Origin of the sequence: Rhodanobacter terrae (genome assembly GCF_042657005.1) — a bacterium.
Lineage (GTDB): Bacteria > Pseudomonadota > Gammaproteobacteria > Xanthomonadales > Rhodanobacteraceae > Rhodanobacter > Rhodanobacter terrae.
The window spans coordinates 1-57,671 of record NZ_JBHSNG010000014.1 but is presented as its reverse complement, the minus strand read 5'-3'; the positions used below and the strand labels follow the sequence as shown (position 1 = coordinate 57,671).

The following is a 57,671-nucleotide window of genomic DNA, read 5'->3' as shown; positions in this document are numbered from 1 at the left end:
CCCGATCAGCATCGCCGGGCCGCCCAGCACGATCACCTTGTTGCCCGGCTGCACCGCGCGCTTCAGCACATGGCCGGCGCGCAGGTTGGCCAGGCCGCCGGCGAGCATGATCGGCTTGTCGTAGCCGCGGCGCAGGCCGGCTTCGCCGGTCTCGTGCTCGTAGCTGCGGAAATAGCCGCCCAGGCAGGGCCGGCCGAATTCGTTGTTGAACGCGGCGGCGCCCAGCGGGCCGTCACGCATGATCTCGAACGCGCTGGCCATGCGCGGCGGCAGCGGGCGCTCCACCTCCCACGGCTGCGGATGGCCGGGAATGCGCAGGTCGGAGACCGAGAAACCGGTGAGGCCGGCCTTCGGCTTGCCGCCACGGCCGGTGGCGCCCTCGTCGCGGATCTCGCCGCCGGCGCCGGTAGCCGCGCCGGGCCAGGGCGCGATCGCGGTGGGATGGTTGTGCGTCTCCACCTTGATCGCGTAGTCGATGCGTTCCTCGTGGCCGCGCCACACGCCATCGGCCGGGTCGGCGAAGAAACGCCGGCCCACGCTGCCCTCGATCACCGCGGCGTTGTCCGAATAGGCGGACAAGGTATGCGCCGGCGAATGCTGGTGGGTGTGCTTGATCATGCCGAACAGGCTCTTGTCCTGCTCCGCGCCATCGACCGTCCAGCTGGCGTTGAACACCTTGTGCCGGCAATGCTCCGAGTTCGCCTGGGCGAACATGAAAAGCTCGGCATCGGTCGGGTCGCGGCCCAGTTCGGCATAGCGCGCGACCAGGTATTCGATCTCGTCGCCGGCCAGCGCCAGTCCCAACCGGGCATTCGCCTCGGCCAGCGCCGCCTGCGAATCGACACCGAGCGCGACATGCACCAGATCGCCGGGCGAGCCTGCCAGGAACAGGCCTTGGGCATCTTCGATGCGCTCCAGCACCGACTGCGTCATCGCGTCATGCAGCACCGCCATGATGGCCGCGTGATCCGGCGCCTCGGCCGGCGGCAGTCCGGCGACCTGCCAGGCCAGTCCGCGCTCGACCCGGCGCAGGTTGAAGCCGGGCACGGCGAAACCGGCGCCGCGCAGGATGTCGGTGGCCTTGCTCGACCAGGGCGAGATCGTGCCCAGCCGCGGCACTACCCAGAGCGTGGCCGCTTCGGGCTCCGCGTCCTTCGCTTCCAGCACGCTCAGCAGCCGCTGGCGCAACGCGCCTTGCGGCACGATGTCGGCGTCGATGAAATAGACGAACCACGATGCCTGTACGCGCACGCCACGATGCAGGGCATCCAGGCGGGCATTGAGACGTTCGAGACGAAACGGCGAGAGGGCGCTCTGCCCGTCGAGTGCGATCATGCGGGGAACGGCTGCTATGCGAAGGAAACGCCTATTCTAGCCGATGCTGCAATACGGCATAAGCTCGCCGCCCAATTCCGGGGCGCCGCCATCCCCCACAACCCGTCGGGCGGCACCTGCTGAAAAGCCTCAGCTGCCCTTCTGCAAGGCCTGCAGCAGCTGCTCCGGGGTGACGTAGCCGCCCAGGGTGCTGCCATCCGGGCCGATGATCGTCGGAGTGCCGCTGACGCCGAGTTTCACGCCAAGGTCGAACTCGTCCTTGACCGGATTGGTACAGGTGGCCGGCTTCGGCGTCCGGCCCTGCTTCGCCGCAGTGAACGCGGCTTTGCGGTCGCTGGCGCACCACACCGAAACCATCTCGGAATAAGTCGGCGTGGGTCGCCCGGACGTGGTCGTCACGCCTTCGCGCGGCCACGCCAGATATTCCACCGCGATGCCGGCCTTGTTGAACGCGGCCACGTGCTCATGCAGTGCGCGGCAAAAGCCGCAGTTGACGTCGGTGAACACGGTCACCGTGTATTTCGGATGCTCGGGTGCGAACACGATGCGCTCCGAGACCGGCACCTTGGCCAGTTCGTCCTTGCGGAAGCGGCTCCAGGCGGCATCGCTGACGTTCTGGTGCTTGCTCAGGTCGATCAGGTCTCCGTGCATCAGATACTTGCCATCGGCGCTGACGTAGATCATCTGGCCGCCGGCGATCACCTGATAGAAACCCGCCATCGGCGCCGGCTCGATCGAGTCGACCCGGACATTCGCCGCCAGCCCCTTGATCGCCTGCTGCACCATCTGCGCGGCCGCCGGGGTAACGCTCTGGCCCACCGGCGCCGCAGCGCCGTCGGCAGCCCACGCACCGAACGCGAATCCGCTGACGCACAAGGCCAGCAAGCATTTCTTCAACATGACAAACCTCGTCCAATACCGACCGCGCGCCCGTTGCCGCCATCGTCAGCACCATTCTCGCACAGCCGGCTGAACCTCTCGCCCGCGGTCGGGGAACGAGAAAGCTGCACACCGGTCTTGACTGGGTTCTGTGGGAGCGGCTTCAGTCGCGATCGGCCACAGCAGCGGCCAGCAGCATCGCAGTGCTGTAACTGCTCGATGCACGACCGGGCGGTGCATCGCGACTGAAGTCGCTCCTACCCAGGCAACCGGTATTCCAGGTGACGGGCAGAGGCGGGTCCGGACGCTCCCTGATGGCTCCGGGGCGTGGCGCAACGCGCTTCGGAAAATATCCGGCTCTTATCACGTTGAAAAGGAGCTGTCCGGCCTTTTTCAACTCGAAGCAAGCCACCTGCAAAGTTGCTGCGCGAGTGCGCGCAAATCCTCGCTCATCCTCGCGGGTGATGCTGCGCATGCAGCCGTTTCAGGCCTTCCTTCGCCACCAGCGTATAGATTTGCGTGGTGCTGAGTGAACTGTGGCCCAGCAGCATCTGCAGCGCGCGCAGGTCGGCGCCGTGGTTCAGCAGGTGGGTGGCGAACGAGTGGCGCAGCACATGGGGCGAGATGCGCCTGGGGTTGATGCCGACCTTCAGGCCGTAGCGTTTCACCAGGGTCCAGAACATCTGCCGGGTCATGCCTTCGCCGCGCTTGCTGAGGAACAGCGCCGCCGGCTGCCGGCCTTTCGCCAGTGCCGGCCGCACGTCGGCCAGGTAGGCGCCGATGCGCTCCAGCGCCAGCTCGCCGACCGGCACCAGCCGGTCCTTGCCGCCCTTGCCGGTGACCCGCAGCACACCCTGGCGCGTATTCAGCGCGGCCAGCGGCAACTCGACCAGTTCGGACACGCGCAGGCCGGAGGCGTACATCAGCTCCAGCATCGCGCGATCGCGCAGCCCGAGCGTGGTGGCGGTATCGGGCGCGTCCAGCAGCCCTTCGATCTCGCGTTCGGCCAGGGCCTTGGGCAGGCTGCGCGGCATCTTCGGGCGCTCGATCAGCAGCGTCGGGTCGGCAAAGCCCGGCTCGGTGCGGGCTAGGAACGCATAGTAGCGACGGAACGCCGACTGCCGTCGGGCGATCGAGCGCACCGCGGCCGGCCGCGCGCCGTGATAAGCGGAAATATCTTCGCGCCGCGCTGTGCGCAGATTGCGGCCGCGGGCGGCCAGCCAGCCGGCCAGTGCCTCCAGATCGCGCCGATACGCCTCCAGCGTGCGATCGGCCAGGCCGTCCTCCGACCATACCCGTTCCAGGAACGTGCTTATGCTCTGCCGGTCGGCTTCGGCGATACTGGCGCGGCTTTCTTCCTTTTCCATGCGCACGATGCTGGCCATTGCGCGCGCACTACGCAAGCGACCGATGCCCGTGAACCTCGCCACCACCGATCTCCCCTGCCCGCTGTGGCGCCGCCTGCTTGCGCTGGTCTACGACCTGCTGATCGTGGTGGCGATCGTGATGGTGGTGGGACTGCTGTGCCAGTTGGCCACCGGCGGACAGTTGATCCGCACTGCGGGGAAAACGGTGGTGCCGATCTGGTATCAGCTGCTGCAGGCGCTGGTGGTGATGGCGTATTTCATCAGCTCGTGGCGCCGCGGCGGCCAGACCGTCGGCATGCGGTCCTGGCGTATCCGGGTCACCGGCGACGACGGCGGCACGCCCTCGCTGCAGCAGGCGCTGATCCGCGCGCTGGTGGCCGCCTCGCCGCTGGTGTTGCTGATGCTGGAGCCGATGGTCGGCTTGCATGCGACGCTGTGGACGCTGCTGCTCGTGTGGACCGCATGGTTTGCGGTGGCCTTGTTGGATCCGCGCCGACGCGCCGTGCATGATTTCGCCGCGCATACCGAGATTCGCCGGCTGGCGTGACCGATTCGGGGCGAAGTGGCGGAATACCCCACCGCTTCACACTTCCCTCAGCGGTGACAGGATTCAATCCCACGATGCCGCCACCGCGCCCCGCCGAAAGCCGCAGCGACGCCGAGCTTGTCCGCGTCAATCGCGGCTTCTACGAATCGCTGTGGGCCGCGGCGAAGCTGATCGGGCCCGAGCGTTTCAATACCTGGCCGCTGCTGCGCGGACTCGCGGCCGCCGCGCCGCGCCGACTGGAGGTGGCGCCCGGCCTGCGCCCGCGGCTGCCGCTGGACGGCACCTGCTTCGTCGATCTCAGCCACGCCGCCCTGCGCCGCCTGCACGCGAGCGGCGCCAGGGCGGTGCACGGCATGATCGGCGCGCTGCCCTGCGCCGACGCCAGCTTCGACCTGATCTGCGCACTCGATATCCTCGAGCACGTCGCCGACGACGACAGCGCGCTGGCGGAGCTGGCCCGTGTCGCGAGGCCCGGCGCCCACGTGCTGCTGTCGGTGCCACTGCATCCGGAAGCGTGGACCGCGTTCGACGACTTCGTCGGCCATTGCCGCCGTTACGAACCGGCCCGCATCGTCGCCAAGCTCGCCCTGCACGGTTTCACCATCGAGCACAGCGCGGTGTATGGCATGCAGCCGAAGTCGTCGCGCCTGCTCGACCTCGGCCAGTGGTATCTGATTCACCGGCGCGAGCGCGCGATGTGGTGGTACAACCGGGTGTTCATGCCGCTCAGTCTGTGCTTCCAGAAACCGCTGCAGTGGCACGAAGGCCTGGACCATGCACAAGATGTCGACGAGGTGCTGCTGCGCTGCCGTTATCGTCCGGCTGCGCAGCCAAGTCACTGATCGGGTTCGACACCTTAATTGCGGCATCGCAACACAGGAAGAAGAAACGGCGCTAAGATGACTTTCGTCCTTCCGGCTATCCCCACTCCGATGCTTTATCAGATCCACGAATGGCAGCGCTCGTTCCTCGGCCCGTTGAGCTACTTCGCGCAGGCCAATGCACGGATGCTCAACGACAATAGCAGTCCGTTCGCGCAGCTGCCCGGCGCACAGCGGATGGCGGCCGGTTACGAGTTGATCCACCGGCTCGGCAAGGATTACGAGAAACCCGAATTCGGCATCCACACCGCCGTGGCTCACGGTCAGGAGATCGCGGTAGTCGAGCGCGTGGCGCTGGCCAAACCGTTCTGCCAGCTGAAGCGTTTCAAGCGTTTCAGCGACGACCCGGCCACTATCGACAAATTGAAGAACGACCCGGTGGTGCTGGTCGTCGCCCCGATGTCCGGACACCATTCCACGCTGCTGCGCGACACCGTGCGCACGCTGCTGCGCGACCACAAGGTCTACATCACCGACTGGGTCGACGCGCGCATGGTGCCGACGTCCGAAGGCACGTTCGGGCTGGATGACTACGTCGCCTACGTGGAGGAGTTCATCCGGCATATCGGCGCAAGCTCTTTGCACGTGATTTCGGTGTGCCAGCCGACGGTACCGGTGCTTGCCGCCGTCGCGCTGATGGCCGCGCGCGGCGAGGAAACGCCCCGCAGCCTGACCATGATGGGCGGCCCGATCGACCCGCGACGCAGCCCTACCAGTGTCAACAGCCTGGCCACCAACCAGCCGCTGTCGTGGTTCCGCGGCAACGTGATCCATACCGTGCCGCCGAACTATCCCGGGCATGGCCGCGAGGTCTATCCGGGTTTCCTGCAGCATGCGGGATTCATCGCGATGAACCCCGGCCGGCATCTGAATTCGCACTGGGATTTCTATCAGGACCTGCTGCGCGGCGATCTCGACGACGCCGAATCGCACCGCAAGTTCTACGATGAATACAACGCCGTGCTGGACCTGCCTGCCGAGTTCTACCTCGACACGATCGAGAAGGTGTTCCAGCAATTCCTGCTGCCCCGCGGACTGTGGAAGATCGGCGGCGAACGGGTCGATCCGGCCGCGATCAAGCGCAGTGCCCTGCTTACCGTCGAGGGCGAGCTGGACGACATCTCCGGCCTGGGCCAGACCCAGGCCGCGCACGACCTGTGCGGCAGCATCCCGGCCAGGCGACGCGAGCACAAGGTGATCGAAGGCGCCGGCCACTACGGCATCTTCAGCGGCCGCCGCTGGCGCGAGACCGTCTACCCGCAGGTGCGCGACTTCATCCGCAAGTTCGATCGCGCCGGGAAATAAACGCCAGCGAGAGTTTGGCGCCACTGGCGGCTTCGATCGCTCCCCGATTGGCCCGGCCACGGAAACCCTCCGTTCCCCGATCGGCCCTGGCACCGTCGCCGCCGATCGGCCAGACTTCGCTCCATGCATCGTTTCCGTTCAAGCGTCTGGCTGTGGTGTCTCGCGGCATTTCTGTTGCCGCCGGCACCGGCGCATGCCGCCGGTGCCGGCTATCGCTATGACACGGTGCACAGCCAGATCGTCTTCAGCATCAGTCACGATGGTTATTCGCGTCCGTTCGGACGGCTGCACATCGCCAAGGGCTGGCTGCGCTTCGATCCCGACGACTGGAGCACGGCCGCCACCGAGCTGGACATCGATCTGGCCGGAGTGGACATGGGTGACGCGGACTGGAACAAGGCGGTTTGCAAGCCGGCCCTGCTCGACTGCGCCCGCGACCGCTACGCCCATTTCGTCAGCAGCAGTGTCGAACGCAAGGACGATCACCACGGCGTGCTGCATGGGCAGCTGACCCTGCACGGGATCAGTCGGCCGGTGAGCGTTCCGTTCACGTTCAACCGCGCCGCCAAGACCATCTACGGACTGCACACGGTCGCCGGCTTCTCGGCCACCGCCATGCTGGATCGCGAGGCATTCGGCATCACCGCCGACGCCGGTTCGATCGGTCAGCAGGTCGGCGTGTGGCTGGAGATCGAGGCCATTCGCGACGAGCGCGCCATTCCCGCATCGAAGGAGCAACCATGAGTCTGCGCAGCAATGATCGCCAATGGGGTTCGATCGCCAAGTTCTTCCACTGGATCATCGCGCTGGCCATTCTCGGCAACGGCACCTTCGGCCTGCTGATGGACCTGGCGCATTCGCCGATGCAGAAGATCAACTGGCTCGCGCTGCACAAGTCGATCGGGCTGACCGTGCTGGCGCTGGTGCTGCTGCGCGTGCTGTGGCGCTGGGGCGACGTTCGCCCGCGGGAGGAACCGGCGCCGCGCTGGCAGCAGTGGGCGGCGCGGTGCGTGCACGGCACGCTGTATGTCTTGATCGTGGCGCTGCCGCTCAGCGGCTGGTGGTACAACTCCGTCACGGGCAAGCCGCTGCAGTGGTTCAAGCTGTTCAACCTGCCGGCGCTGGTGGCGAAGAACGACGAGCTGCGCGGTTTCACCCACGCCGTGCATGAATACCTGTTCTGGTTTCTGCTGCTGGTGCTGGTGGCGCACGTCGGTGCAGCACTGAAACATCATTTGTCCGACAATGACAACGTGCTGCGCCGGATGCTGCCGTTCGCGCGCTTGCGCAACGGTTCGACTTCCGAAGGAGAACGACCATGAAACGCCTTGCCATCCTGCTGCTCGCCCTCGCGCTGCCAAGCGCCGCTGCGGCCACCGACTACAGAGTACTTCCCGCACTGAGCCATCTGAACTTCCAGGGCACCTACCAGGGCGCCGCGTTCTCTGGCAGCTTCAACGACTGGACGGCAGCCATAAGCTATGACCCTGCCGACCTGGCCCACGCGAAATTCGACGTGGTCGTGACCCTGGCCAGCGCAAAGACCGGCGACTCCGATCAGGACAGCGCCCTGCCTCGCGAAAGTTTCTTCGACGTGGCGAAGTTCCCCAGCGCGCATTTCGTCACCACCGGTTTGCGGCGCGAGGGCAACTCGGTGATCGCGGACGGCCAGCTGACCCTGCGCGGCGTGACCAAGCCGGTGAGCCTGGGCGTGGTGTTCCGCACGCAGAGCCCCCAGAGCTCCACCCTGGACGTGGCCGGGAAAGTGCAGCGGCTCGACTTTGGCGTGGGCAGCGGCGACTACGCCGACACCTCGGTGATCGGCGCCACCGTGAAGATCACCGCGCACCTGCAGCTCGTGCCGAAATAATCATCCGCCGCAATGCCGACTGACCGTTTGTGGCGCCGTCTGCGCGGCTGGCTCTCGACCGATCCCGCCGACTCGCTGACCACACCCCCATCGCGCGTCGACGCCAGTGGCTCGGCGCGGATCGCCGAGAGCCTGCGCAGCCTGCTGGATGATCCGACCGTCCCGGCCTCGGTGCGCAACGAGCTGGCATCCGATTTCAGCCGCATCGAAAACATGTTGCACAAGCTCGAACGCGGCGAACTGCACGTCGCCGTGTTCGGCCGCGTCTCCACCGGCAAGTCGGCGCTGGGCAATGCGCTGCTGGGCCGCGAAGCCTTCGGCGTCGGCGTCCTGCACGGCACTACCACCGATGCCGCGCACGCGATGCTCGATGAAGCGCGGCACGACGGCCTGGTGCTGATCGATACGCCTGGCATCAACGAACTGGATGGCGAGGCGCGCGAGCGGCTCGCATTCGAGGTCGCCGAGGTCAGCGACCTGGTGATCTTCGTCGGCGACGGCGACCTCACCCGCGAGGAACTCGACGCGCTGAAGACGCTCGCCGCCACCCAGCGTCCGCTGCTGCTGGCGTTGAACAAGGCCGACCGTTACGGCGCCGACGAACTGACCGACCTGCTGGCGCACCTGCGCCTGCGCGTGGCCGGACTGGTGCGGGCGGAAGACGTGCTCGCCGTAGCCGCGCATCCGGCGGCACAGCGCGTGATCGAAGTCGATGCGCGCGGGCACGAACACTCGTGCGAGCAGGCGCGGCCGCCGGATGTCGCCGCGCTGCGCGAGCGGCTGTTGGCGATCGCCGCCCGCGAGGGCAAGACGCTGTCGGCGATCAACGCCGGCCTGTATGCCGGCCGGCTCACCGATCAGGTCAGCGCCCGCATCGCGCAGACCCGGCAGGCGGTCGCGGCGAAACTGATCCACAACTACTGCATCGCCAAAGGCGTGGCGGTCGCGCTGAACCCGATTCCCGTCGCCGACCTGCTCGCCGCCGCCGGACTGGACGCGGCGATGGTGGTGCAGCTGTCGCGGGTCTACGGCCTGCCGCTGACCCGCGCCGAATCGGGCCGGCTGGTGGCGGTGATCTCCGCACAGCTCGCCGCCTTGATGGGCGCCATCTGGGGCATGCAACTGGTCGCCTCCGCACTGAAGGGCGTGAGTGCGGGCCTGTCGGTAGTGGTCACCGCCGCCGCCCAGGGCGCACTGGGCTGGTACGCCACCGTGCTGATCGGCCGCGCCGCCGAACGCTATCTGGTCGCCGGCAAGTCCTGGGGCGAGGCCGGCGCCAAGCGCGCGGTCGCCGACATCGTCGCCAGCCTCGACCGCGATTCGATCCTGCGCGAGGCACGCGAGGAAATCCTCAAGCGGCTGCGGACGCCCCGCGCATCGCCCCGCAACAACACCACAAAACCCACGTAGGAGCCCGCTGGCGGGCGATGCTCTTGCTTTGATGTTGGGTAGGAAAATTCAAAACAACTGCATCGCCCGCCAGCGGGCTCCTACAGGCGATGTGGTTGCTTTGATGGTTGGGTAGGAAGATTCAGAGCAAGGGCATCGCCCGCCAGCGGGCTCCTACCTACGGCGGGGCGGCGAGAAATGCGCGCACGGCTGCCGGGTCGAACGGCCAGTCCAGTTCGCGGCCGTCGCGGGCATCGCGCAGCACCGGCACGCGGGTGCCGTAGCGCTGCGCCAATGCCTCGGCGTCGTCGACCCATACGCTGTCGAAATCCGGCGCCTGCGCCTCGGCCAGCACGGCGAGTGCAAGGTCGCACAGGTGACAGTAATCGCGCTGGTACAGGATCAGGTCAGGCATGCGCTTGCGAATGGACAGCCAAAGGCGGGGGCGCCGCGTAGAATAACCGGTCCACTCCCTTCAACAGCGTGCAGCCATGGCCGTCAGCGTATTCGACCTGTTCAAGATCGGCATCGGACCGTCTTCCTCGCATACGGTCGGACCGATGCGCGCGGCGTCGCGTTTTGCCGAACGCTGGCTGGAGGAAAAAGGCGTGCTGGACCGGGTCGCCCGCGTGCGCGCCGAACTGTTCGGCTCGCTGGCGATGACCGGCCGCGGCCACGGCACCGACAAGGCCGTGCTGCTGGGGCTGGAAGGCGAACATCCCGACACGGTCGATCCGGACCTGATTCCCGCCACGCTCGAACGCATCCGCAAGACGCAACGCCTGCGCGTGCTGGGCAGGCACGAGATCGAGTTCGAGGAAAAGCGCGACCTCGTTTTCAACAAGCGCCAGAAGCTGCCGTTCCACACCAACGGCATGCGCTTCAGCGCGTACGATGCCGGCGGCAACGAACTGGCCACGCGCGACTACTACTCGGTGGGCGGCGGCTTCGTGGTCAACACCGACGAGGCGGCGGAAGACCGCATCGTCGCCGACACTACCGAGCAGCCGTACGCTTTTTCCACCGGTGACCAGATGCTGGCGCTGTGCAAGCAGCACGACATGACGATCGCCCAGCTGATGCTGGCCAACGAAACGGTATGGCGCAGCGAGGAAGAAACCCGCGCCGGCCTGCTGACGATCTGGAAAGCGATGCAGGACTGCGTCAACCGCGGCCTGCGCTCGCCCGGCGTATTGCCCGGCGGATTGAAAGTCGCCCGTCGCGCACCGGCGATGGCCGAGGAGTTGCGCAACGCGCCGGAAGCCGCACTGAGGGATCCGCTGACCATCCTCGACTGGGTGAACCTGTACGCGCTGGCAGTCAACGAGGAAAACGCCGCCGGCGGCCGCGTGGTCACCGCGCCGACCAACGGCGCGGCCGGCATCGTGCCGGCCGTGGGCCATTACTACCTGCGTTTCTGCCCGAAGGCGAACGACGACGGCATCATCGAGTACCTGCTGACCGCCGCCGCGATCGGCATCCTGTACAAGGAAAACGCCTCGATCTCCGGCGCCGAGGTCGGCTGCCAGGGCGAAGTCGGCGTGGCCTGCTCGATGGCCGCCGGCGGCCTCACCGCCGCGCTCGGCGGCAACGTGATGCAGGTCGAGAACGCCGCCGAGATCGGCATGGAGCACAACCTCGGCCTCACCTGCGACCCGATCGGCGGCCTGGTGCAGATTCCTTGCATCGAGCGCAACGCGATGGGCTCGGTCAAGGCCATCAACGCCAGCCGCATGGCGCTGAAGAGCGACGGCAAGCACCGCGTCTCGCTGGACAAGGTGATCAAGACCATGCGCGACACCGGCCGCGACATGAAGGACAAATACAAGGAGACCTCGCGCGGCGGCCTCGCCGTCAACGTGATCGAGTGCTGAACCTCCGGTACCCCACGCGTAGGAGCCCGCTCGCGGGCGATGCCCCACTGAACCCCCGGGACCCCACGTGTAGGAGCCCGCTCGCGGGCGATGCCCCACGCCACGCATCGTGATCCCGCACGCCGCCAGCTCAATCGCCAGCCGACCGCCCTTCTTCGATTGAAGCCTTCGGCTATCGGCGGCTATCTGTTTTCGTGCCAGCGCTGCGCTTGGCCGAGACCGACTGCCTCGAAGGCGGCGCCGCCAAGGCAAGGATCACGTCGCACACGACCTTCTGCTGCGCAGCCGGCAGTGTCCGGTAGATGTCGAAGACCTTCTGGTCGTCGTAGGTCGACGCCTCTTCCTTGACCTGTCTGGCGCCACGCTTTCCGCGCGCGGCCCGATCGCCGAACCGCAGGAATTCCGGACTTTCCTTCAGCCAGTCGGCCAGCACGACCAGCTTGTCCTGCTCGGGAATCCCCTTGCCGTTCAACCAGCGCGAAGCGGTCTGGAACACCACCGAGGTACCCCGAAAGCGGAGATTGAACTGCGTGACCAGCACTCCCGGGCGCGGCTCATGGCCCTGCGCGAGCATCGCGGCAGCCAGGCGTTTCGAGAATTCGGCGCGTTCGTCAGTCATCCCGTGGCAACTTACCGGCCGTCCGATCTAACAGTTCACGTATCGGGTTCACTATGATTAACGTTTGTAGTTACTTCATGGGGAACGGCCGCGTGACCAATTCACTGCTGGAACAGCTGCCGGAGATCGTCAGGGAGGGCCGCAAGCAGGCCGAGAAGATCCTGGAGAGCCTGGAAGGACGCCACCGGGTCAGCCTGCAGACGCGCGAGTGGGTGCTGCCGTCGAAGGACACGCGCGACAGCGACTGGATCACGGCGGCGAACCGGCAGGCGCACCTGGGCGACGAGGGCAGCGCCGACTGGACCAACCGGCTGATCTACGGCGACAACCTGCTGGCGATGGCCGCGCTGCTGGCCGGCGACGAACACACGCCCAGCCTGCGCGGCAAGGTCGACCTGATCTACATCGACCCGCCGTTCGACTCCAAGGCCGACTACCGCACCAAGGTTTCCCTGCCCGGCGTGGAGCTGGAGCAGAAGCCGACGGTGATCGAGCAGTTCGCGTATTCCGATACGTGGTCGGACGGCACGGCGTCGTATCTGGCGATGATCACGCCGCGATTGATTCTGATGCGGGAGCTATTGAGTGATAGCGGATCAATTTTTGTGCATCTGGATTGGCATGTGGGTCATTACGTGAAACTCGTCATGGATGACGTTTTCGGCTCGCGCAATTTCACCAACGAAATTATCTGGTGGTACTACAACAAGATGCAGGGCAACGTGAACTGCTTTCCTAGAAATCACGACAATCTGCTGTATTACCGCAAAGGGCCGGAATTTACTTTCAATCCGCAGAAGGAAAAGCGAGATAACCCTGTCCAGCAGATCAAACGGATCTGGAGCAAAGAAAAGGGTTCTATCGTCAACGCAAAAGACGAAAGCGGAAAAGTTATCTACCAAGAATCGACACATCGGACCATCGACGATGTTTGGCGTCTGTCGATGCTGCAACCAGCTGATAGAACGCAGAACCTTAGGTTTGATACGCAAAAACCCGAATCGATTCTTGAGCGAGTCATCTCCGCGGTTTCAAATGAAGGCGGCCTCGTCGCCGACTTCAACGGCGGCTCCGGCACCACCGCCGCCGTCGCCGAAAGACTCGGCCGACGCTGGGTCACTACCGACCTCGGCAAGCCGGCCTGCATGATCATGCGCAAGCGGCTGATCGACCAGGGCGCCAAGCCGTTCTTGTACCAGGCGATCGGCGACTACCAGGTCGAGGCGGCCAAGAGTTCGCTGGGGCGCAAGTTCCGCGTGGGCGACCTGTCGGGAATCGTGCTGTCGCTGTATGGCGCGCTGCCGCTGCAGCCGGAGGACAACCCGCTGCGCAATCTCGGCGCGGTGGTGTACGGCGGCAAGAAGACGCTGGTGCTGGTGGATTCGCCGAACAAGCTCACCGGCGACGCCACGTTGCGCAAGGCGATCGCCCAGCGCGAACACCTGCTCGGCGGCTGGGACCGGGTGGTGGTGCTGGGCTGGAATTTCGAGCCGTCGATCGGCCAGAGCATCACCGCGCTGAGCGACCCGCGGCTGGAAGTGCTGGTGATCCCGCCCGACCTGCTCGACCGCCTGCGCAAGAAAGGCGGCATCGAGAAGCTGCGCGGCCAGGTGCGCTTTTCCAGTTTGCAGTACCTCACGATCAAACCGGTGCGCCGCCAGCGCAGCGGCGACGAGGAGCAGTTGCAGGTCACCCTGGACAACTACGTGCTGCTCTCGCCCGAGGCGATCAACCTGGACGAGGACAACCGCAAGAAGCTGCTCAAGGTGGCCAACGCCGAACCGCTGGCGCTGATCGAGTACTGGGCGGTGGACCCGGACTACGACGGCGCGGTATTCCGCTCCGTGTGGCAGGACTACCGCGGCAACACCGCCAACGACGACGACCCGCTGCGCGTGGTGACCGAGGCGCGCTTCAGCGTGCCGCACAAGACCGGCGGGCGCCGCGTCTGCGTGCGCGTGGTCGATGTGTTCGGCTTCGAGGCCGAGGTGGTACAGGTAGTGGCGGAGTCCAGGCCATGAGCGCCACGACATTTGTGGGAGCGACTTCAGTCGCGACAGTGGCTGGCGGGAAGGCGGGGTTGTCGCGGCTGAAGCCGCTCCCACGGAAAGCGGGCTTTCGCGATATCCAGCAACCGGCGAAAAACTCGTCAGGAAAGCCTCGCCATGACTGACGTCAACCAGCCATTGGCGCTGGCCGCCGCACTCACCCGCCGCACCGAGCAGCTGTGCATCGGACTGGAACAGGGCATCGCCGACCTGTACGAACTGGTGACGCCGGTGACCGCCGAGTTGCTGCGCTGGTGGTTCGGCGAGGACGCCTGCCAGTCGCGCGCGTTCAATTTCCATCCCGGCCAGCGTCAGGCGATCCTCAACGTGATCGTGGCGCACGAGGTGCTGGACAGTCCGGGCCTGAAGGACCTGTACCAGCAAGTGTGCGCGGGCGCGTTGCTCGAAGGCACGCGTCTTGCCGACGTGGCGCAGGTCAAGCACGGCCACCCGAAGTACTGCCTGAAGATGGCCACCGGCACCGGCAAGACCTGGGTCTTGCAGGCGCTGCTGGTGTGGCAGCTGTTGAACAGGACCGCGGCGCTGGACGAAGGCCGCGACGACCCGCGTTTCACCCGCCGCTTCCTGATCGTGGCGCCGGGACTGATCGTGTACGAGCGGCTGCTCGATGCGTTCCTGGGCAAGGAGAACGAGGACAAGAGCCGCGACTTCGCCAGCTCCGACATCGCCAGCTACGCGGAACTGTTCACCCCGCCGGCGCGGCGCGAACGCATCGCGCAGTTCGTGCGCGGCAACGTGTGCACCAAGACCGAGATCGGCCTGAAGGCCACCGGCAACGGCATGATCGCGATCACCAACTGGCACCTGCTCAGCGAAGCCGAGGAGGAAGCGGAGCAGGACGAGACGGAGTGGGTCGACGCGCCCGGCATGGTCGCCGACGCGGCCCGCGTAGCTTATGAGGTGTTGCCGCTGACTCCCGGCCGCGCCGCCGGCAACAGCCTCGACGTGCTGGACCGGCGCTGGGCGCGCGGCAACATATTGAGCTATCTCGCTGATCTGCCCGACCTGATGGTGTTCAACGACGAGGCGCACCATATCCATGAGCTGAAATCGGGCGGCGAGACCACCGAGGTCGAGTGGCAGAAGAGCCTGTCTATCATCGCCGAGGGCAAGGGCCGCCGTTTCGTGCAGATGGATTTCTCCGCCACTCCGTACAACGACGTCGGTGGCGGAAGGAACCGGCGCAAGGTGTATTTCCCGCACATCGTGGTTGACTTCGACCTGAAGGCGGCGATGCGGCTGGGCCTGGTGAAATCGATGGTGCTGGACAAGCGCAAGGAACTGGGCGCGCTGCCGCTGGAATTCACCGCCGAACGCGATGCCGACGGCAACGTGGCGCTTTCCGAAGGTCAGCGCGTGATGCTGCGCGCCGGCCTGCAGAAACTGCGCAAGCTGGAAGCGGATTTCGCCCGCGTCGATGCCGCGCGCCATCCGAAGATGCTGGCGGTGTGCGAGGACACCACGGTGTCGCCCCTGGTGGCCGATTTCCTGCGTGATGAGGGCTTGCACGAGGAGGATGTGCTCACCGTCGACTCGGGCAGGAAAGCCGAGCTGGGCGAGAAGCAGTGGGCACCGCTGCGCCAGCGCCTGTTCAACGTGGACAAGCACGCGCAACCACGCGTCATCGTCAGCGTGCTGATGCTGCGCGAGGGCTTCGACGTCGACAACATCTGCGTGATCGTGCCGCTGCGTTCCAGCCAGGCGCAGATCCTGCTGGAGCAGACCATCGGCCGCGGCCTGCGCCTGATGTGGCGCGACCCGGAGTACGCCGACATCAAGCGCGAGAACCGCGAGCGGATCAACCGCGGCGAGGAACCGGGTTCGCTGATCGACATCCTCTCGATCGTCGAGCATCCGGCGTTCCAGAGCTTCTATGATGAGCTGATGCGCGAAGGCCTGGTCGGCACCACCGGCGACGACGAGGGCAGCAGCACCGGCGACCTGATCGCGGCGGAGCTGCGCGAGGACTTCGAGAAGTACGACTTCGCCATCCCGTTCATCCTGCGCGAGACCGAGGAGAACATCGAACACCTGCCGATCGACATCGCCGCGCTGCCGGCTTTCAGCGCGATGAGCCGCGCGAAACTGGCCGAGCTGCTGGGTAAGGGCGACACCTTCACGTCGCAGGACCTGCAGAGCAGCACGCTGTTCGGCGATTACCGCGTCGACGGCGTGGCGATGAACGTCAGCGGCTACAACGAACTGCTGTCGCGGCTGACCAGGCGAGTCAGCCAGGCCCTGAATCATCCGCTGCCGAAGGGCAACAAGATCGCCCGGAACCTGGATCGTCCGTACCTGCAGATGAATACCGCCGCGCTGGCGATGGCACTGGATGACTACATCCGCGAGAGGCTGTTTGACGAGCTTTTCGAGCCGTTCGAGAACGAAGGCTGGCGCCTGCTTCTGCTGCAACCGGTGGTCGATCACATCGTACGGATCTTCGGTCTGGCGCTGGTGCGGGCCGAGCAACACACCATCACCGGTTCGACCGAAGTGCGCCATCGCTTACTGTCCGAGGTGACCAAGTGGATGGTGCGCGAAAGCGCTTCGCTGGAAGTGTCCAAGTGCATCTACACGCGGCTGCCCTTCCCCACCCACAGCGGCGGGCTGGAACGCGCCTTCATCGAATGGGCGCAAATCGATGCCAGCGTGGAAGCGTTCTGCAAGATCAGCGAGAACCGCCACGACTTCGTGCGCCTGCGCTACGTGAAGGACGACGGCATGCCCGCGTTCTACATCCCGGACTTCCTTGTGCGCACGGCCGACGCCATCTACCTGGTCGAGACCAAGGCACAAGAACAGGTCAGCCATCCGAACGTGCAGCGCAAGCTGAAGGCGGCCACCACGTGGTGCGAGCGGATCAACGCGCTCGACGCGGAGCAGCGCGGCGAGCGTGTCTGGCATTACGCACTGGTCGGCGAGTCGTTGTTCCACGACTGGCGCGAGAAAGGCGCACGGCTGGGCGAGCTGCTGGCGTTCGCGCGCGCCCGCGCGGCGCCCACGGCCCAGTCGCAGGGCGGGTTGGCGCTGGACAACTGATGGATCGCCCTTGTGGGAGCGGCTTCAGCCGCGACGCTCTTGATCTGCATGGGTCAAAAACTGAAGAGCGTCGCGGCCGAAGCCGCTCCCACAGCAAGCCGCTCCCGCAGACAGACACGCCGCTGGCAGCGTGGGTACGGCAGGGAACGGGCGTCGCCGAGTACGGTCGCACATGACTTCCGCAAGGTGACATCGGACGGACAGTCTGCAACCATCGGCCTCTTTTGGCGCATCCGACGCCCGCCCAGGAGCTCCCATGTCCCAATCCAGTCCGATTCGCCGCGACGTCGGCCCGTTCGCCCTGATGCTTACCGGCCTGGGCTCGATCATCGGCTCCGGCTGGCTGTTCGGCGCCTGGCGCGCGGCCGGCCTGGCCGGCCCCGGCGCGGTGTGGGCCTGGGTGCTGGGCGCGGCGATCATCATGACGATCGCGCTGACCTACGCCGAACTGGGTGCGATGTTCCCGGAATCCGGCGGCATGGTGCGCTACAGCCATTATTCGCACGGCTCGCTGGTCGGCTTCATCGGTGCGTGGGCGAACTGGATCGCGATCGTCTCGGTGATTCCGGTCGAAGCCGAGGCCTCGGTGCAGTACATGGCTTCGTGGCCCTGGCAGTGGGCGCATGACCTGTACGTCCACATGCCCGACGGCCACGGCGAACTCGCCGTGCCGGGACTGATGATCGCGGCCGTGCTGGTGATCATCTATTTCCTGGTCAACTTCTGGAGCGTGAAGCTGTTCGCCCACTCCAACACGGCGATCACCGTGTTCAAGCTGGTGGTGCCGGCCGCCACCGGCCTCGCCTTGATCGCCAGCGGCTTCCACAGCGAGAACTTCTCGGTCGGCATCCACGGCGAGAAGCACGCCACCGACTTCGCCGCCATCCTCACCGCGGTCGCCACCGCCGGCATCGTGTTCAGCTTCAACGGTTTCCAGAGTCCGGTGAATCTCGCCGGCGAAGCGCGCAACCCGGGCAAGAGCATCCCGTTCGCGGTGCTCGGCTCGATCGCGCTGGCCACCGTCGTCTACGTGATCCTGCAGGTCGCCTATATCGGCGCGGTGCCGCCGGACCTGCTGGCCAAGGCCGGCTGGCATGGCATCGACTTCCGCTCGCCGTTCGCCGAGCTGGCGATCATCGTCAACCTGCACTGGCTGGCGATGCTGCTTTACATCGATGCATTCATCAGCCCCAGCGGCACCGGCATGACCTACACCGCCACCACCGCGCGGATGATCTACGGCATGGAGCGCAACGGCACCTTGCCGAAGATCCTCGGCCAGGTGCATCCGAAGTGGGGCGTGCCGCGCCCGGCGATGTGGCTGAACCTGGCGGTGTCGTTCCTGTTCCTGTTCTTCTTTCGCGGCTGGGGCACCCTGGCGGCGGTGATCTCGGTGGCCACGATCATCTCCTACCTGACCGGTCCGGTCAGCGTGATGACCTTGCGCCGCACCGCACCGGAACTGCATCGCCCGTTCCGCCTGCGCGGCCTGCCGATACTCGCCGGCGTCGCCTTCATCATGTCGACCGAGCTGCTGTACTGGGCGAAGTGGCCGCTGACCGGCGAGATCATCGTGCTGATGGTGGTGGCGTTGCCGGTGTACCTGTACTACCAGGCCAAGAGCGGCTGGCACGATTTCGCGCGGCAGATGAAAGGCGCCTGGTGGCTGGTGTTCTACCTGCCCACGCTGGCGCTGGTGTCGTGGGGCGGCAGCACCACGTTCGGCGGCAAGGGCTACCTGTCGTACGGCATGGACCTGGGCGTCGTGGCGGTGATCGGCCTGGTGTTCTACTTGTGGGGCGTGAAGTGCGGCTGGCGCACGCCGTCGGTGGAGGCGGCGCAGCTGGAAGCACGCGTCGACCCGTTCACGCCGCTGGTGCCGCCGGACGAGGAAACGGCCGAACGCATCACCGGCCGCTGAGCCCCATACCGGTTGCCATGGAAAACGCGCGGCGCAAGCCGCGCGTTTTTCGTTCGGGGATGCTTGCCGTCCAGCGCACGTGTCGAAAACGCGCCGCTCCGTTCGTCATTGATGCGAGAGCACGCGAAAGGGCGCCCTGCCTGACGTGCGAAGGAGAACGACAATGCATTCCCCCGGCAATCGTTTCGCGAGAAGAGCGGCCGGCTGCCCGCCCTTGCCGGCACAACCCGGAGCGGGTCGCATGACGGACACGCAGCAGGCCGGCGATCTCGTGCTTCGCTTCTACGCGACCTGCCACTCGGCCGACCGCGACGCGATCGAGACGCTGCTGAGTCCCGACTTCAGCTTCACCAGCCCGCATGACGACGCCATCGACCGTGCCACGTATTTCGAACGCTGCTGGCCGCATGCCGGAACGTTCGCCTACCTGGACGTGAAGGAACTCCTCATCGAGGACGACACCTGTTTCGTGCTTTACGAAGGCGCCGCCGCCAACGGCTCGGCGTTCCGCAATATCGAGCGGCTCCAGCTGGAAAGCGGCCGCGTCCGCTCGGTGGAAGTCTTCTTCGGCCGGCCGCGGGACGAAGCTGCGGATGCCGCAAGCGGGATCCGCGCCCTCGTCGAGAGCCAGGCGCAGGCCATCCGCGACAAGGACGCCGACGGAGTGATGAGCCACAACGCGCCCGACATGCTGTCCTTCGACATCGTCGCGCCGCTGCGCCAGCGTAGCGCGGAAGTGGTGCGCGAGCGGCTGCGGCACTGGTTCGATGCCTTCGACGGCGGCATCGGCTGCGAGGTGCGCGAACTCGAGGTGGCGACCTCCGGCGACACCGCATTCGCCCATTTTCTGCAGCGCTTCAGCGGCACCAACATCAGCGGCATGGCGATCGACATGTGGGTGCGCGTGACGATGGGACTGCGCCGGATCGGCGGCCGCTGGCTGATCGTCCACGAGCACGTGTCCGACCCGTTCGATCACGACAGCGGCATGGGGCTGACCCGGCTCGCTCCCTGAGCACGCGCTGTCCGATCAAGACATCGACCGGGCGATCGCAGCCGGATAAGCGGTGCCGCGGCCCAACACTGCGGCAACGCCTTCAAGCCAGTGCCAGCACATCTCCCAGCAACGCTTGCGCGGTCACTTCCGGCCCGGCACCCGGCCCCTGGATCACCAGCGGCTGGGTGTTGTAGCGGGTGGTGGTGAGCGCGAACTGGTTGTCGGTGCCGTACAGGCGTGCGGCCGGATGGCTCAGCGGCACTTCGACCAGGCCGACGCGGGCCCGGCCGCGCTGGTTGAGGCGGGCAAGGAAACGCAGCACGCAGCTGCGCGACCTGGCATCGGCATGCAGTTTGGCCAGCGGCTCGTCCAGTTCCTCCAGCCGGGCCAGGAAAGACTCCGTATCCAGCGCGCGCAGCGACTCGGGCACCAGGCCTTGCACGTCCACCTCGTCGGTGCCGAGCGAAAAGCCGGCGTTGCGGGCGATGATCAGCAGCTTGCGCGCAACGTCCTCGCCGGACAGGTCCGAGCGCGGATCGGGTTCGGTGTAGCCGAGCTGGCGCGCCTCGCGCAGCAGCGCGGAAAACGGGCGGCTGCCGTCGTATTGATTGAACAGCCACGACAGCGAGCCGGAGAACACGCCTTCCAGCGTGAGCAGGCTGTCGCCGCAGCTGCGCAGGCGGCGCAGCGTGGACAGCACCGGCAGGCCGGCACCGACGGTGGCCGAATCGCCGTAGCGACCGCCATGCGCGACCGCTGCCTGCAGCGCACGCCAGCCAGGCAGTTCACCGCCGGCCAGCGCCTTGTTCGCGGTGACCACGTGATAGCCGCGCGCCAGCCACTCGGCGTGGCGCGACGCCAGCGGCGCGCTGGCGGTGGCGTCGACGATCACCCGGACCGCCGCGCCGCTGGCATCGAGCGCAGCGAGCAGGCCGGCGTTGTCGCGGGTGTCGCCCTGGTGATTCAGTTGCTCGCGCAGGCTGCGGCTGGCGAGGCTGGCCGGATCGGTCTGCTGCCGCCGCGAATTGGCAGCGCCGACCAGCCGCAACGAGGCCGCGGCCGGCGTGTTGAGCAGCTTCAGCAGCGCGCCGCCGACCACGCCGGTGCCAAGCAGCACGATGGCGATGGCAGGCGCTGTGGGAGCGATTTTTGTGGGAGCGACTTCAGTCGCGACTGTCCCGCGGGCCGTGATCGCGGATGCAGCCGCTCCCACGGTAGCCGCCGCATCCAGCACCGCGCTCATGCGATCACCCGGCGTTTGGATTTCTCCACGGTGGCCGCGCGCAGCAGCGCCGCATCGAGGTCGCGCAGCAAATCGTCGCCGTCTTCGATGCCCACCGACAAGCGCAGCAGGCTGTCGGCGATGCCGGCATTGCGGCGCGCCTCGGGCGCCATCGCCGAATGCGTCATCGAGGCCGGATGCGCGATCAGGCTCTCCACGCCGCCCAGCGACTCGGCCAGCGAGAAGTACTGCAGCCCGTCGACGAAGGCCTCGATCTGCGTCACGTCGCCTTCCAGCTCGAAGCTGAGCATGGCGCCGAAACCCTGCTGCTGGCGCGAGGCCAGCGCATGGCCGGCGTGGCCGGCCAGACCGGGGTAGTACACCTTGCGCACGGCCGCATGACCGTCCAGCTGGGCAGCGATGCGGGTGGCGTTCTCCTGGTGCTGGCGCAGCCGCACGCTGAGCGTGCGCAGGCCGCGCAGGGTGAGATAGCTGTCGAACGGCGCGCCGGTGAGGCCGTTGCAGTTGGCCCACCACTTCAGCTGATCGAACACCGCCGCGTCGCGCGCCACCACCGCGCCGCCGACCACGTCGCTGTGGCCGTTGATGTATTTGGTGGTGGAATGCACCACCACGTCGGCGCCCAGCAGCAGCGGCTGCTGCAGCGCCGGCGACAGGAACGTGTTGTCGACCACCAGCAGCGCGCCGACCGCGTGCGCGGCCTGCGCCACGTGGCGGATGTCGGTGATGCGCAGCAGCGGATTGGACGGCGTCTCCACCCAGACCAGCGCGGGCTTCTGCGCCAGGCCGGCGGCCAGCGCCGCACTGTCGGTGAGGTCGGCGAACTCCACGCGGAAGCGGCCTTTCTTCGCCCATGCATCCAGCAACCGCCAGGTGCCGCCGTAGCAATCGTGCGCGGCCAGCACCGTGGCGCCCGCCGGCACCAGTTCCAGCGCCAGCGCCACCGCCGACATGCCGCTCGACGTCACCACCGCGCCGGCGCCCTGCTCCAGTTCCGCCAGCGCATTGCCGAGCAGGTCGCGGGTGGGGTTGCCGCTGCGCGAGTAGTCGTACGGCCGCTTGCCGCCAAGGCCGTCGAAACTGTAGTTGGTCGACAGGTGCAGCGGCGGCACCACCGCGCCGTGCTGGGTGTCCGATTCGATGCCGGCGCGCACGGCGCGGGTACAGGGGGCGGACTCGCTCATCTCAATCTCCAGGTCTTTCAAATCTGTTTTGTAGGAGCGCACCCTGTGCGCGAGGAATCTTGCGGTACAACGAATCGCGCACAGGGTGCGCTCCTACGCCAATGTCTCGCGCAGCAGCGGCGCGAGCTGCTCGGGTTCTTTCAGGAAGGCGTCGTGGCCGTACGGCGACTCGATCACCTCGAGCGTGGCCGGACCATGCAGGCGGCGCTGCAGCTCGCACAGGTCGGCCAGCGGCACCAGCCGGTCGGACGGAAACCCGATCAGCATGGCCGGCGTGGGAATCTGTTCCGGCTGGACGTCGTGCAGGTCGATCGACTCGGACAGCGCCAGGAACCGCTCGGCGTCGAAGCGCTCGACGAAGCGGCGGCCCTGATGCTCCAGGTAGTCCTCGACCGGAAAACGGAAGCGGTCGTCGCGCCACTCCGGACTGCCGGCAAAGCGGCGACCGAACTCGCCGCTGCCGCGGTAGGTGGTGATCGCCAGCTGGCGGGCCAGCGCCAGCGCCTCGTCGACCTGGCCGCTGGCCTGACCCAGGCGCACGATCCCGCGCTGCACGCTGCGCTGCGCCGTACTGAGGGGGTGCGGCCGATGCGCGCCGGCCAGCAGCACCAGCCGGTCCACGCGGCGCGGATGCCGCGCGGCAAACGCCAGCGCCACCATCGCGCCATACGAGGAGCCGACGAAGGCATGTGCCCGCGGGATGTCCAGCGCCTGCAGCAAGGCGGCCAGCGCGTCGGCCTGATCCTCGCTGGACACCGAGCCGGCGCCCAGCTCGTCCGGGGTCAGCCAGTCGATCGCCAGCACGCGCCAGCGCTCCAGATCGATCGCCGCACCGCTGCCGACCAGCGCCTGCCACCAGCCTGGAGCGGCATGGCCGTCCAGCGCGGTGACGTCGCGGTCGGCCGAGATGCCGCCTTGCACGATCAGCGTCGGCGCATCCGGCGCGCCGCACCACAGGTAGCGCACCTCGACCTCGCGCGGGCCGTTGCCGTACCTGGGGTTGATGACCAGCCGCCGCGTGCTGCGCTGGGCGGTCAGGCCCTCGCGACGCGATGCCACATGAAAGCGTGCCGAAGGGCGGCTGAAATCGGGCTCGGCGAGTGGCTGCGGCTGAAAAGTCATGCGGTTCTCCGATCGCATCGCCTGCGGAGGCGCCGGAGCCGGGTGTCACCCGTGCGCGCGAAGGGAGCTGCGGCAGGAATGACGCCCATCTCTCGGGGCGCCGTGGCGCCTCCGCAGGATTTGGCACCGTGACGGGAACGCTTCCCGCTGGTTGCCCCGGCATCAAAGGGCCTATCCCTCCGCCGGTCTCGATGAGTGGAGCGGATATTGAAGGCTACCATCATGTGTTGTCAATAGACGTCTAAACATCTAAACGTATATATGTTCATTGGTTATAACCATCGGCCGATCCTGCAGAGGTCGGACATGCGCCACCCGCGCCTTAGACCGAAGCACCGCGTGCCGCCGGTGCCGCCCCTTCCCGGCCGAACCCGCACACCCCACCTGGCTGTGGCTGCGTGTGTAGGAGCCCGCTCGCGGGCGATGCTCTTGGATGTTCTTCGGTTCGACCAAACCCAAAGCAAGAGCATCGCCCGCCAGCGGGCTCCTACACACACGGTCCATCTCAGGCCGGGTGGGTGGCGGCCGTCGCCGCTTCATGCAAGCCCTGCTAACGTAAGGGGATGACCGATTACCCCGATACGTCCGCGCTGCACACCCGGCTGCAGCGCGACGGCTTTGCCTTCGTCACCGCCGACACCATGCGCCGCCTGCTGCAGGCGCCGATGCTGGCCGACTGGCCCGCGTTCGCTGCCAGCTGGAACGACCTGGCGCCGGACAGCTATCTCGCCGCCAGCGGCCGCCGCCGGCGCAGGCGCCATGCCACGTTCGCCGCCGATGCGGGCGGCGAGGTGCGGCGCCAGCCGCACCAGCCGCATTACCAGAGCCTGCAGTACAACCACTTGCAAGGCGACATCCAGCGCTGGTTCGAACCCGTGCTGCCGACGATCGCCGATGGCGCCAGCCTGCGGCGCATCCTCGGCTTCTGCCGCGACTGTTTCGGCGCGCTGGCGCCGGCTGGCCGGCATTGGCATATCGAGGTGCACCAGTTCCGCATCGAGGCGCGCGCCGACGAGGCCGGCGAGCCGACGCCGGAGGGCGTGCACCGCGATGGCGTCGATTACGTGCTGGTGCTGCTGATCGATCGCACCAACATCGAGAGCGGCACCACCACCATCCATGCCCACGACGGCAGCCTGCTGGGCAGCTTCACGCTCACCCACGCACTGGATGCCGCACTGGTCGACGACGCCCGCGTATTCCACGGCGTCACCGCGGTGACACCGCTCGATCCGGCCCAACCGGCGCATCGCGACGTGCTGGTGGTGACGTTCAAGGCGACGGGCTGACAGCAGTCCACCCCCCGCTGGCATCGATTGGGGTACGCGGATCGTCCGGGCGAGCGGGCTACCCATCCGCTTTCGCGACGGCGACCAACATTCGCCTCACGCGCAATCGCGTAAGATGCATCCCTGATCTTTCGCCAGGCCATGACATGTCCCTCGATTCATCACATCGCGGGGATTCCTCTGCCGATTCGCTGTCAGTTGATGTCCACGCCGAGCGGCTGACGTTCAACGGCGACAATTCGTTCCATCGCGAACTGCGCCGCCGCGTCGATGCCGAATTCAAGCGCGGCGGCACCCGCCAGCGCGACAGCGCACAGATGTACCTGAAAACGGCGGCCATCCTCGCCATGTTCGCGCTTGCCTATGTCGCGCTGGTGTTCTTCGCCGTCACGTGGTGGCAGGCGCTGCCGCTGGCCCTTGTACTCGGCACGGCGACGGCGGGAATCGGTTTCAACATCATGCACGACGGCGGCCATCAGGCGTATTCGGAGCGGCGCTGGGTCAACCGGCTGATGGCGCTGGCGCTGGACCTGGTCGGCGGCAGCTCGTACATCTGGCAGTGGAAGCACGCGCGTTTCCACCATACCTGGGTCAACGTGGCCGGCCACGACAGCGACATCGATCTCGGCGTGCTGGGCCGGCTGTCGCCGCAGCAGCCGCGCCGGCCATGGCATCGCTGGCAGCACCTCTATCTGTGGCCGCTGTACGGCGTCACCGCAATCCGCTGGCATTTCTACGGCGATTTCCGCGACATGATCACCGGCACCGTCGGCGAGCGTCCGTTCAAGCGACCGAAAGGCTGGGATCTGGCCGGATTCGTGATCGGCAAGCTGGTGTTCTTCACCCTCGCATTCGGCCTGCCGCTGATCTTCCATCCGGTCGGCGCCGTGCTGCTGTTCTACAGTCTGGTTTCGGCGGTCGCCGGCATCCTGCTGGCGCTGGTGTTCCAGATGGCGCACGTGGTGGAGGAAGCCGCGTTCCCGATACCGGACGAAGCCGGTCAGCGGATCGACGTGCCATGGGCGATCCATCAGCTGGAAACCACGGTGGATTTCGCGCGCGGCAACCGCGTATTGAGCTGGCTGATCGGCGGGCTGAATTTCCAGGTCGAGCACCACCTGTTTCCGCGTATCTCGCACGTGCACTACCCGCTGGTCGCGCGCGTGGTGGAAGCCACCTGTCGCGAGTACGGCGTGACCTATCGCGAACACCGCACGTTCGGTGCCGGCATCGCCTCGCACTACCGCCTGCTGCGGCGACTGGGCAGGCCGGTCGCCACGACCGGCACGGCACCAGTCGCGCTGTTGCCCGAGTCATTGCTGCACAGCTGACGTGCGACCGTCGCCTGGACGTGAATTCCCCACTGCCGCGGAATTCACGCCCAGCGAGCTTGCACCTTGCGATGCTGTGTTCGCAGTAGCCATGCCTTCGGTACGGTTTCACCTCCGGGCAAGCGCGTGCGCTGACATTTGCCGCTGTCCTTGACCTGTGGCTCCGCCACAAGCTTGGCATTCCATATAGGGCACATCATGAAAACGAAACTAGTCTTGGCCATGTGCGCCGCTCTGCTGGCATCCGGCGCAGCGATGGCAGCGCAGTCCGACGATCAAAGCGGCACCGTTCAAACCACCAAGACCACGACCACTACCGTGCAGCACGTCAACGGCGCCAACACCACCTGGTACAAGGAAGGCGGAGTTGTGCCCACCGAGTATCGCGACAATCGTTACGTTGTTCAGCACTGGCAGGTCGAGCACCTGAACGAGCCGGTCCATGGTTCCCATTGGGTGCGTGGCGACGATGGCGACTACCTGCTGGTCGATGAAACCACCGGAGCGATCACCAAGATCATCCACCACACCGACTGACCCACCAGAGGCGCGCCCGTCGGCGCGCCCCGCTCAAACGGATCCATGGCCTCCATGGATCCGTTTTTTCGTGGCGATACTCAACCCTCAGATTGACCGAGTCTCCCCGCGGTTCGAGGTACTTCCATTTGCGATGAACCAATCCGGCTGCGACACTCAAGGCACGGCGTTCCGGCCATGGAGCGCCGCGGTCAGCCATCCGGGGGAAGTTGCCATGTCCGTTGCCGCAAACGTCGTGATCGCCGTCATCGTGCTGTTGCATCTGTGGTTCCTGATCCTGGAAATGTTCCTGTGGACCAGGCCCTCCGGTCGCCGCGCGTTCGGCCTCACCGCGGAATTCGCCGAGCAATCGAAAGCGCTCGCCGCCAATCAAGGTCTGTACAACGGCTTCCTCGCCGCCGGGCTGGTCTGGGGTCTCTGTCTGGGCAGCGCCGGCTTCGGTGTGAAAGTGTTCTTCCTCGGCTGCGTGCTGGTCGCCGGCATCTTCGGCGGACTGACCGCGAGCCGGAAGATTCTGTGGATACAGGCGTTGCCGGCGGCGATCGGACTGGCACTCGTCCAGCTGGCCTGATCAAGCAGACGCTCATGACGGTTCCCTCCCGCGAAGCTGTCGGACCGCGCTTCGATCCCGCCTTGATGCAGCGCGCCCGCGAAAAGACCTGGGCCGCACTGCGCGGCATCCACCAGCGCATGCGTCCCGGCATCAGCGAGGACGAGGCGAAGCTCGAAGCGGCCGAAGTATTCCGCGAACTGGGCTTCGAGCGGTTGTGGCATCCGGTGCTGATCCGCATCGGCGCGAACACCACCAAGACGTATCGGCAACGCTCCGACTCTAATGTGCGGCTGGGCGAGAACGACAGCTACTTCATCGACCTCGGACTGGTGTTCGACGGGCATGAGGGCGACGTGGGCGATACCTTCGTGGTCGGCCACGCGCCGGAACGACAGGCATGCGCGGATGCGGCGCGTGCCCTGTTCGGCGAAGTTGCCGACGCGTGGCGCACGCAGGGACTGAGCGGCCAGGCGCTGTATGCCTTTGCCGGCGAGCGTGCCGAGACGATGGGCTGGCGGTTCAACCATGCGACCAAGGGGCACCGGGTCAGCGACTTTCCGCACTCGGTGCACCGAGGCGGCGACCTGGGTGACCTGGAAGCGTCTCCATCCGGCGGATTGTGGATATTGGAGATCCAGATCGCGCATCCCACCGAACCCTTCGGCGCGTTCTACGAGGATCTGCTCGCGCGCTGATCCGCGCGCAACAGCCCATCTGCGGCAATCACCCGGGGTGAACGGCATGCGCGCTATGCTGGCGCCTCATCCGGGCGTTGCCCGGATTTTCAGGCTGTCCCGCATGCCGTCGTATCTGAAGCCCGTGCCCACTCCCGCCGCCACCGCCGGCAAGGGCGGCTCATCGGCGAAAACCCGCAAGCTGCCACCGGCCAGCACCATGATCGTCGGCATCGGCGCCTCGGCCGGCGGGCTCGAAGCGTTCAAGGCGTTCTTCGCTCAGATGCCGGCGGATGGCGAGCTGGCCTTTGTGCTGGTGCAGCACCTGGCACCCGATCACAACAGCCTGCTGACGGAGCTGATCGGCCGCAGTACCGTCATGCCGGTGCTCGAAGCGACCCATGGCATGCGCGTCGAAGCGCGGCATGTCTACGTGATTCCGCCGAATGCCACGCTGACCATTGCCGACGGCGTGTTGCAGGTATGCAAGCCGGCGCCGCCGCGCGAGCATCGCTGGCCGATCAATACGTTCTTCACGTCGCTGGCCGAGGACCAGGGCGATTGCGCGGTGTGCGTGGTGCTGGCCGGGACCGGCAGCGATGGTGCGCTGGGACTGCGCGCGGTGAAGGATCACGGCGGGTTGACGCTGGCGCAGTCCGGCTTCGATCACGAGGCGATGACCGGCATGCCGGCCAATGCGGTGGCGACCGGGCTGGTCGACGCGGTGATGCCGGTGTCCGACATGCCGGCGCGACTGTTGACCTATCAGAAGCAGATGCACGCCGCGAGGCAGAAAAAGGGTTCCGATGGCGTGCGCGGCGACGTGGCCGCGCACCTGAAAACCATCTGCGAACTGCTGCATGCCGAAATCGGCCACGATTTCGGCCAGTACAAGGAAAAGACTCTGATGCGGCGGATCCAGCGGCGCATGCTGGTGGTGCAGGCCGAGACCGTCACGGATTACATCGAGTACCTGCGCGAGCATCCGAACGAACATGAACTGCTGTTCCGCGAATTCCTGATCGGGGTAACCGAGTTCTTTCGCGACCCGGTCGCGTTCGAGGCGCTGCGCACCATCGCGATCCCGTCGCTGCTGGCCGACAAGACCAGCGATGACGTGCTGCGAATCTGGGTGCCAGGCTGCGCCACCGGCGAGGAGGCCTACTCCATCGCGATCCTGCTGCGCGAGGCGATGGGTTCGCAACGCGGCCTGAAGGTGAAGATCTTCGCCACCGACATCGACGACCAGGCGATCGATCGCGCCCGTGCCGGACGCTATCGCGCGCCGTTGAACGGTATTTCGCCCGAGCGCCTCGAGCGCTGGTTCAGCAAGGATCGCGACGACTACTGCGTGGCCAAGCAGATCCGCGAGATGTGCATCTTCTCGCCGCACAGCGTGATCAAGGACCCGCCGTTCTCGCGGATGGACCTGGTCTCCTGCCGCAATCTGCTGATCTATCTCGACAACGACCTGCAGGAACGGCTGGTGCAGTCGTTCCACTACGCGTTGCGACCCGGCGGCTTCCTGCTGCTGGGGCCGTCGGAGCGGCTGGCGCGGAACGCGCGCCTGTTCACCGAGCTGGACAAGAAGCAGCGACTGTATGCGCGTCGCGACGGCGCGCATACGCGCCCGCGGGGCTTTGTCAGCATGCAGCCACGGCCTTTCAACGGCACCGAGCAGGCCACGCCGCGGCATGCCGAAGACCTGATCGATCAGCATGCGCGCCAGGCACTGGAGCCGTGGTCGCCTGCCTACGTGGTGATCAACAGCAGCCACGACGTACTGCGTTTCGGCGGCGATACCGGACGTTACCTGGCACCATCGGCCGGCGCGGCAAGCCTCAACCTGTTCCAGCTGCTCGACAAGTCGCTACGCGGCGCCGTACGCGCGGCCACGCTGCAGGCATTCGCCAGCGGCAAGCAGGTGATCCGCGAAGGACTGACCGTCCTGCTCAACGGGCTTGAGCGGTCGTTGCGGCTGATCGTGGAGCCGCTGGGTCAGGATGATCTCCGTGACGACGGCAAAGTCGAGATGTGTGTGGTCGCCTTCCACGAACTCGAACCCGCGTCGTACTCGACCGACCCGACGACGGACGGCAAGCCCGGCAGCGAGCCCACCCGCACCCACGCGCTGGAGGACGAATTGCGCGGCACACGCATGCAGCTTCACGCCGCCGTCGAACTGCACGAAACGGCCAGCGAGGAGCTGAAGTCGGCGAACGAGGAATACCAGTCGGTCAACGAGGAACTGCAGTCCGCCAACGAGGAGCTGGAAACCTCGACCGAGGAAATGCAGTCGATCAACGAGGAATTGCAGACCGTCAACGCCGAGCTCAACAGCAAGAACGAGGCCTTGAACCGGCTCAATAATGACATCCGCAACCTGCTGGACAGCACGCACATCGCGACCATCTTCCTGGACCGCGAGCTGCACATCCGCAGCTACACGCCGATGATGACCGAGCTGTTCCATCTGCGTGACGGCGACAAGGGCCGCCCGATCACCGAGATCTCGCCGCGCATCAACTACCCGGAACTGAAAAGCGACGTGGCGCAGGTTCTGAACGACATGGCGGTTACCGAACGCACCTTGCGCGGTGCCGGCGAGGCGCCGACCTTTCTGCTGCGCATGCGTCCCTACCTGACCTTCGACAATGTCGTCGACGGCGTGGTGCTGACCTTCGTCGACATCACCGAAAGCCAGCAGCTGAACAGCGAGCACGCCCGCCTGGCGGCCATCGTGAACTCCTCGCGCGATGCGATCTTCGGTTTTTCGCTGGATGAACGCATCAGCAGCTGGAACGTCGGTGCCGAACGCATCTTCGGCATGACCGCCGAACAGATGGTCGGCCAGCCCTTGAGCATGCTGCTGCCGCCCGAGCCGTCCGAGGAGACCAGGAAGTTTTTCGTCAGCCACGAGCGGCCGCTGCGGCTGGCCGAGTTCGACATGACCTGGGTGCGACCGGACGGCAAATCGGTACCGCTGGCGATCAGCTATTCGCCGGTATGCGATCACGAAGGCACGATGTTCGCCGGCAAGCTGATCGCGCGCGACGTCACCGAGCGCGTACGCGCGGCACGGCACACGGAAATGATGCTGGCCGAGCTCAACCATCGGGTGAAGAACACCTTGGCCACGGTGCAGGCGATAGCCCAGCAGACCCTTGCCAATGCGCCGGATCTGCCCGCCTTCAGGGACAGCTTCCTGTCGCGGCTGCTGGCGCTGTCGAACACCCACAACCTGCTGGCACGGGATGCGTGGCTGGGTGCACCGCTGATCGGCATCGTCAACAGCGAACTGGCGCCGTACCGCAACGACAGCGACACACGCGTGGACGATGCGCGGGTACGCCTGCAGGGCAACGAGATCAACCTGCCGCCGAAACAGGCGCTGGCGCTCAGCATGGCCTTCCACGAGCTGGCCACCAATGCCGGCAAGTACGGCTCGCTATCCGTGCCGGAAGGCCAGGTCACCGTCACCTGGGCAACACGCATGAAGGACCACCGTCCGTGGCTGCTGCTGCAGTGGACGGAAAGCGGTGGACCCGCCGTCGATCCGCCCACGCGCCGCGGCTTCGGTTCACGCCTGATCGATGAAGGCGTGCCGTATGAACTGGATGGCGAGGTGACGCTGGCATTTCCCCGCGACGGTGCCACCTGCACCATCGATGTACCACTGGACGAGGTAGTTTCCTGATGATCATTGACAGCCACCTGCCCTGCATCCTGCTCGCCGAAGACGAGATGATGCTGGCGATGATGCTGGAAGATCGCCTGAATGCATCGGGTTACAACGTGATCAAGGCGGCGCGCCTGGCCAGGTGCCTGGAGCTGGCCGAGTCCGCATCGATCGACCTGGCGATCCTCGACATCAACCTGGCCGGCGAAGTCAGTTTTCCCGCTGCCCTGGTGTTGCGTCGCCGCGGCATACCGTTCGTGTTTTCCTCCGGCTACGGCGATGAAGACATACCGGACGTGTGGCGCAACGAAACGGTCCTGCAGAAACCCTATGACACCCGGCAGCTGACCGCGGCACTGACTGCCCTGCGCGCCGCCTGACGACCGCCGCACAAGAGTGCGCGCCCTGTTGCCGGCACCGGACCCGACAACGCGTGCCGTGCCGCCCCGATCGGGCCATTCGACGCGGCCTCGCCGCGTACCGGTTATCATGCAGCCGACACGTACGCGCAGCCTGCCTGCACAGGCCCGCACATCCTGCGACCTGACCTGCAGTCCCATTGAAAAAGCGCCTGCCGGACAGCATCTGGTCTGCCCGCCGTCCGCTTGCTCGACACACTTTTCCGGAATCTCTACCGTGGCCCGACAGAAACCTCTCTCGCTCTACCGCAACATCGGCATCATTGCGCATATCGATGCCGGCAAGACCACCACCACCGAGCGCGTGCTGTATTACACCGGCAAGAAGCACCAGATCATCGACGTGCACGACACCAAGGACGGCAAGGGCTCGACCACCACCGACTACATGGAGCAGGAGCGCAAGCGCGGCATCACGATCCAGTCGGCCGCGGTGTCCACCGAGTGGAAGGGCCATCAGGTCAATATCATCGACACGCCGGGACACGTGGACTTCACCATCGAGGTGAACCGTTCGCTGCGCGTGCTCGACGGCGCCGTGGTGGTGTTCGACGGTGTCGCCGGCGTGGAACCGCAGACCGAGACCAACTGGCGCCTGGCCGACCAGTACAAGGTCCCGCGTATCTGCTACATCAACAAGATGGACCGCATCGGCGCCAGCTTCGCGCATTGCGTGCAGGGCATCCGCGAGCGTCTGGGCGCCAACGCGCTGTTGTGCCAGATTCCGCTGGGCAGCAGCGACGAGTTCGTGGGCATGGCCGACCTGGTCGCCGGCGTGGGCTACATCTGGGCCTCCGACGACAAGGACAGCACATGGGAAACCGTGCCGCTCGATCAGTTGAAGGATCGCCTGAAGTTCGGCGCCACCGTCGACAACGAGTGGATCGCCAACCTGCCCAAGCTGCGCGAGGAAATGCTGGAGACCGCGCTGGCGCTGGACGACGACGCCTTCGAGCGCCTGCTCAACACCGGCGAACACGACCCCGCGCTGCTGAAGCAGTGCATCCGCCGCGGCACCGTCACCGGCGAACTGGTGCCGGTGCTGTGCGGCTCGTCGTACAAGAACAAGGGTGTGCAGCAATTGCTGGACGCGGTGGTCGATTACCTGCCCTACCCCGGCGAAAACGGCGGCATCGCGATGGTCGACGAGGACGGCAACGTCATCGGCGAGCAGGTCGTGTCCGACGACGCACCCGCGCGGGCGTTGGCGTTCAAGGTGATCAACGACCAGTTCGGCACGCTGACCTTCTGCCGCATCTATTCCGGTGTGATCAAGAAGGGCGACACGCTGCAGAACGTGACCCGCGGCAAGAAGGAACGTGTGGGTCGCATCGTCGAGATCCAGGCCGATTCCGCCAGGGAAATCGACGAGGTGCGCGCCGGCGACATCTGCGCCTTCGTCTCGATGAAGGACACCGAGACCGGCGACTCGCTGTCCGACCCGGCGCATCCGGCGCTGCTCGAACGCATGCGTTTCCCCGACCCGGTGATCAGCGTATCGGTCGAGCCGAAGACCCGCAACGACGTGGACAAGATGTCCACCGCGCTCTACAAGATGGTCAAGGCCGATCCGTCGCTCAAGCTCGAGGTGGACAAGGAAACCGGCCAGACCGTGCTCAAGGGCATGGGCGAGCTGCATCTGGAAGTGACGATCGACCGCATGCGCACCGAGCTGGGCGTGGAAGCGAACATGGGCAAGCCCAAGGTCAGCTTCCGCGAGGCGTTCGGCCATATCGTCGAGCACACTTATACGCACAAGAAGCAGTCCGGCGGCTCGGGCCAGTTCGCCGAGGTGAAGATGATCTTCGAGCCGACCGCGGCCGGCACCGGCGTGCAGTTCTCCGACGAAATCGTCGGCGGCCGCGTGCCGCGCGAATACATCCCGGCGATCGAGCATGCGGTCAAGGTCGAGTCGAACCAGGGCCAGATCGCCGGCTACGAAGTGGTCGACTTCAAGGCGCGCCTGGTCGACGGCAAGTACCACGACGTCGACTCCTCCGCGCTGGCCTTCGAAATCGCCACCCGCCAGTGCTTCCGCGAAGCGCAGAAGCTCAGCAAGCCCAAGCTGCTGGAGCCGATCATGCGGCTGGAAGTAGTGATGGAAGCGGATTATCTGGGCGACGTCATCGGCGACATCAACCGCCGTCGCGGCACGGTCAGCGACCAGGGCCACAAGGGTACTTCGGCGTTCGTGCAGGGCTTCGTGCCGTTGGCGGAAATGTTCGGCTACATCAACTTCCTGCGCTCTGCCACCCGTGGCCGCGGCACCTTCACGATGGAGTTCGACCACTACGAGGACGTGCCGGCGAGCATGGTCGACAAGTTGATGGAGAAGGAAACGAAGTAGCGTTTGCTTCCCTGCGGCGCCGCGCTTCGGCGTCGGCGCTGTATGGGCGTCTCGAAAAAAGCTGGCCGTTATTTCGTCATCCAAGCTGTCGTCGGGATGACGGTCCAAGTCACGGGCTTTTCGAGTTTCCGTGTGGGAAAAAAAGCCCGGCGAACGGCTCCGGGCGGCACGCACGCCGGCGATCGGCATCGTCGCCGGCTAGCGTTCATCGATGTGCGTGCATCGATCGCATGAGCTTGGGAAAACTCGCCGACCCGCGAAGCATTCGCGCCGGTCGTCGACGCGCATGGCATGAAGATTTTTCGCAGCCTGGATGCTGCGACGCATGATGACAGCGGCAAATCCCCTGCGCATGCTGCACCGGGTTTCGCATGGCGCGCCGCCGGTCGGCTCGGCCATGTGCATACACGGACGCTGCAGGGGGCGCCCTTTCTCAACGGGAGAGATCGATGGATTGTCATTGCATGTCGCGCGCCGCACGTCCTGTTCGTTCGCGCAAGAAGCTGCTGGACGCGGCTTGCGCCGCCGCCCTGTTCGCCTTCATGGCTGCCGGCCCGGCAGTTGCCCAGACCGCTCCGGAGCAGACGCAGACTCCACCCGCGGATACAAAAGCGAAAACAACGCCAGCCAAGGCCGCCGGCAAGAGCATTCCCAAATCCGAAAACACGGTGAGCAACCTCGACACCATCGTGGTGACCGGCATCGCCGCCAGCATCCAGAACTCGCTGAAGGCCAAGCAGAACTCGGATGACATCATCGAGGCGATCTCGGCCGAGGACATCGGCAAATTGCCCGATGCCAGCATCGCCGAGAGCCTGTCGCGCCTGCCCGGCCTGGCAACCCAGCGCCTGGATGGCCGCGCGAACGTCATCTCGATTCGCGGCCTGTCACCGGACTTCGTCGGCACCACGCTCAACGGGCGCGAGCAGGCCACCATTGGCGAGAACCGCGGCGTGGAATACGACCAGTATCCGTCCGAGCTGATCAGCGGTGCGGTGGTCTACAAGACGCCCGACGCCAGCCTGATCGGGCAAGGCCTGTCCGGCACGGTCGATCTGCATACGCTCAAGCCGCTGGACCTGCCCAACCGCGCCATCGCGATCAACCTGCGCGGCGAACACACCAGCAACGGCAAGCTCAACCCCGGCACCGGTATCGGCGACATGGGGCATCGGGCCAGCATCTCGTATGTCGATCAGTTTTTCGACCATACCCTCGGCCTCGCCGTGGGCTTCGCCCAGCTCGATTCACCGATCCAGGAGAAGCAGTACCAGGCATGGTGGTGGAGCGTCGACAACGGCTCGGCCGGCATCGACCAGAACTGGGGCGGCCCGCACACGCCGGGCATGCCCGACAACGTGATCTCGCAGGAAGGCATGCAGCTGCGCGCGCAATCGGAAAACCAGCTGCGCAACGGCTTGATGACGGTGCTCGAATGGGCACCGAACGATAGCTATCACTCCACGCTGGACATGTACTACTCCACCTTCAGCGAGAAGAAATTCACCAACGGCGCGCAGTGGTCCAGCAGTCCCTACGACAACGTCTCCTACGACAACGTCGGCGTCTCGCCCGCGCAACCCTACCCCATCGTCACCTCCGGCACGGTCAACGGCCTCGCACCGATCCTGCAGAACGAATACACCAAGGAACACGACAAGCTGTTCTCGGCGGGCTGGAACAACCAGTACGACTTCGGCAACGGCTGGGCCGCGACGGCGGATCTGTCGTATTCCAGCGCCAAGAAGAAACTGCACGACGCCTACCTGTTCAGCGGCGTGGCCGGTGGCGCATTGACCAGTGCGCAGTTCAGCACTCCGGTCGGCAACGGCTACCCGTACTTCACCCCGGGCGTGAACCTCGCCGACCCCGCCACGGTCGTCTTCACCGACCCGGACAACTACGGCTACAACGGCCGCCAGGAATTCGACCACCAGAAGGACACGATCAAGGCGGTCCGGCTGGAAGTGACCCACCCGCTGGGCTGGATCTTCAGCAGCATGAACCTGGGTGTGGACTACTCGGACCGCACCAAGACCAAGCAGGCCGACGTGGGCTTTGCCTGGTTGAACGGCAACGGCTCCACGGCGGGCACGTACGACCACCACTTCGGCACGCCGATCGATCCGGCTTTCCTGTACGGCCCCACCTCGCTCGGCTACGGCGGCATCCCGGGCATCCTCAACTACAACGTGCTGGCCGCGCTGCAGAGCCAGTTCTACCTGACCCAGCGCAACGGTCAGTCGGACTGGAGCCGCAACTACACGGTGGAGGAGAAGGTCCCGGTCGCCTACGCCAAGTTCAACATCGAGACGACGCTGGGCGGCATCCCGCTGCTCGGCAACCTGGGCGTGCAGTTCGTGCGCACCGACCAGTCCTCCGATGCGCTGCAGACCAACGGCGACACCCTGGTCGGCCGCATCGCCGACGGCGCCAAGTACAACAAGGTGCTGCCCAGCCTCAACCTGAAGGCGCAGCTCACCAACCGGCAGGTCCTGCGCTTCGGCCTGGCCAAGACCATGGCGCGCGGCCGCATCGACGACGAGAAAGTCGCGACCTCCGCCAGCGTGTCGAAACAGCAGGACGGTCCCGCCGCGGGCCAGGTGCTGTGGTCCGGCAGCGGCGGCAACCCGAAGCTGAGGCCTTACGTGGCGGTCGGCACCGACCTGTCGTACGAGTTCTACTTCGGCAAGTCCAGCTATTTCGCCGCAGCGGTATTCAACAAGAACCTGCTGAACTACATCTACAACCAGACCACGCTGGACTACGACTTCTCCCACTACATCAACGACAACCCCACGCTCACGCCTACCAGCAACATCGGCTCGTTCACCCGCCCCGCCAATGGCACCGGCGGCAGGATGCAGGGCCTGGAATTGTCGGGCGCGCTGGAAGGCGGACTGCTGGCGCAGGCGCTGGACGGTTTCGGCGTGCAGGCCAACTTCTCGCTGACCAACAGCAGCATCCCGGTCAGCTCGATCTCCTCGATCCCCGGTGGCCCGAAGACCCTGCCCGGCCTGTCGCGCAAGGTCGCCAACCTCGCGCTGTACTACGAGAAGTACGGCTGGTCGGCACGCATAGCCGAACGCTACCGCTCGTCCTTCACCGGCGAGGCCGTAGCCTTGTTCGACCAGCTCGGCTACACCACGATACTGGCCAACAAGCAGACCGACCTCCAGCTCGGCTACGCCTTCTCCGAGGGCCGCTGGAACGGCTTGTCGATCCTGCTGCAAGTCAGCAATCTCACCAACACTCCCGACGCGACGGCGCAGTCCGCCGGCCTGCCCAACAACGTCAAGGTCGCCAGGCCGCTGGAATACGACACCTGGGGACGCACGGTGATGCTGGGAGTGAATTACAAGCTGTAGGGATGGTCTGAATAAGTCCACTGCGGTCTGGAGAAGAGTGCCCCTCGTGGGAGCGACTTCACCCTTGTGGGAGCGACTTCAGTCGCGATCGCGTAGCAGCGCGCTGCGCCGCCTGACTGTGCATCGAGCCGCTGCAACGCCGGGATGCTGCAGGCCGCTGCCGCGGCCATCGCGACTGAAGTCGCTCCCACAATCTCGGCGACGAGCAGAAGCTTGTTCAGACGTTCCTTGGTCGCGCTCAGTTCGCCAGCGGCTCGGTCAGCGTGGGCCGACTCACGCTCAATGCGGTACCGGCCGCCGCCACGATGATCGCCACAATGGCCAGCCACTGCAGCACGCTGAGCCGTTCGCCCAGCAGCGCCACGCCGGCCACCGCGGCGACGGCCGGCTCCAGGCTCAGCAAGGTGCTGAACGTGCGCGCCGGCAGCCGGGTCAGCGCGACCATCTCCAGCGAATACGGCAGCGCCGAGCTCAGCACCGCCACGCCCAGCGCATACGGCAGCAGCGCCGGCGACAGCAGTGCGGAACCGGCATGCGCGACACCGAACGGGATCGCCAGCAACGCGCCGATCGAGGTACCCAGCGTCACCGCGTCCCCACCGTAGGCCGCTCCCGCCTTCCGCCCCAGCACGATGTACAACGCCCAGCCTGCGCCCGCGGCCAGCGCGTACAGCACGCCCACCGGATCGAGCGCCTGCATCTGCCCGCGCAGCGGCAGCAGCAACGCCAGCCCGGCCACCACCAGTGCGATCCAGACGAAGTCGAGCAAGCGGCGCGAGCCGAACAACGCCAGCGCCAGCGGCCCGGTGAATTCCAGCGCGACCGCGATGCCCAGCGGTATCGTGCGCAGCGACATGTAGAACACCAGGTTCATCGCACCCATGGCGAGGCCGTATCCCCACAGCGCACGCCAGTCGCGCCCACTGCCCGACCGGCGCCACGGCCGCCGCCACAGCAGCAGAATCAGCGCGCTGAGCCCCAGCCGATAAGCGGTGGCGCCCTGCGCACCGACCTGCGGGAACAGGTGCTTGGCCAGCGACGCGCCACATTGGTACGAGACCATGCTGATCAGCAGCATGCCGATCGCGAGCGCGACCGGAGCAACCGTGGAACGTGATGACATGAGCGCAGCCGCGGGGAAGAACAGTCCGCTCATGATGCCCGCGGAGCCGCATGAAACCCACCTTGCAGGCGCTCGCGCCATCGCCATTGCTGACAGCATCTGGCAGCAATGAGCGGCACGGCTCGCGGAATGAGACAGGAAGTCTGGACTCCACCACCCAAGACTTGCGATAAGGTCAGTCGATCAGGTCGCCATCGAGGAAGCTTGCATGAAACACCAGAACAAGTCTGCGCTACGCCGTGCCATCTTCGCGTCCGGCCTCGCCGCCTGCGCCCTCGCCGCGCCGGCACGACCCTGGAGCGATCCCGGCCGGTCGCCCGATGCGCGCGCCCGCACACTGGTCCGGCAGCTGACCGACGCGGAAAAATTCCAGTTGATACACAGCCTGTTCGGCGAGCCCGATGCGGCGCACAAATGGTCGATGCCGGCCGGCGCGATCGGCTCGGCCGGCTACGTGCCGGGAATCCCGCGGCTGGGTATCCCGGCACAGCAGCAGAGCGACGCCGGGCTGGGCGTGGCCAACCCGATCAACGTGCGGCCCGGCGATGTCGCCACGGCGCTGCCCTCGGGCCTGGCGACCGCGGCCAGCTGGGACCCGAAGATCGCGTTCGCCGGTGGCGCGATGATCGGCGGCGAGGCCTGGCACAAGGGCTTCAATGTGCTGCTGGCCGGCGGCGTCGACCTGCAGCGCGATCCGCGCAACGGCCGCAACTTCGAGTACGCCGGCGAGGATCCGCTGCTGGCCGGCACGCTGGTCGGCGAGACGGTACGCGGCATCCAGAGCCAGCACGTGCTGTCCACGGTCAAGCACTACGCGCTGAACGACCAGGAGACCGCGCGCACCACCATCGACGTGCGCATCGGGGAGCGCGCCATGCGCGAGTCCGACCTGCTCGCCTTCGAACTGGCGATCGCGCGCGGCCGTCCCGGATCGGTGATGTGCTCGTACAACAAGGTCAATGGCGACTGGGCCTGCGAGAACGACTTCCTGCTCAATCAGGTGCTCAAGAAGGACTGGCGCTACCCGGGCTTCGTGATGTCCGACTGGGGCGCCACGCACAGCGCCGCCAAGGCGGCCAATGCCGGGCTGGACCAGGAATCGGCGGCCGAAGTGTTCGACAAGGAGGTCTACTTCGACGCGCCGCTCAAGCAGGCGCTCGCGCACGGTGAGGTCAGCCACGCCCGGCTGGACGACATGGTCACGCGCATCCTGCGCAGCATGTTCGCCGTGGGGTTGTTCGACCATCCGCCGCAAAAAGGCCCGGTCGACGTGAATGCCAATCTCGCCGTGGCGCAGCACGCGCTGGAAGCCGGCGCGGTGCTGCTGCGCAACGAGCGCACGCTGCTGCCGCTGGCGTCCGACCTGCATTCGATCGCCGTGATCGGCGCGCATGCGGACAAGGGCGTGCTGGCCGGCGGCGGCTCGTCGATGGTGATACCGCGCGGCGGCAACGCGGTGACCGGCCTGGAACCGGCCACCTGGCCGGGGCCGGTGACCTACGATCCGTCCTCGCCGCTAAAGGCGATTCGCGCGGCGGCCGGCCACGCCAGGGTCGAGTTCGCGTCGGGTGACGATCCCGCCGCGGCAGCCGCACTGGCGCGGCAGGCGCAGGTGGCCGTGGTGTTCGTGCAGCAGTGGGCGGCCGAGTCGTTCGATGCGGCCGATCTCACGCTGCCGGACAAGCAGGACGCGCTGGTCGCGGCGGTGGCCAAGGCCAACCCGCGCACCGTGGTCGTGCTGGAGACCAACAGCCCGGTAGCGATGCCGTGGCTGGACCGGGTCGGCGCGGTGCTCGAGGCGTGGTATCCCGGCAACGCCGGCGGCCAGGCCATCGCCAATCTGCTGTTCGGACGGGTGAACCCGTCCGGACGCCTGCCCATCACCTGGCCGCGCGATCTGTCGCAATTGCCGCGGCCGCAGCTGCCGGGAGCCGTCGCCGCGCCCGGAACCCCGCCGCCGGCCACGGCGGACTATGCCATCGAGGGCGCGGATGTGGGTTACCGCTGGTTCCAGCGCCAGCCGCTGCAGCCGCTGTTCCCGTTCGGCTTCGGCCTTTCCTACACCAGCTTCGCGCAGGGTGCGCCGCAGGTGGCGGTACACGGCGGCCTGCCCCGGGTCAGCGTGGAAGTGCGCAACACCGGCTCGCGCGCCGGCGCCGACGTGGTGCAGATTTATGCGCAGCTACCCGGCAACCCCATCCGGCGGCTGGCCGGCTTCGCGAAAGTAACGCTCGCACCGGGACAGACGCGCACCGTCGAAGTGCCGCTAGAACCACGCCTGCTGTCGGAGTTCGACATGGCCAAGCGGCGCTGGATCATTCGCGGCGGCAGCTACGCCATCTACGCCGGACGCTCGGCCACCGATCTCTCCGCGGCCGTGCGGGTGCAGCTTCCGGCGCAAACGCTGTAGCGGTGTCGGGCAGGCTGCCGGCTGCGCGCCGAGGGCAGTGCGCAGCCGCAGCGCGCCGAAGGCTTCAGGGCGGCAATGCCTGCGACGGCAGCTTCAATCGATCGACGCGACGGATGGTCGATGTCGTTCGGCGCTTTCATGGTCCGCATCGCCGTCGTGGGCGGTTTGGCGGCCAGTGGAATCCGGAGTAGGTTCGGTGGCCAGTAGACGACCCGAACCCGCCGTCCATCTTCACGGGTCAGTCCAGTGAGGTTTGGCCATGATCCCATCTGAAAGGAGTTGCGATCAGGACTTGCTTGGTTCGCGCTGGGCTACAGGACTTCTGTGGATAGCGCCGTGGGTGCTGATCGTCCTCAGCGCCAGTGCCGGCACTCTTGTCCATACCGCTGTTTGGACCATCAGCTTCACGGTGATGGGGGCGGCCTGCCTGGTCAACGCCCGGCGCTGTGGACGCAGGCATTGCTTTTTAACCGGCCCACTTTTTCTGATCGCGGCACTTTTGTCCGTGCTCTACGGCTTGGGCATCCTGCCGCTAGGACGACATGGCTGGAATTGGATTTCCGGGATGGCGGTTAGCGGCGCCGTCCTGGCGTGCTTTGGCCTGGAACGGCTGATGGGCAAATACACCGCCAGACATTCGCGGTAAAAATAATGTGGGGGCCGCTGACGGGTTTCGTGGATGCCTGCTGGCCAAGCTCACCGGGCGACCGGCCGGTCACTGCCCCTGCGGGCTCGATGACGGCCGTGTAAGCTGCGACCGGCAGAGACCGACCCATTTGAACGGCCGCGTTCGGGTAAGCCCGTGTTCAACGCCGGAGTTAAGCATTGGCGAAGCCGTGAGCTCCGTGGGACAGGGTCCCTCATTCCAGTTCGCCTACCGATCAAAACTGGATTTGCGCCCTGATTTCGACCACGTTGGGATCCACCGTCAAACTACGTCGGTCGCTCTGGGCGTGCACATAGTCGGCCTGCAGTTTCAGGTAGCGGTTGATGTACCAGTTCGCGCCCAGCGTCCAATCGCGCTCTCGGCCACCGAGTATCGGCCTATCGTCGAGATCGAGTTCGCTATAGCGGATCGCCAGCTCCAGCGCGCCATACGGTCCCTTGGGTTTGATGTTGCCGACGTTGCCGCCAGAGTAGGGCCGTGATTCGCCGGTGACGACCCAACTGGCGAAAGCGTAGTAGCCGCTCGCGTTGTAATCCGGGCGTCCTCCATCCAACTTGACCGCGGCATGAAGGTATTCACCCTGGACAGACCAGGGGCCGCGGATCCACAAGCCTTCGAGACCGGTCCGATCGATGTGGTCGGTCGGCGCGAGGTTGCCTGAATCCACCAGCCTCGCCGCCAGCCCGGCCTCGGGGCGAGCACGCAACCGCGCGGTCGGCGGTGTGTAGATGTCGCGCCCGTTGGTCGTGCCGTCGGGCGATTCTTCCGAGGCGGAAACGCCCAGGTGGATCACGTCACCGGGCCGGTTTTGCGGCACCCACGCGAAGCGGGCAGCCACCATGTGGCCATCGCTGTCGCCATTGAGGTCGCCGCCGCTGTAGTAGCCCGTGTTGACGAGGTAGTGCGGACGCTCCCACGTCCAGTCCACGCCTATGCGCCGGTTGGCGTAGATCGCCTGCGTCGGCAGCGCGGCCTCGAGAAACGTGGTGGCACCGGTGCTTGTGTTGCCCTCGAAGCCCACCGGGGTCTTGCTGAATCCGATCCGGAACGCGCCCACGTCCCTGCCCAGGATGGCCTTGCTCTGCACGCGCAGGTAGGTGTCCAACCAGGCCTTGGCCTGGAAGTCGTAGACCACCGTGGCGTCGTAGACACCCTTCTTCTTCACGTAGAAACCGAGCTCCTTGCGCCGGTTGGTCTGTGCATCCGCAAGCCGGCCATCGTCGTTCGAGAACCGGTCGACGTCGTATTGGTATTTGAGTGCCAGACCCACGTCGGTGTCGTCGTCGAACACGTAGTACGTGGGCCAGTTGTCGGCGAAGGTGTATGCGTCGGTTTTGCCTTCGCCCGCGCTTGCCATGGTCGGGATCGCCACCAGCAAGGCGGCCATCAGCGTCGTCTTTTTCATGGGTGTTTCCCCTTTTTCATGGTGTGCCTGCGTGGCTATCGAAGATGACCGGGGCGGTGCAGGCGCAGACCGCCCCGACGCGGTCGGCCGACAGGCCAACCACGGGAGAGAAAGGAAGGAACTCCGGTTACCGCCGGTCGGGTGGGCGCCAGGTCCAGCGATCACGGATCACGGCGCGGTCGCCGTGGTCGTCGTCGAACGGAAACGCGACGAGTCGGTTTGGTGCGACACGCAGCGAGGCGCCCGGCTGCAGTCCCAGGCGACCGAGATCCTCGCTCGCGACATCGGCCTCCAACACCAGGTCGATGTCGGCGACGTAGAGATCCAGGTGCGCCACGCTGCCGGCCAGGTACACGTGCCGCAGGCGCGCGCCCCACGCAGGCTGGCCGTCGGGCACCGACAAGGTGAGGTGCTCCGGGCGCACATAGGCGACGCCCTGGCGATAGCGCCCGCCCCACGGATCAGTGGCGAGCGGCCAGGCGCCGGCGCCCCATCCCTGTGTCTGGCGGGCCAGCGGGATCCGGTTGTTGCGGCCGATGAACTCGCACACGAACGGAGTGGCCGGATCCTGATAGACGGCCTGCGGTGTGCCAACCTGCTCGATGCGACCGCGGTTCATGACGGCGATGCGGTCGGCGAGCTCCAGCGCTTCCTCCTGATCGTGGGTCACGAACACGGTGGTGAGCTGCAGTTCCTCGTGCAACTCGCGCAGCCAGCGGCGCAGGGTGACGCGCACCTGCGCATCCAGAGCGCCAAACGGCTCGTCGAGCAACAGCAGTTCAGGCTCGACCGCCAGCGCGCGGGCCAGGGCCACGCGCTGGCGCTGGCCGCCGGAGAGCTGGCTGGGATAGCGATCACCCAGTTCTTCCAGTTGCACGCGCTTCAACAGGCGTTCCACCTGTTCTCGGATTTGTGCGCGCGCCGGGCGGCGGCGGCGCGGGCGCACGCGCAGCCCGAACGCCACGTTCTCGCGAACCGTGAGGTGGCGAAACAAGGCGTAATGCTGGAACACCAGTCCGACGCTGCGCTCGGGTGCGCTGGCGGCGAGAAAGTCCCGATCCGCCTGCATGACGGTGCCCTCGTCCGGGTAGTCCAGCCCGGCGAGGATGCGCAGCAAGGTGGTCTTGCCCGATCCGGACGGTCCGAGCAGCGCAAGGAACTCGCCCGGCGCCATCTGCAGGCTGACGTCGTCGAGTGCGGCGAAGTCGGTAAATCGGCGGCTGAGCCGATCAAGTACAAGCGTCATGGGATGATCTCAGTGGCCGCCGGGCGCGTGAGCAGCGATCTCGTCGCTGTAGCGCCATTCGAGGAAGGTCTTCACTGCAAGGGTGAGAAGTGCCAGCAGAGCCAGCAGCGAGGCGATGGCAAATGCACCGACGTAGTCGTACTCGTTGTAGCGCATCTCCACTTCCAGCGGCATGGTGGTGGTCAGTCCGCGAATGTGGCCGGAGACTACGGATACCGCACCGAACTCGCCCATCGCGCGGGCATTGCACAGCAGGACGCCGTACAGCAGCGCCCAGCGGATGTTCGGCAGCGTCACGCGGAAGAACATCTGCCATGCGTTGGCACCGAGCACACGGGCCGCTTCCTCTTCCTCGCTGCCTTGCGCCTGCATCAGGGGGATCAGCTCGCGGACGACGAACGGCAGCGTGATGAAGATCGTCGCCAGCACCAGGCCCGGAACGGCGAAGATGATCTTCACGCCATGCGCGGCGAACCACGGACCAAACCAGCCCTGCGCGCCGAATAGCAGCACATAAACCAGGCCGGAGATCACCGGTGATACCGAGAACGGCAGGTCGATAAGCGCACCCAGCAACGCCTTGCCGCGGAATTCGAAGCGCGTCATCGCCCATGCGGCGGCGACGCCGAAAACCAGGTTGAGCGGCACCGCGATGGCCGCTACCAGCAAGGTCAGCCGGATCGCGGCCAGCGCCTCGGGCTGGTGCAGGCTCACCAGGTAGGCGTGCATGCCCTGGCGGAAGGCTTCGACGAACACCGAGGCCAGCGGCAGCAGCAGGAACACGCCCAGGAACACGCTGGCCAGCACGATGATGACGGCATGACCGAACCGCCGTCCCGCGCTGGCGTTGCGCGACGTGCGGGCGCTCATGCGGCGCGTTCCGCCCAGCGCCGGCTCCAGCGCTGCAGCACGGCGATCAGCAACAGCAGGATGAACGAGAAGGTGAGCATGACCACGCCCAGCGCAGCGGCGCCGGCATAGTTGAATTCCTCTAGCTTCTGCACGATCAGCAAGGGTGCGATTTCGGAGCGCATGGGGATGTTGCCGGCAATGAAAATGACCGAGCCGTATTCGCCCACCGCGCGCGCCAGCGCCAGCGCGAAGCCGGTAAGCAGAGTCGGTACCAGCAGCGGCAGGATCACCCGCCCGAACGTCTGCCGGCGCGTCGCGCCCAGGCTCTCGGCGGCTTCCTCCACGTCGCGTTCCAGCGATTGCAGCACCGGCTGCAGGGTGCGCACCACGAACGGGAAGCCGACGAAGACCATCGCCAGCAGCACGCCCAGCGGCGCATACGCGACCTGGATACCCATCGGCACCAGCCAGCGGCCGAGCCAGCCGTTCGGGGCGTAGAGTGCCGTCAGCGCGATGCCGGCCACGGCGGTCGGCAGCGCGAACGGCAGGTCGATCAGCGCATCGAGCAAGCGGCGACCCGGGAAGCGGTAGCGCACCAGTACCCAGGCCACCAGCAGGCCGATGAACACATTGATCAGCGCGGCCAGCACCGCGCCCCCGAAGCTCAGCTTCAACGCCGCCAGCGTGCGTGGCGACTCGAGCAGGTGGAGCAGACCGTGAAGCCCGATCCCGCTGGCCTTCCATGCCAACGCCGCCAGCGGCAGCAGGACGATCAGCCCCAGGTACGCAAGCGCGTAGCCAAGGCTGATGCCGAACCCGGGCAAGACTCGTTTGCGCATGCTCAGTTGCCCGGTCCGATCTGGTCGAACACGCCACCATCGGCAAAGAACTTCGCCTGAGCCTGGCGCCACGTACCGAACACATCCGCCAGGGTGAAGGTGTTCACCTTGGGGAATTGCGCGGCGTACCTGTCGGCGATCGCCGCCGAGCGCGGACGGTAGAAGTTGCGTGCCTCGATCTCCTGTGCCTGCGGCGAATACAGGAACTTCAGATAGGTTTCGGCGACCTGCCGGGTGCCATGCGCGTCAATGTTCTTGTCGACGACGGCGACCGGTGGTTCGGCCAGGATGCTGATCGACGGCACGACGATCTCGAACTTGTCACCGTCCGGCTCATGCTTGGCCAGCAGCGCCTCATTCTCCCAGGCCAGCAGCACGTCGCCGATGCCGCGCTGGGCGAAGGTGTTGGTGGCGCCGCGCGCGCCGGTGTCCAGCACCGGCACGTGCTGGAACAGCGTCTTCACGAAGGCTTTCGCCTTGGCTTCGTTGCCGCCAGGCTGCTTCAGTGCGTAACCCCAGGCGGCCAGGAAATTCCAGCGGGCACCGCCGGAGGTCTTCGGGTTGGGCGTAATGACCTGCACGCCGGGCTTGATCAGGTCGTTCCAGTCGTGGATGCCCTTGGGATTGCCCTTGCGCACCAGGAACACGATGGTCGACGTGTAGGGCGAGGAGTTGTCGGGCAGGCGTTGCTGCCAGTTCTTGTCCAGCAGGCCGTGATCGGCCACGGCGTCGATGTCGTAAGCCAGGGCCAGCGTGACCACGTCGGCCGGCAGGCCTTCGACCACCGCGCGGGCCTGCTTGCCGGAGCCGCCATGGGACATCTGGATGGTGACGGTGTCGCCATGCTGGGCCTTCCATTGGGCAGCGAAAGCGGTGTTGACCGCCTTGTACAGCTCGCGGGTGGGGTCGTAGGACGCGTTGAGCAGCGTGACGTCCCTGGCCATGGCGGAAGCGGCCAGCAGAGTGCCAATGATGGCGAACAGTGCGGTGCGAAGCTTCATCGTCTTGGTCTCCCCGTATCGAGATGAACGGTCAGGCTAGTGGTGCATCGAGCGGCAGGTGAAATCCCCAATTGGCATGTGGATATGCCGGAGTGCGTTTGCTTTTGGACGTCCATATGCCACCATCGTTCTGATGGCGTTACCCTTGCGAAGCAGCTTCTGCACCTGATAGGTCATCGGAAGGGACAAGCGTCTGCGCCAGTCGGCTCGCGGCGGTGCGGATTTCCGGCATGGCCGTGCACTCCCACAGGTTGCCACGCAAAAGCGAGCCAATGCCGTAGAGCCCTGGCTGCGCCCGGCCCTCGGCATCCAGGAGTCTGCCGTCCGGCTCGGCCGCGACGCCCAGCTGCAGCGGATCAGGTGTTGCCAGGTCTTCACGCAGCAGTTGGGCCAGCAGAGGATCGCGTGCATAAGCGACGGCGGTATCCAGGCCGGTGGCTTGGATCACCCGATCCGCCTCGATCGTGTTCATCAGCTGGGTCGCCCGGCTGCGCACGGTGACCGTTAGCGGGCCGCGCCCGTCGACGGCGAGTACGCGGGCGGCATGGACCTGCAGCCGCCCGGATTCGATGAGCGCCTGCACGGTTTCGAACGACGCCGGTGCGGTGCGATGGCGCGAAGCCTCCCAGACCCAACGCAGGTGTCGCAGGAACTGGCGGCGTTGGGCCAGCGTGAACCCCTGCCACAGCTTGGCGTTGACCGACCGCATGCCGTCGATCACAGCGCGCCAGTCAGTCACCGAAGGACTGGCCAGTGCGTTGCGCACCAGGCGCACCATGGACGCTGCGCCGTCACACGCAAGCAAGTCGGCATTCAGATCATCCTGGTGCACGTACGGCGCCAGCGGCGATGCCGAATGGCGGAACGGCAACAGGCCATGGCGGGACACCGCGACCAGTTCTGCCCTTGGCCAGCGCGTGGCGGCAGAGATGAGCGTGTCGACCGCGGTCAGTCCCGTACCGATGACAAGCACGCGACGTGGCGGGCTGACCGGCTCCTTCTGGTTCCAGGGATCTAGCACGTAGACGTCACTGGCCAGCGCCTCTGCCGAGGCGGTCTTCAAGGGACGAGGTGCCAGCGCGCCGATCGCCAGCACGACCGCATCGGCCGCGAGCGCTTCGCCTTGCTCCAGTTCGATGCGATAGCGGTGGTCCACATCCCGATGGATCGCTGCCGCCTTCACTTGGTGTATCTGGAAGCGGAAGCCGTGGCTGTGGGCTTCACTCATGCACGCGCGCACCTGGGCCTCGATGAATTCGCCGAAGAGCCGGCGCGGCAGGAAGTCGCTGCCTTGCGCCTGGCCAAGGCAGCGGTTGGCATGCTGAAGGAAGTCGTCCTTCTGCTCGGCGAACAATCCCATGCCCGCTGCACGCACGTTCAAGAGATGCCGGTCGTCGTCCGTGGCGTAGGCCACGCCGCGTCCTGGAGAAGCGCATCCGGTGATCCAATGAACAGTGCCGCGATGACCCGGTCTTCGCAGCAGTTCGCCGAAAACCGCGGCGCCCGCGGCGCCGCCACCGATGATTGCGATGTCAGTCATCCCAAATTCCCTGCGTTAAGAGACACCTTGTGTGGCGACTCATCGCGCGATGAGTCGCCAGCCTCGTCCCCATGGTTGGATCAAAGATGCGCGAGCTCCAGCTCGCTGCGTTGCGGGATGCTGTACCAAAGGCCCCCGCTATCCCGTTCGCAGCCGCGATAGGGTTCCAGCGCACCGCTGCAGGACCCTGTCCGCGCCGGTCGCTGAGCGGACAGGGTCCTGCAGCGGTCAGCGTCATCGCCCGGAAGCACCCCGCCAGCCGCGGGGAGCCTGTTGCGCCATAGGGCATGCGCGAACGAGCGAGCCAGATGCGCAACGTCCAGGAGCTTGCTGGTGCCGACGGTTAGCGCCATGACTGCCCATGCTCGATGGCTCAGGACAGCGGCGCCGCTCTTAATGGCATGGTGCATAAACATCGCCTGAACTCGTGGGCTCGGGGCCAAATCAATCATGGAGCTGGTTAAGGAATTGCTAGCGAATTGTCCGTCGTGGATCTCCGGGAGAGCAACCGCTGGGCCCGCCTCCGTTCATAGCGTGCGGCAAAACAGGCACAGAGCCGATTGTTGCATCCGGGAAAGGGACGAACTGTTCGTCGCGACGATTTACAATGATTCGAAATTCGTTTTACGTGCGGTGCGACGTGGGCACATGAGCATCGCTTGCACATGGATGCCAACCACTTTGGCTATGGTCATTGATAGCGACCGGAGCGCGTGAACCCCGCAGACCTCAACTGAGCGCCAAGCGATCCATCGCTCGCGTCACACCCATGTGTGGGCCAAGCAGCCGGCTGCAATTAGCTCGCGGTAACTTTCCACCAGGGATTCAAACCGCCCGCTTTAGCCGGTCAGCGTTAACTTTGACAATGGTTGAAACCCAAGAACGGGTAGCCATGGAGTACAGATACTCCCGCGCCCATCTGATCAGACATTCAGTGGGGCACTACGCTGCGATTCCCGACACGCCTGCAATATCCGCTTTGCGGCGTGCATTTGCAGCATGTGACCGGCCGGTCGAGTATTGCTTGACGGTCGCTATGCGACCCTTTGCAGTCGGTCGCGAGCGACCGCTTTTGGGAAGCCCCTTTTCCGAGAGTGACGGCAAAATAGTGGTTGCGCGAGTAGCGCAGATGCGATGGCCGGGCCTCTTGTCATCTGCCCGAACGTCCTCTGACATAGTGACCAGTGATAGATCCCGGTCAGCAGCACCAACCACTACTCATCGATCCAATGGACCGAGGGTCCCGCTGACGTTGCGATTGAGCACGTGCGTATAGATTTGGGTCGTGGCGACAGCCCTGTCCCCAAGCAGTTCTTGCACTGTCCGGATGTCGTAGCCCGCTTCCAGCAGGTGGGTTGTGAAGAATGCCCCAGGGTATGTGCACGCAGTGGTTTGACGATGCCCGCACGCAGACGCGACGTCTTCAATCCACGCGCTAGGATGGCATCGTCGAAGTGATGGCGGTGCTCGACGCCAACGGTAGAATTGGTCGACCGCTGTACGGTCGGGAAAACGTACTGCCGGCCGAAGTCACGTGCTGCCGAGTGTTGTTCCAGTCGCAGCTACGACAAAACCAGCTTGCCCAATGCCATATCCTTCAACGCGCTGTCGGAAGCATGGGCCGACCTCGGAGCCAAGGTGCGCAGCGCGGCCCTGCAGCGACGACAAGACCAACAAGGACGGCCCCGGGGGAGCCATCGCGACGCACGCCGCGCGACGGTTTTCACCGACCTGTCATCCACATGACGATTGCTGCGGCGCAGTTTCAATTTTCGCAATCACGGCTGACGCTTTTCGCAATACCGGGTACCGGGCGTCGCCTATAGAGTTCTGCCAGGGAGGGCGATTGATGCTCAACATCATGCGCCAGCGCCATGCAATCGTGTCCCGCGTGGCCGGCGACCCGCGCAGCTTCGGGACGGTGTACCTGCGCACGAACAGCGGCCGCTGGATCATCTACGGAACGTCCACCAAAGGAGCCTGGCGGTGGATCCGGCCAGGCCCCGCACCCTTCATGGACCACTGACGCCCGGGCGTCATGCCGCAACGCCTGGTTCCTTTGCGCACGCGAAGGAGCGGGGTGCCTACATGGAGCAAACCCGATGCCCAAACGCGCGCGAGCTGTACTACTGATTCTCATGCTGGCCATGGCCAGCATGGCGGCGGCAAAAGGAGTCAGACCCACCCCGCCCATGGGCTGGAACAGCTGGGACTCGTTCGGGTTCACTGTCGACGAGGCCGATTTCAAGGCGAACGCCAGCGCTCTCGCCGGATTGCACGGCTACGGCTGGACTTACGTCGTCATCGACCAGGGCTGGTACATGCGCAATCCATTCGCCGACAAGTTGCAGACCCGCGACTACGCCATGGATGCGCACGGCCTGCTGGTTCCCGCGCTCAACCGCTTTCCCTCCGCTGCCGATGGGCAAGGCTTCAAGCCGCTGGCCGATTGGGTACATGCGCAAGGAATGAAGTTCGGCATCCATATCGTGCGCGGCGTGCCCAGGCAGGCCGTGGCGGCCGACCTGCCTGTCGCCAGCTCCGCCTTCCACGCAAAAGAGGTCGCCGACACCGCGGACACCTGCCCTTGGGACGACAGCAACTATGGCGTGCGCGACACGCCCGCCGGCCAGGCCTACTACGACGCCATGCTCGCCATGTATGCGCGCTGGGGCGTGGACTTCCTCAAGGTCGATTGCATTGCCGACCACCCTTACAAGATCAGCGAGATCCGCCAGATTGCGAAGGCGATCCGCAAGACCGGTCGGCCGATCGTGCTCAGCCTGTCGCCCGGCCCGACGCAGCTGTCGCACGCCGCGGAGATTCGCCGGTACGGTCAGATGTGGCGCATTACCAACGATGTCTGGGACGGCTGGTCGTTCGTGCATGACCACCCCACCGATACTTTCCCGTCGGGCATCAGCAACCTCTTCGATCGGCTGCCGACATGGGCGGGCCAAGCTCGCGACGGCCACTGGCCGGATGCCGACATGCTGCCGATCGGCACGCTCGCGCCGCATCCCGGCTTCGGCCCGGCGCGCCCTTCGCGCCTGACCCTCGACGAGCAGCGCACACTGCTGACCTTGCAAGCCATCGCGCGCTCACCGCTTATCCTCGGCGCCAACCTGACCAGATTGGACGACGCCACGCGCGCGCTGATCACCAACAAGGACGTGATCGCAGTCAACCAGAGCAGCCGGGACAATCATCCAGTCACTCGCCTGCCGAAAGGATTCGATCGCGTGCGCGTCTGGGTGGCGTCCGGCCGGAGCGATGGCGAGCGCTACCTGGCGATCTTCAATCTGGACGACAAGCCCGTTTCGCTGCATGCGCCATGGGGCGAGCTCGGCCTGGCTTCCGGCAGCTACGACGCCCGCGACCTTTGGAGCGGCCAGCCGCGGAAGGCATCCGCACACCTGACCTTCGACTTGCCGGCGCACGGATGCGCGCTCCTGTCCATGAGACTGGTACGGTGAGGCATCGCCAGGCGTTGGTGCGTGCAGGCGCCCTGTGCCGACTATGTGTTGCGCGCTTGACCCGGTCGACGCCGAACGTCCCGGACCGACGCTCGCGGCAGCGCGGTGGAATCGTGCCCTGCCATCACGTCATAGGTCTTCGGGAACGGCAGGTGGGGTCAGCCACTCAGGTCGACTTCAATCGCACTGAAACAGTCGCCCCATCGTTGGTCAGTCAACTGGATGTACCAACGAAAGAGACACGTGGAAGCCTCAGGGTCAGCCATGCTTCTTGGGAACATACCCCGACGGCGACGGCGGAGGAGATGGATGACATGCCCCGCCTATTGCCACTCAAGCCAGGAGTCAAAAAATGAAACGAACGCTTGCTGCCGCTGTTACCGCCATGGTCCTGCCGACACTGGCGATCGCGCAGATCGCCCCGGCCCAAGTCACGCTGACCATCGACCTGGCCCACCCCGGCTCGGTCATCGAGCCTGCGGTCGAGGGGCAATTCGCCGAAAATCTCGGCCGCGGCATCTATGACGGCATCTGGGTCGGCCCGCATTCATCGATTCCCAATCGGAACGGTTATCGAACCGACGTGATGAGTGCGCTGAAGGCGCTCCACGTGCCAGTGATCCGCTGGCCCGGCGGTTGCTTCGCCGACACCTACGACTGGCGCGACGGCGTTGGTCCTGCCGCCAGGCGGCCCAAGGGGATCAACACCAACTGGGGCGGCGTCACCGACGACAACAGCTTCGGTACCAACGAGTTCATGGACTACAGCGAAGATCTGGGCGCGGCAGCCTATGTCTCGCTCAACCTGGGCTCGCTGCCAGCCTATGATGGACGGCAATGGGTGCAGTACATGACCGCCAGTGGCGATTCCGCGCTCGCGCAGGAGCGGCGCGTCAACGGCCGCGACAAGCCATGGAGCAACCTGAAGTATGTCGGCTTCGGCAACGAATTGTGGGGTTGCGGCGGCAGCATGAAAGCCGACTACGCCGCCGACCTGTTCAATCGTTACGCCACGTTTGTCAATCCGGCGCCGGGCGCTCCCGCCTTCGTCAAGGTCGCCTCGGGGCCCAGCGACGCGGACTATGCCTGGACCGACACGATGATGCGCGATGCGGCCAAACAGATGGGCGCCATCAGCCTGCACTATTACACCATCCCGGGCCCCTCCTGGCAGCACAAGGGATCGGCGACCGGCTTCAGCGAGAACGAATGGGCGGCAACGCTCAGCAAGGCTAGTTACGTGAACACGCTGATCGTCAAGCATTCGGCGATCATGGACAAATACGATCCCGACAAGAAGGTCGCGCTCTACGTCGACGAATGGGGTACCTGGTACGACCAGCAGCCCGGTAGCCATCCCGGTTTCCTCTACCAGCAGAATACGCTGCGCGATGCCGAAGTCGCGGCGCTGACCCTCGACATTTTCTTCCGCCATACCGACCGGGTGAAGCTCGCGGCGATCGCGCAAATGGTCAACGTGTTGCAAGCCATGGTGCTGACCGATGGCGACAAGATGTTGCTGACGCCCACCTACCACGTCTTCCACATGTACGTGCCGTTCCAGGGCGCAACGCCTTACCCGGCAACGATCAGCGGCCCCCGGTATGTCGAGGACAAGTACGACCTGCCGATGGTCGATGCTGCGGCCGCGCGCAGCACCGACGGCAAGCTCTACCTCGCCCTGGTCAATCTCGATCCCGATCGCGCCGCGCAGGTCGTGACCGGGCTGACCGGCACGGCGAGCGGCCAGATCCTGACCGGACCGAAGATGGACACGCACAACACTTTCGCTGCGCCGGACACGATCCACCCGGCCGCCTATTCGGGGCGAAGCGAGCGCGGGCGGTTGACTTTCGAACTGCCGCCCAAGTCGATTGCGGTCGTCGCCATCGACCAGAAATAGCCGTCCGAACCATGAGCGCTCTGCCTGATGTGCCCGAGCCGCACAGCACGTCATGTGCGCCCACCGGCGCCGGCATCTTCTTTTTCGTCATCTCTCTCACCTCGGTGATGCGGTAGTAAACCGCCTGACCGGGTGTCCGAGGAACAAGGGTAGGATCAGATTCCTTATGCACATCTTTGACGAGACAACCGCGCTGGAGAACGTTGAAAGCCATCGAGGCTGCTTTCCAAGACGCGCCAGTACGACTTGTCTTCGCTCGATCAGCCTTCGCCTGAGGCGCGCTGCACTACTGCTGAGTGCGATGGGGCTGATGCTCGCGTTCGTCACCACGACGCATGCCCAGGCAACCCGGCACGCCGATGCGCCACCGCTGCTGTTGGGCGTGGCGTGGTATCCGGAGCAATGGCCCGAGGCGCAATGGGATCATGATCTGACGTTGATGCAAGCAGCGCATGTGCATCTGGTGCGCATCGGCGAGTTTGCGTGGAGCCGCATGGAGCCGCGCGAGGGGGTCTACGACTTTGGCTGGATGGACCGCGCGATTGCCGCCGCCGCACGTCACCATATCGTGGTGGTGCTGGGCACGCCCACCGCGGCACCGCCCGCGTGGCTGACGCAGAAGTACCCCGATACCTTGCGCGTCAGTGAGGACGGTGTGCGCGACGAACATGGCAACCGCCAGCAGTTCTCCTTCGCCAGCACGCGCTACCGTCGGTTCGCCCACGACATCGCCGAGCAGATGGCGAAGCGCTTTGGTCACAACCCGGACGTGGTCGGCTGGCAGCTGGACAACGAATACGCGGCGGACTCGTTCGATCCCGACGCCAAGGCCCAGTTCCATGCGTGGTTGCAGCACCGGTATGGCGGCATCGACGCGCTCAACCGCCGCTGGGCCACCGCGTACTGGAGCCAGACCTACGACAATTTCGAGCAGATTCCGGTGCGCGCAGACCACGAGAATCCTGCCTTGCTGCTGGACTGGAAGCGCTTCGTCACCGACACCTGGCGCAGCTACTCGATCAACCAGATCGACGCCATCCACCCGCACGCCGATCCGCGCCAGTTCATCACCACCAACACCATGGGCTGGTTCGACGGCTTCGATGCGTACACCGTGCATCAAGTGCTCGACATTGCGGCGTGGGATGACTACGTGGACGCTGGCGAGGACTACGACTGGGTCGACAACGCCGCGCGTCACGACCTGGCCCGCGGCTACAAGCGGCGCAATTTCTGGGTGATGGAAACCCAGCCCGGTTCAGTCAACTGGCACGCGACGAACGTGACCCTGCGCAAGGGCGTCGTGCGCGACATGGCGTGGCAGGCGGTCGGCCACGGCGCCGATGCCGTCGAATACTGGCAGTGGCGCGCCGCACCGAATGGCCAGGAGGAATACCACGGCACGTTGCTCGGCGCCGATGGCACGCCGGTGCCGGTGTACCGCGAAATCCAGCAGGTAGGCGCGGACTTCGCGAAAGCCGGTGCGGTGCTGGCCGGCACCACGCCGCACGCCGAGGTGGCCGTCATCAACGATTTCGACGGCCGTTGGGCAATCAACTTCCAGCGTCACGCGGCCAACTTTGATCCCGTGGCCGAGCTGAAGGCCTTTTATCGTCCGCTGCGCGCGCAGGCACAGGTGGTGGATGTTGTCTCCGTGCATGCGTCGCTGGATGGCTACAAGCTGGTCATCGCGCCCGCGCTCAACGTGTTGACCGACGCTGAAGCGGCGCAGTTGAAAGCCTACGTGGAGCAAGGCGGCCATCTGGTGCTGGGCCCGCGCAGCGGCATGAAGAACGCCGACAACGGCCTGCAGCCACAAGGTCAACCCGGCCCGCTGGCGAGTGTGCTGGGTGGGCGCGTCGCGCAGTTTTACGCGCTGGACAAGACGGTACCCGTCGTGGGCGCAGCAGAGCAGGGCAGCGCGAAAATATGGGCCGAACAGCTGCAGGTCGAGTCGCCGCAGACTCAGGTGGTCCTGCATTACGGCAAATCCAACGGCTGGCTGGACGATCAGCCGGCGGTACTGACCCGCCAACTGGGCAAGGGCAGCATCACCTACGTCGGTGCGTGGCTGGACGATGGCCTGCTCGATCGCCTCACCGCGTCATGGCTGCAGGAGGCCGACGTCCACGCGCCGCTGCCGGGTGCTCCTCAAGATGTGGAAGTCTGTGTGCGCGGCGATGCCCGACATCAAGTGGTGATCCTGATCAACCATGCTGCCGCGGCGCGCCGAGTGAGTCTGCCATCGACCATGTGGCCCGTGCTCGCGAAAGGGGCCGCCAGCAACGAGGTGTCGCTGGAGCCAAATGGCGTCGCGGTGCTGGACAGTCGCGAGGTCGCCGCGAATCGCTGAAGATGATCGAAGCAGCACCTCGGAGAGACACTGGTCTCATCCATCCGGATCCCTGTCGCCTTGAAGCCGAGTTCGATTGCGTGCGCGCATTGCTTGACTTGATCGCCTGGACCGATCGCTCCCCTGATGCTGATTCATCGTGACTGACCGCTGGCGCAATCGCCGCCAGCATCGGGTTCGACGCCCGCCATCTTTTTTAAGGTCCCCATCATGTCATTGCGCAAACCACGTACGACCAACCACAAAGCGAGCGGCTTCTCGCCGCGAGCGAAGCTGAGCGCGCTGGGTGCGCTGTTGTTGATCGCTTCGATGGGGCACGCGAACACCATCACCGTGCCCTTGTGGCCAGGAACATCACCGCCTGATGGGGCACGTCAACAGCAGTTGCCGTTGCTGACCGCCTACATCCCGGCCTCCAATCCCACCGGCACCGCCGTCGTGATCTGTCCGGGTGGCGGCTATGCAGATCTTGCGGTGGATTGGGAGGGCACCTTGGTCGCGCAATGGTTCAATCAGCACCACGTGGCCGCCTTTGTGCTGCAGTACCGGCATGGTGCGGATCATGGTTATCCGCAGCCCATCGATGACGGGCGGCGCGCAATGCGCTGGGTGCGGGATCACGCCGACACTTACCATCTGGCCAAGGACCACATCGGCATCATGGGCTTCTCGGCGGGTGGCCACGTGGCCTCGACCGTGTCGACGCATTTTGGGCCGAGTACGGCGTTGGGCAACGATGCCGTCGCCAAAGTCTCGGCGCGACCGGACTTCACCATTCTCGCCTATCCGGTGGTAACGATGAAGAAGGATCTCACCCACATGGGGTCGCGCGAAAACCTGCTCGGCCAGCATCCGACGAAGGCTATGGTCGAGCTTCTCTCCAACGAGGCGGGCGGATTCAACTACGAAGTGCACCACGGTTGAGGGAGACATCGAAAACGTGTTGTGGCGTACGGAAGTCTAAACGCTTTCGAGGCCGCTGGTTGAGCTTGTCTTCAATCGCTTGAATGTCGTCGTC

At 65.7% G+C, this 57,671-nt stretch carries 44 protein-coding genes, 1 pseudogene and 1 riboswitch (1 of these 46 running past the window's edge); of the genes and pseudogenes, 28 read left to right on the top strand and 17 right to left on the bottom strand.

The genetic code is table 11. The features are described 5' to 3' along the window. The 4 genes from purL to xerD all read right to left on the bottom strand — a co-directional run. Positions 1-1,335, bottom strand: partial view of a phosphoribosylformylglycinamidine synthase gene (gene purL, locus ACFPPB_RS13345; protein WP_377327866.1) — the 5' portion only. The gene continues 2,544 nt to the left of window position 1, outside the view; 1,335 of the gene's 3,879 nt are visible here — the first part of the coding sequence; it begins with the start codon at positions 1,333-1,335; the stop codon falls past the left edge of the window. A 129-nt stretch (positions 1,336-1,464) separates the two neighbouring features. Continuing rightward, on the bottom strand, positions 1,465-2,235 hold the full coding sequence (locus ACFPPB_RS13340; protein WP_377327864.1) for a DsbC family protein: 771 nt from the start codon (positions 2,233-2,235) through the stop codon (positions 1,465-1,467). 142 nt (positions 2,236-2,377) lie between these two features. After that, positions 2,378-2,689 carry a hypothetical protein gene (locus tag ACFPPB_RS13335; RefSeq protein ID WP_377327862.1) on the bottom strand — a complete coding sequence of 104 codons (312 nt, stop codon included), beginning with the start codon at positions 2,687-2,689 and terminating at the stop codon, positions 2,378-2,380. Continuing rightward, a complete protein-coding gene (xerD, locus tag ACFPPB_RS13330; protein WP_377327860.1) occupies positions 2,664-3,581 on the bottom strand; it encodes a site-specific tyrosine recombinase XerD in 918 nt (305 codons plus the stop codon). Before xerD ends, ACFPPB_RS13335 begins: the two co-directional genes overlap by 26 nt. A gap of 43 nt (positions 3,582-3,624) precedes the next feature. Between xerD and ACFPPB_RS13325 the strand changes: the two genes are divergently transcribed. The 7 genes from ACFPPB_RS13325 (at position 3,625) to ACFPPB_RS13295 (ending at position 9,594) form a co-directional block, all read left to right on the top strand. Further along, a complete protein-coding gene (locus ACFPPB_RS13325) occupies positions 3,625-4,128 on the top strand; it encodes an RDD family protein (RefSeq protein ID WP_377327858.1) in 504 nt (167 codons plus the stop codon). A 74-nt stretch (positions 4,129-4,202) separates the two neighbouring features. After that, positions 4,203-4,970 (top strand): class I SAM-dependent methyltransferase, encoded by a 768-nt coding sequence (locus tag ACFPPB_RS13320; protein WP_377327856.1) that lies wholly within the window; start codon positions 4,203-4,205, stop codon positions 4,968-4,970. Between the two features lie 90 nt (positions 4,971-5,060). Continuing rightward, a complete protein-coding gene (locus ACFPPB_RS13315) occupies positions 5,061-6,314 on the top strand; it encodes a polyhydroxyalkanoate depolymerase (RefSeq protein WP_377327952.1) in 1,254 nt (417 codons plus the stop codon). Between the two features lie 123 nt (positions 6,315-6,437). Further along, entirely contained in the window at positions 6,438-7,058 is a 621-nt protein-coding gene (locus ACFPPB_RS13310) for a YceI family protein (protein WP_377327854.1), read from the top strand. Further along, the gene (locus ACFPPB_RS13305) at positions 7,055-7,636 is read left to right on the top strand and encodes a cytochrome b (protein WP_377327852.1); all 582 of its coding nucleotides are present in this window, start codon (positions 7,055-7,057) and stop codon (positions 7,634-7,636) included. The genes ACFPPB_RS13310 and ACFPPB_RS13305 overlap by 4 nt, the downstream gene beginning before the upstream one ends. Next, complete coding sequence (locus ACFPPB_RS13300; protein ID WP_377327850.1) at positions 7,633-8,184, top strand: YceI family protein; 552 nt, start codon at positions 7,633-7,635, stop codon at positions 8,182-8,184. Before ACFPPB_RS13305 ends, ACFPPB_RS13300 begins: the two co-directional genes overlap by 4 nt. 12 nt (positions 8,185-8,196) lie before the next feature. Beyond that, a complete protein-coding gene (locus tag ACFPPB_RS13295) occupies positions 8,197-9,594 on the top strand; it encodes a DUF697 domain-containing protein (RefSeq protein ID WP_377327848.1) in 1,398 nt (465 codons plus the stop codon). A 157-nt stretch (positions 9,595-9,751) separates the two neighbouring features. Here the strand turns inward: ACFPPB_RS13295 and ACFPPB_RS13290 are convergent, their stop codons facing one another. Further along, the gene (locus ACFPPB_RS13290; protein ID WP_377327846.1) at positions 9,752-9,988 is read right to left on the bottom strand and encodes a glutaredoxin family protein; all 237 of its coding nucleotides are present in this window, start codon (positions 9,986-9,988) and stop codon (positions 9,752-9,754) included. Positions 9,989-10,064: 76 nt separating this feature from the next. Here ACFPPB_RS13290 and ACFPPB_RS13285 point away from each other — a divergent pair, with 76 nt between their 5' ends. Beyond that, on the top strand, positions 10,065-11,447 hold the full coding sequence (locus ACFPPB_RS13285) for an L-serine ammonia-lyase (RefSeq protein WP_377327844.1): 1,383 nt from the start codon (positions 10,065-10,067) through the stop codon (positions 11,445-11,447). Between the two features lie 172 nt (positions 11,448-11,619). Here ACFPPB_RS13285 and ACFPPB_RS13280 read toward each other — a convergent pair whose 3' ends face one another. Then, positions 11,620-12,066 carry a hypothetical protein gene (locus tag ACFPPB_RS13280; RefSeq protein WP_377327842.1) on the bottom strand — a complete coding sequence of 149 codons (447 nt, stop codon included), beginning with the start codon at positions 12,064-12,066 and terminating at the stop codon, positions 11,620-11,622. 92 nt (positions 12,067-12,158) lie between these two features. Here ACFPPB_RS13280 and ACFPPB_RS13275 point away from each other — a divergent pair, with 92 nt between their 5' ends. From ACFPPB_RS13275 to ACFPPB_RS13260, 4 genes are all read left to right on the top strand, one after another. Beyond that, complete coding sequence (locus ACFPPB_RS13275) at positions 12,159-14,087, top strand: DNA methyltransferase (protein ID WP_377327840.1); 1,929 nt, start codon at positions 12,159-12,161, stop codon at positions 14,085-14,087. Between the two features lie 144 nt (positions 14,088-14,231). Then, a complete protein-coding gene (locus ACFPPB_RS13270) occupies positions 14,232-17,174 on the top strand; it encodes a DEAD/DEAH box helicase family protein (RefSeq protein ID WP_377327838.1) in 2,943 nt (980 codons plus the stop codon). Between the two features lie 256 nt (positions 17,175-17,430). Next, positions 17,431-19,095, top strand: coding sequence for an APC family permease (locus tag ACFPPB_RS13265; protein WP_377327836.1), 1,665 nt, complete (start codon positions 17,431-17,433; stop codon positions 19,093-19,095). Between the two features lie 241 nt (positions 19,096-19,336). Then, positions 19,337-20,110 (top strand): nuclear transport factor 2 family protein, encoded by a 774-nt coding sequence (locus ACFPPB_RS13260; protein WP_377327834.1) that lies wholly within the window; start codon positions 19,337-19,339, stop codon positions 20,108-20,110. Positions 20,111-20,192: 82 nt separating this feature from the next. Here the strand turns inward: ACFPPB_RS13260 and ACFPPB_RS13255 are convergent, their stop codons facing one another. The 3 genes from ACFPPB_RS13255 to metX all read right to left on the bottom strand — a co-directional run bounded on the left by ACFPPB_RS13255 (position 20,193) and on the right by metX (position 23,641). Continuing rightward, positions 20,193-21,335 carry a homoserine dehydrogenase family protein gene (locus tag ACFPPB_RS13255; RefSeq protein ID WP_377327832.1) on the bottom strand — a complete coding sequence of 381 codons (1,143 nt, stop codon included), beginning with the start codon at positions 21,333-21,335 and terminating at the stop codon, positions 20,193-20,195. Beyond that, positions 21,332-22,531, bottom strand: a complete 1,200-nt coding sequence (gene metB, locus ACFPPB_RS13250; protein ID WP_377327950.1) for a cystathionine gamma-synthase — start codon at positions 22,529-22,531, stop codon at positions 21,332-21,334. Before metB ends, ACFPPB_RS13255 begins: the two co-directional genes overlap by 4 nt. A gap of 81 nt (positions 22,532-22,612) precedes the next feature. Beyond that, positions 22,613-23,641: a homoserine O-succinyltransferase MetX gene (gene metX / locus ACFPPB_RS13245; RefSeq protein WP_377327830.1), complete on the bottom strand. Its 1,029-nt coding sequence runs from the start codon at positions 23,639-23,641 to the stop codon at positions 22,613-22,615. Between the two features lie 82 nt (positions 23,642-23,723). Continuing rightward, positions 23,724-23,839, bottom strand: a riboswitch (SAM riboswitch). 365 nt (positions 23,840-24,204) lie between these two features. Here metX and ACFPPB_RS13240 point away from each other — a divergent pair. From ACFPPB_RS13240 to ACFPPB_RS13200, 9 genes are all read left to right on the top strand, one after another. After that, positions 24,205-24,930 (top strand): 2OG-Fe dioxygenase family protein, encoded by a 726-nt coding sequence (locus tag ACFPPB_RS13240; protein ID WP_377327828.1) that lies wholly within the window; start codon positions 24,205-24,207, stop codon positions 24,928-24,930. A 146-nt stretch (positions 24,931-25,076) separates the two neighbouring features. Beyond that, positions 25,077-26,261, top strand: a complete 1,185-nt coding sequence (locus ACFPPB_RS13235) for a fatty acid desaturase family protein (protein WP_377327826.1) — start codon at positions 25,077-25,079, stop codon at positions 26,259-26,261. Positions 26,262-26,459: 198 nt separating this feature from the next. Then, positions 26,460-26,798, top strand: a complete 339-nt coding sequence (locus ACFPPB_RS13230) for an RcnB family protein (RefSeq protein ID WP_377327824.1) — start codon at positions 26,460-26,462, stop codon at positions 26,796-26,798. A 214-nt stretch (positions 26,799-27,012) separates the two neighbouring features. Then, positions 27,013-27,369, top strand: coding sequence for a DUF1304 domain-containing protein (locus tag ACFPPB_RS13225; RefSeq protein WP_377327822.1), 357 nt, complete (start codon positions 27,013-27,015; stop codon positions 27,367-27,369). A gap of 14 nt (positions 27,370-27,383) precedes the next feature. Next, the gene (locus tag ACFPPB_RS13220) at positions 27,384-28,046 is read left to right on the top strand and encodes a M24 family metallopeptidase (protein WP_377327820.1); all 663 of its coding nucleotides are present in this window, start codon (positions 27,384-27,386) and stop codon (positions 28,044-28,046) included. A 103-nt stretch (positions 28,047-28,149) separates the two neighbouring features. Further along, positions 28,150-31,722 carry a chemotaxis protein CheB gene (locus tag ACFPPB_RS13215; protein WP_377327818.1) on the top strand — a complete coding sequence of 1,191 codons (3,573 nt, stop codon included), beginning with the start codon at positions 28,150-28,152 and terminating at the stop codon, positions 31,720-31,722. Beyond that, entirely contained in the window at positions 31,722-32,084 is a 363-nt protein-coding gene (locus tag ACFPPB_RS13210) for a response regulator (RefSeq protein ID WP_377327816.1), read from the top strand. The genes ACFPPB_RS13215 and ACFPPB_RS13210 overlap by 1 nt, the downstream gene beginning before the upstream one ends. A gap of 256 nt (positions 32,085-32,340) precedes the next feature. Then, positions 32,341-34,470: an elongation factor G gene (gene fusA, locus ACFPPB_RS13205; protein WP_377327814.1), complete on the top strand. Its 2,130-nt coding sequence runs from the start codon at positions 32,341-32,343 to the stop codon at positions 34,468-34,470. Between the two features lie 464 nt (positions 34,471-34,934). Continuing rightward, on the top strand, positions 34,935-37,838 hold the full coding sequence (locus ACFPPB_RS13200) for a TonB-dependent receptor (RefSeq protein ID WP_377327812.1): 2,904 nt from the start codon (positions 34,935-34,937) through the stop codon (positions 37,836-37,838). A gap of 238 nt (positions 37,839-38,076) precedes the next feature. On the opposite strand, the gene ACFPPB_RS13195 is transcribed toward ACFPPB_RS13200, so the two are convergent. Further along, positions 38,077-38,961, bottom strand: coding sequence for an EamA family transporter (locus tag ACFPPB_RS13195; RefSeq protein ID WP_377327810.1), 885 nt, complete (start codon positions 38,959-38,961; stop codon positions 38,077-38,079). Positions 38,962-39,169: 208 nt separating this feature from the next. On the opposite strand from ACFPPB_RS13195, the gene ACFPPB_RS13190 reads away from it, so the two are divergent. Beyond that, complete coding sequence (locus ACFPPB_RS13190; protein ID WP_377327808.1) at positions 39,170-41,371, top strand: beta-glucosidase family protein; 2,202 nt, start codon at positions 39,170-39,172, stop codon at positions 41,369-41,371. A 259-nt stretch (positions 41,372-41,630) separates the two neighbouring features. Then, positions 41,631-42,017, top strand: coding sequence for a hypothetical protein (locus tag ACFPPB_RS13185; protein WP_377327806.1), 387 nt, complete (start codon positions 41,631-41,633; stop codon positions 42,015-42,017). Between the two features lie 235 nt (positions 42,018-42,252). Here ACFPPB_RS13185 and ACFPPB_RS13180 read toward each other — a convergent pair whose 3' ends face one another. The 7 genes and pseudogenes from ACFPPB_RS13180 to ACFPPB_RS13150 all read right to left on the bottom strand — a co-directional run bounded on the left by ACFPPB_RS13180 (position 42,253) and on the right by ACFPPB_RS13150 (position 50,241). Continuing rightward, a complete protein-coding gene (locus tag ACFPPB_RS13180) occupies positions 42,253-43,443 on the bottom strand; it encodes an OprO/OprP family phosphate-selective porin (RefSeq protein WP_377327804.1) in 1,191 nt (396 codons plus the stop codon). Between the two features lie 127 nt (positions 43,444-43,570). Then, positions 43,571-44,689 (bottom strand): sulfate/molybdate ABC transporter ATP-binding protein, encoded by a 1,119-nt coding sequence (locus ACFPPB_RS13175; protein ID WP_377327802.1) that lies wholly within the window; start codon positions 44,687-44,689, stop codon positions 43,571-43,573. Positions 44,690-44,698: 9 nt separating this feature from the next. Continuing rightward, positions 44,699-45,493, bottom strand: a pseudogene (gene cysW, locus ACFPPB_RS13170) (sulfate ABC transporter permease subunit CysW); the annotation flags it as partial. A gap of 62 nt (positions 45,494-45,555) precedes the next feature. After that, positions 45,556-46,380: a sulfate ABC transporter permease subunit CysT gene (cysT, locus tag ACFPPB_RS13165; RefSeq protein ID WP_377327798.1), complete on the bottom strand. Its 825-nt coding sequence runs from the start codon at positions 46,378-46,380 to the stop codon at positions 45,556-45,558. A gap of 2 nt (positions 46,381-46,382) precedes the next feature. Further along, positions 46,383-47,381 carry a sulfate ABC transporter substrate-binding protein gene (locus ACFPPB_RS13160; RefSeq protein ID WP_377327796.1) on the bottom strand — a complete coding sequence of 333 codons (999 nt, stop codon included), beginning with the start codon at positions 47,379-47,381 and terminating at the stop codon, positions 46,383-46,385. Positions 47,382-47,520: 139 nt separating this feature from the next. Continuing rightward, the gene (locus ACFPPB_RS13155) at positions 47,521-48,921 is read right to left on the bottom strand and encodes an FAD/NAD(P)-binding protein (RefSeq protein ID WP_377327794.1); all 1,401 of its coding nucleotides are present in this window, start codon (positions 48,919-48,921) and stop codon (positions 47,521-47,523) included. A gap of 1,218 nt (positions 48,922-50,139) precedes the next feature. Then, the gene (locus ACFPPB_RS13150; RefSeq protein WP_377327792.1) at positions 50,140-50,241 is read right to left on the bottom strand and encodes a hypothetical protein; all 102 of its coding nucleotides are present in this window, start codon (positions 50,239-50,241) and stop codon (positions 50,140-50,142) included. Positions 50,242-50,770: 529 nt separating this feature from the next. Between ACFPPB_RS13150 and ACFPPB_RS13145 the strand changes: the two genes are divergently transcribed. The 5 genes from ACFPPB_RS13145 to ACFPPB_RS13125 all read left to right on the top strand — a co-directional run bounded on the left by ACFPPB_RS13145 (position 50,771) and on the right by ACFPPB_RS13125 (position 57,577). Further along, positions 50,771-50,947, top strand: a complete 177-nt coding sequence (locus tag ACFPPB_RS13145; protein WP_377327790.1) for a hypothetical protein — start codon at positions 50,771-50,773, stop codon at positions 50,945-50,947. Between the two features lie 76 nt (positions 50,948-51,023). Beyond that, positions 51,024-52,397: a glycoside hydrolase family 27 protein gene (locus ACFPPB_RS13140; protein ID WP_377327788.1), complete on the top strand. Its 1,374-nt coding sequence runs from the start codon at positions 51,024-51,026 to the stop codon at positions 52,395-52,397. Between the two features lie 352 nt (positions 52,398-52,749). After that, on the top strand, positions 52,750-54,300 hold the full coding sequence (locus ACFPPB_RS13135; protein ID WP_377327786.1) for an alpha-N-arabinofuranosidase: 1,551 nt from the start codon (positions 52,750-52,752) through the stop codon (positions 54,298-54,300). Positions 54,301-54,610: 310 nt separating this feature from the next. After that, positions 54,611-56,653 carry a beta-galactosidase gene (locus tag ACFPPB_RS13130; RefSeq protein WP_377327784.1) on the top strand — a complete coding sequence of 681 codons (2,043 nt, stop codon included), beginning with the start codon at positions 54,611-54,613 and terminating at the stop codon, positions 56,651-56,653. A 210-nt stretch (positions 56,654-56,863) separates the two neighbouring features. Continuing rightward, positions 56,864-57,577 (top strand): alpha/beta hydrolase, encoded by a 714-nt coding sequence (locus tag ACFPPB_RS13125; RefSeq protein WP_377327782.1) that lies wholly within the window; start codon positions 56,864-56,866, stop codon positions 57,575-57,577. Positions 57,578-57,671: the final 94 nt, after the last annotated feature.

Coding starts and splice junctions, on each gene's coding strand:
- ACFPPB_RS13180 (WP_377327804.1), bottom strand. CDS start 43,443: ATGAAAAAGACGACGCTGATGGCCGCCTTGCTGGTGGCGATCCCGACC.
- ACFPPB_RS13185 (WP_377327806.1), top strand. CDS start 41,631: ATGATCCCATCTGAAAGGAGTTGCGATCAGGACTTGCTTGGTTCGCGC.
- ACFPPB_RS13130 (WP_377327784.1), top strand. CDS start 54,611: ATGCTCGCGTTCGTCACCACGACGCATGCCCAGGCAACCCGGCACGCC.
- ACFPPB_RS13145 (WP_377327790.1), top strand. CDS start 50,771: ATGCTCAACATCATGCGCCAGCGCCATGCAATCGTGTCCCGCGTGGCC.
- ACFPPB_RS13335 (WP_377327862.1), bottom strand. CDS start 2,689: ATGCGCAGCATCACCCGCGAGGATGAGCGAGGATTTGCGCGCACTCGC.
- ACFPPB_RS13195 (WP_377327810.1), bottom strand. CDS start 38,961: ATGTCATCACGTTCCACGGTTGCTCCGGTCGCGCTCGCGATCGGCATG.
- ACFPPB_RS13200 (WP_377327812.1), top strand. CDS start 34,935: ATGTCGCGCGCCGCACGTCCTGTTCGTTCGCGCAAGAAGCTGCTGGAC.
- ACFPPB_RS13135 (WP_377327786.1), top strand. CDS start 52,750: ATGAAACGAACGCTTGCTGCCGCTGTTACCGCCATGGTCCTGCCGACA.
- ACFPPB_RS13225 (WP_377327822.1), top strand. CDS start 27,013: ATGTCCGTTGCCGCAAACGTCGTGATCGCCGTCATCGTGCTGTTGCAT.
- ACFPPB_RS13305 (WP_377327852.1), top strand. CDS start 7,055: ATGAGTCTGCGCAGCAATGATCGCCAATGGGGTTCGATCGCCAAGTTC.
- ACFPPB_RS13280 (WP_377327842.1), bottom strand. CDS start 12,066: ATGACTGACGAACGCGCCGAATTCTCGAAACGCCTGGCTGCCGCGATG.
- ACFPPB_RS13310 (WP_377327854.1), top strand. CDS start 6,438: ATGCATCGTTTCCGTTCAAGCGTCTGGCTGTGGTGTCTCGCGGCATTT.
- ACFPPB_RS13325 (WP_377327858.1), top strand. CDS start 3,625: ATGCCCGTGAACCTCGCCACCACCGATCTCCCCTGCCCGCTGTGGCGC.
- ACFPPB_RS13320 (WP_377327856.1), top strand. CDS start 4,203: ATGCCGCCACCGCGCCCCGCCGAAAGCCGCAGCGACGCCGAGCTTGTC.
- ACFPPB_RS13260 (WP_377327834.1), top strand. CDS start 19,337: ATGACGGACACGCAGCAGGCCGGCGATCTCGTGCTTCGCTTCTACGCG.
- ACFPPB_RS13125 (WP_377327782.1), top strand. CDS start 56,864: ATGTCATTGCGCAAACCACGTACGACCAACCACAAAGCGAGCGGCTTC.
- xerD (WP_377327860.1), bottom strand. CDS start 3,581: ATGGAAAAGGAAGAAAGCCGCGCCAGTATCGCCGAAGCCGACCGGCAG.
- ACFPPB_RS13240 (WP_377327828.1), top strand. CDS start 24,205: ATGACCGATTACCCCGATACGTCCGCGCTGCACACCCGGCTGCAGCGC.
- ACFPPB_RS13160 (WP_377327796.1), bottom strand. CDS start 47,381: ATGAAGCTTCGCACCGCACTGTTCGCCATCATTGGCACTCTGCTGGCC.
- ACFPPB_RS13215 (WP_377327818.1), top strand. CDS start 28,150: ATGCCGTCGTATCTGAAGCCCGTGCCCACTCCCGCCGCCACCGCCGGC.
- ACFPPB_RS13230 (WP_377327824.1), top strand. CDS start 26,460: ATGAAAACGAAACTAGTCTTGGCCATGTGCGCCGCTCTGCTGGCATCC.
- ACFPPB_RS13190 (WP_377327808.1), top strand. CDS start 39,170: ATGAAACACCAGAACAAGTCTGCGCTACGCCGTGCCATCTTCGCGTCC.
- ACFPPB_RS13340 (WP_377327864.1), bottom strand. CDS start 2,235: ATGTTGAAGAAATGCTTGCTGGCCTTGTGCGTCAGCGGATTCGCGTTC.
- ACFPPB_RS13235 (WP_377327826.1), top strand. CDS start 25,077: ATGTCCCTCGATTCATCACATCGCGGGGATTCCTCTGCCGATTCGCTG.
- ACFPPB_RS13175 (WP_377327802.1), bottom strand. CDS start 44,689: ATGACGCTTGTACTTGATCGGCTCAGCCGCCGATTTACCGACTTCGCC.
- ACFPPB_RS13270 (WP_377327838.1), top strand. CDS start 14,232: ATGACTGACGTCAACCAGCCATTGGCGCTGGCCGCCGCACTCACCCGC.
- ACFPPB_RS13295 (WP_377327848.1), top strand. CDS start 8,197: ATGCCGACTGACCGTTTGTGGCGCCGTCTGCGCGGCTGGCTCTCGACC.
- ACFPPB_RS13315 (WP_377327952.1), top strand. CDS start 5,061: ATGCTTTATCAGATCCACGAATGGCAGCGCTCGTTCCTCGGCCCGTTG.
- cysT (WP_377327798.1), bottom strand. CDS start 46,380: ATGCGCAAACGAGTCTTGCCCGGGTTCGGCATCAGCCTTGGCTACGCG.
- ACFPPB_RS13285 (WP_377327844.1), top strand. CDS start 10,065: ATGGCCGTCAGCGTATTCGACCTGTTCAAGATCGGCATCGGACCGTCT.
- ACFPPB_RS13220 (WP_377327820.1), top strand. CDS start 27,384: ATGACGGTTCCCTCCCGCGAAGCTGTCGGACCGCGCTTCGATCCCGCC.
- ACFPPB_RS13210 (WP_377327816.1), top strand. CDS start 31,722: ATGATCATTGACAGCCACCTGCCCTGCATCCTGCTCGCCGAAGACGAG.
- ACFPPB_RS13300 (WP_377327850.1), top strand. CDS start 7,633: ATGAAACGCCTTGCCATCCTGCTGCTCGCCCTCGCGCTGCCAAGCGCC.
- ACFPPB_RS13140 (WP_377327788.1), top strand. CDS start 51,024: ATGCCCAAACGCGCGCGAGCTGTACTACTGATTCTCATGCTGGCCATG.
- metX (WP_377327830.1), bottom strand. CDS start 23,641: ATGACTTTTCAGCCGCAGCCACTCGCCGAGCCCGATTTCAGCCGCCCT.
- ACFPPB_RS13255 (WP_377327832.1), bottom strand. CDS start 21,335: ATGAGCGCGGTGCTGGATGCGGCGGCTACCGTGGGAGCGGCTGCATCC.
- ACFPPB_RS13265 (WP_377327836.1), top strand. CDS start 17,431: ATGTCCCAATCCAGTCCGATTCGCCGCGACGTCGGCCCGTTCGCCCTG.
- ACFPPB_RS13290 (WP_377327846.1), bottom strand. CDS start 9,988: ATGCCTGACCTGATCCTGTACCAGCGCGATTACTGTCACCTGTGCGAC.
- ACFPPB_RS13155 (WP_377327794.1), bottom strand. CDS start 48,921: ATGACTGACATCGCAATCATCGGTGGCGGCGCCGCGGGCGCCGCGGTT.